Here is a 57,671-nt window from a genome sequence, read left to right as displayed (position 1 = left end):
TCGCGCCGCGCCGCCGCAGCTCACCGTGGCCCGCTCCCTGCTCGGGGTGAGCGACGGGCTCGTCTTCCGTGCGGGCCTCGCCTCCTGGCAGAACCCGTCGTTCGACTCGGGTCTCGGCCACGCGGTGCTGTCCGCCGCCCCGACCGGTCTGGTGCGCGGCGTCGCCCGTCCTGCCACCCCGCAGGCCACCCGGGTCGGCGGGGGTCCACTGCTGCTCCGGGCGCTGCGCCCGGAGGGGGCGGGTGGCGAGGCGGACGGTGCGTTGGACGCCGGGAGTCCGGCATCCGTCGCCCCACAGACTTTTCGTAGCCGTACTGGACCGGCGGACGGAAGATCCGGGCAAAAGCCCGCGGTGGCGCGCTCTGGGGGCAACAGCGCGGTAACGACGGGAAGTTCGGGCGACTCCCCACAGACCCGTGGTTTTACGTCCGCCGATTCCCCCGCCGCGCTCTCCCCATCCTCGCCGCCCGTCCAGCGTGCCGCGCCGCCGGGTGCCGATCCGGTCGTGACCCCCTCCGACCCGGACCATCGGACGACGGCCGCTCCGGCGATTCCTCTGGTACGGCGTGTGTCGGTGCTCCCGGACGCAGCCGCAGGCGGTGGAGCGACCCGGCCCGTGTCGCAAGCGCCGTCCGGTTCCGGGGGCCGTACGCCTTCCGGCCCGGCCGTCCGGGCCGTCCCGGTGGCACCTTCCCTGACTGTCGCCAGGCGCGTGTCCGGACCGGTACGCCGCGTCACCGCCCTGCGGCCCGCCACTCCGGCAGCCGGCAACGCCACCACCGCCGCCGTACAGCGCGCCGCCACGAGCGAGCCAAGCCGCGTGCCCCTCGGCGCCCCGACGCGCGAACTGCTCTCTCCGGCCGCGCCGTTGGCGGAGGACGCTCCGGCGCCGCACACCGCGTCCGGCCCGGCGTTGCCTGTCGTCCGGCACCAGGCGGAGGGCTCGGATGTGGTCGGTGCGCAGGGGACGGAGCCGGCTGCCTCCGGCGGCGCCCGGGTGCGCGGTGGTCTGGGTGCGCCGCTGTCCGCGCTGCCGCCGAGTGCCGAGCTGCCCGGCACCACCGCCCTCAGTTCAGGCACCTCGCCCGGTCCGACGCTGCCCGTCGTCCAGCGCCAGGCGGACGACGTGGCCGACACGCCGCGCCTGCACGACAGCGGCGCGCAGAATGCCCCGGACGGCGCCCGCGTGCGCGGCGGCCTGGGCGCTCCGCTGTCCGCGCTGCCCCCCAGCGCCGAGCTGCCCGGCTCCACCGCCCCCACTTCAAGCACCGTGCCCGGCGCGGCGCTGCCCGTCGTCCAGCGCCAGGCGGACGACACGGCCGGCACCTCGCGCCCGCACGAATACGGCGGCGCCCAGGGAACGGTCCACCGCGCCCCCAACGGCGTCCGCGGCGGCCTGGGCGCTCCGCTGTCCGCGCTGCCGCCCAGCGCTGATGTGCCCGGCGCCACCGCATCCCGCGCTCCCGCTCCCGCAGTCCAGCGTGCTCCGGCGCAACAGGACGGCAAGTACCAGACAACTCCACCGTCCTCTACGGCAGTTGGTGACCGGAGACCCTCCACCGCCAGAGCGGACGCGCCGCTGCTGGGGGCGGGCGACGTAGTCCAGCGCCGTCCCGCGGACGACTCCTTTGCCGGGGGCGTCGCGTCACCGGGCGTCGCGGACCACGGGAGCGGGTCCGCAACGCCGTTGGTGATGCCGTCCGCAGCAGCACCCGCGGCTGCCGTAACCCCGGAAAGCCCGGCAGGAGACGTACGACTGCCCGGTACGGGGTCCGGCGGTCAGGCCCCGTCCGGCGGGCAGCGGACCCGGGCCCCCGGTTCGCCGAGCCTGGTCGTCGTCCCCCGAGCCGTAGCCGTGGCGACCGGAGGCGCTCAGCCGCACAGTGCGCCCCCGCTCACCGTCACCCGCCCCGGAGCGCCCTCCGGCCCGGCGGCACCCCGCACCCTCCAACTGCTCCCCGCCCGCCCGCTCACCCTGAGCACCCGGGCCACTGAGGGCGCGGCACCGCCCGTCGCCGCCCGCTCCGGCGGCCGTCCCGTGGTGGCGGCGCGCTGGCCGGGCGTAGCGGCTGCCCCGCAGGCTGACCCCGGGCGTCCGACGCCAGGGCCGTCCCCGGTCGCCCCGGCGCTCTCGCGGGTCCAGCGGGCCGTGGCCGCGCCGCCCGCGGGACGGGAGAACTCGGGCGTACGAAGCGCCAACTCGGCGGGTCCGGTAGGTTCCCCCAGCCCAGTCCAGCGTGTCCCGGTCGTCCGGCCCGCACCGCCGGGTCAGGGGCCGGTCGGCTCGGCCCCCGCCGTCCCGGCAGGATCCCTGCCGGTCACCGCCCCGCAGGCGCCGCCGCTCGCGGACCGCCCGGCGAACGCCCCGGCATCGGCTCAGCCCGTCCCCGTGGTTCTTCCGGTGACCGGGGGGAGCGGCCGGGCGGCGACCCCCGTTCAGCGCGACATCACCGACACCAGCGGCGCCGGCCTGCTCATGGGGGCAACGACGAAGGCGGAGCGGGACCGGGTCCGCGAACGTTCGCGACCGGCCGCCACGCCGTCCGCCGCCGGCCTGCTCATGGGCGACGCGGCGAAGGAAGTCCCGACGCATGGCCGTTCGCGCTCGTCCTCCACCTCATCCGCCTCCGGCAAGAGCGCGGAGCAGCGCGCCGAGGCACCGAAGGACCCCGGTCTCGACCTGGACGACCTCGCGCGGCGCCTGCTCGACCCGATGGCCCGGCTGCTCCGCACCGAGCTGCGGCGCGGCCGGGAACGCACGGGCCGCCCCTACGACGGACGCCGCTGAGGGCGTGGAACGTGAGCGCACGGAACGGATGACGGACGCATGACCGACAACATCTTCGCCACGAGCGTGTTCTTCAAGCTCGCCATCGGCGGCAACGACCTGGGCGCCTTCCACACCTGCTCCGGCATGGGCGCCGAGGTCGAGATGGAGAGCTACGCAGAGGGTGGCAACAACGGGTTCACCTGGCAACTGCCCGGCCGCGTGACCTGGTCGAACATCACGCTGAGCCGGCCGGTCACCGCCGATACGGCGAAGATCGCCCGCTGGCTCGACGAGACGCTGAAGCGGGTGACGCCCAAGGACGGCGAGATCGTGGCGCTGAAACCGGACCTGACCCGGATCGTCAGCTGGCAGGTGTCCGGGATCGTTCCGGTGCGCTGGCAGGGACCCTCCTTCGACCCCGCCAACTCCGAGGCGGCGGTGGAGACCCTGGAGATCGCCCACCAGGGGCTGCGCCCGTCCTGACCCGCCGTCACGCACCGCTCCCACCCGCCGCCCCTGAGACTTACCCCTACGCCCCCGGAAAGGAGGTCCCGACATGTGTGCAGCGCTCCGCTCCAGTCGGACCAGGGCCCAGCTGACCCTGAAGGAGCCACCGACCTCCGTCGGCGCGAAGCCCGGCGGGACGATCACGCAGCTCAACCTCCAGTTCAACCCCTCCACGCTGCAGTTGAGCAAGACCACCGAGTGGCGGCGCACCCCGTCCCGGATGGCGGGGGAGTCCGCGCTGCCCGAGTTCGTCGGCAGCGGCCCGCGCACGCTGAGCCTTGAGGTGTTCCTGGACGCCACCGCCACCCACGACAACTCCGTGGAGAAGGCGGTGGAGAAGCTGATGAAGGGGTGCGTGCCGACCAAGGCCAGCCTGGGCCGCAAGAAGCCGGCCAGCCCCTGGGTGCGGTTCGAATGGGGGACCGCCCGGACGACCTCCTTCGACGGGGTGCTCTCCAGCCTGTCGGTGTCGTACACGCTGTTCGACGTGGACGGAAAGCCGCTGCGGGCCACCTGCTCGCTGTCTATCGAGGAGGCGAGTGTCGATCCGCCGGGCCAGAACCCGACGTCCGGCGCGCGCACCGCCCGCAGCACGCACATCGTCGTGGCGGGCGACTGCCTGGCCCTGCTGGCCTGGCGGGAGTACGGCGACGCGACGGCCTGGCGGGCCATCGCGGAGGCGAACGACATCGACGACCCCATGGCGCTCGAACCCGGCACCGAACTGGTGGTGCCGGGGCTCGGCGACGCGGGCGCTGAGGAGGAGCGGTGACCACACCCGAGGCACGGGGTGGCCGGTCGTTCGCGGCGGACCCCGTCGTGGAGACGCCCGGCGAACTTTCGCCGATCTGGGCCGCCCAGCTGGTGAGCTGCGTGGTCGACGAGAACGTGGGCCTGCCCGACGCGGCGGTGCTCACCTTCCGCGACCCCGACCACGAGTTCCTGCAGTCGACCGGCATCACCATCGGCACCCCGCTCAAGGTGTCGGTGGTCACCGTGTCTGGGCAGGCGCGCGAGCGGCTGTTCAACGGCGAGGTGACCGGCATGGAGGTCGACCGGGACAGCACCGGCTCGTTCACCGTGGTGCGCGCCTACTCCAAGGCGCACCGCCTGCAGCGGGGCCGGAAGGTGGTGGCGTACCGGAACATGACGGCGTCGGCGATCGTCCGCAAGGTCGCCGCCGGGGCCGGGCTGACCTGCGGGACCGTGGAGGCCGCGCCGGTCACCTACAAGCAGCTCTCGCAGGCGAACGTGTCCGACTGGGACTTCCTGCAGTTCCTGGCGGGCGAGAGCGGCGCGCAGGTGCGCGTCGACGACAAGGGCGTGCTGCAGTTCACCAAGCCCGAGAAGGCGTCCGGCGCGCCCGCGCCCTCGACCCCGGCCACGCGGAACCCGATGGTGCTGGAGTACGGGCGGAACCTGCTGGCGCTGCGGGCCTCCCTGTCGGCCGCGGACGGGGCCTCGCAGGTGGAGGTGCGCGGCTGGGACGTCACCACCAAGAAGCCGCTGGTGGCCCGCAAGCCGTCGGTGAACAGTGACACGGTGGTGCCGGGGCTGAGCCCGGCGCTCGCCGCCCGGTTCGGCACGTCGTCGAAGCTGACCGTCACGGACACCCCGTATCGCACCCAGGCCGAGACGACCGCGGTCGCCGACGCCGTGGCCGATCAGGTCAGCGCGGGGTTCGCCGAGTTGGAGGTGCTGGCCGAGGGCAACCCCCGGCTGCGGGCGGGCAAGCCCGTGGCGCTCGGCAACGTCGGGCAGGCGTTCTCCGGCAAGTACACGGCGACGGCGGTGCAGCACGTCCTGGAGCCGCACGGCGGATACCGGACGACGGTGTGGGTCAGCGCCAGCCCGGACCGCTCCCTGACGGGCCTGGTGACCGGTGCCAACGCGCCGGGCCGCGGCCCGCGCATGCCGGGTCTGGCGATCGGCGTGGTGACGGACGTACGCGAGCAGGGCGGCGCTCAGAACGGCGGGGTGCGGCTGAAGTTCCCCTGGCTGGACGACACATACGTCACCGACTGGGTGCGCACCGTGCAGTGGGGCGGCAAGGGCGGCGGGGGAGTGGTGAGCCCCGAGGTCAACGACGAGGTCCTGGTGGGCTTCGAACAGGGCCTGCTGGACAGCCCGTACGTCATCGGCGGCCTCTACAACGGCGTGGACAAGCCGTCGCCGCACGACATCCCGCTGATCGACAAGACCACCGGAAAGGTCAACCGCCGCTCCGTCGTGTCGCGTTCGGGGCACCGGGTCGAGTTGCTGGACGCGAGGGCTCCGGGCAGGTCGGGCGTCCGGCTCAGATCCGCCGACGAGCGCCTGGAAGTGTTCCTCGACAACCGGCGCGACCGGATCGAGCTGACGGTGTACGCCGCGAAGGGCGGTACAAAACCCCTCTCCTCCGTCGTGCTCGACAAGAACGGCATCACCCTGGACGCACGACAGGGCGACGTGAGCGTGTCGGGCCGGAACGTGGACATCAACGGCAGGGTCGGAGTGAAGATCGGCGGCCGCACCGTGGACATCGACGGCAGCCAGTACGTGAACATCAAGGGCCGCACGGGCGTCACCGTCGACGGTGGCCTGCTCGGCGTCCTCAAGGCCAAGCTCATCCGGATCAACTGACCTCAGTCCCCTACCTGCCGCAAGGAGCACCGCATGCCAGCCGCAGCCCGTACCGGTGACCCCACCAACCACGGCGGTGTGATCGCCACCCCGCCGCCCGGCGCGGCCCTGAAGGTGGCGACCGTGCTGATCGGAGGCCGCCCCGCCGCGGTCGTGGGCAGCGTGCACACCTGCGCCATGCCCCCGCACCTGGCCCTGGGACCGGGCAACGTGATCATGCCCAACCCGGCCGCTGTCACCGCGGGCATGGTCCTCATCGGCGGGCTGCCGGCCGCACGCGCACGCGACCAGACGTCGTGCGGCGCGCAGATCGTGACCGGCGCCATGAACGTCCTGATCGGGGGCGTGTGATGAGCGAGCGGTTCATCGGACGGGGCTGGGGCTTCCCGCTGCGGGTCGGGCCGACCGGCGGCATCGGCATGGTCGAGCGGGAACAGGAGATCGAGGAGGCGATCCGCCTCGTGCTCGGCACGGCACCCGGCGAACGCCCGATGCGCCCCGAGTTCGGCTGCGGCATCCACGACTACGTCTTCGCTCCCGGCGACGGCGCCACCGCCGGACGTATCGCGCAGCAGGTGCGCGAGGCCCTGGAGCGGTGGGAGCCGCGCATCGCGGTGGACGACGTGGTGGTCGCCTTCGACGCGATCGAGGACGGCACCCTCTACATCGACGTGCACTACACCCTGCGTTCCACCAACGACCGGCGCAACCTGGTCTTTCCCTTCTACACGATCCCCTCCGAGGAGGGGGCCGAGGAATTGGTCGCCGACTGATGGCCCTGCCCTCCCCCAACCTGGACGACCGCCGGTTCCAGCAACTCGTCGACGAGGCGAAGCGGTACGTGCAGCAGCGCGCCCCGGAGTGGACCGACCACAACGTCTCCGACCCGGGCGTCACCCTGATCGAGACGTTCGCCTATCTCGTGGACCAGCTGCTGTACCGGCTGAACCGGGTCCCGGACAAGAACTACACCGCGTTCCTCGACCTGTTGGACATCCGGCTGTTCCCGCCGGCCGCGGCCGGCGCCGAGGTCGACTTCTGGCTGTCGGCGCCGCAGCCCGACACAGTGGTGCTGCCCGCGGGCACCGAGGTCACGACCGTGCGCGGCGAAATCGACGAACCCGTGGTGTTCGCGACCACGGACGAACTGCACGTCGTGCCCAGCGAGTTGACGCGTCTGGTGACCGCGCCCCGGACCGGCGAGCAGACCGACCGGACCAGGGAGATCAACGAGGGCAGCGACGTGCCCTGCTTCCAGGCGGCACCGGAGCCGGGCGACGCGCTGCTGTTCGGCCTGCCGACGGCGGTGCCGCGCTGCGTCGTCGCGTTCCACCTGGACAGCCGCGTCGAGGGCGTCGGCGTGGACCCGCGCCAGCCCCCGCTGGTGTGGGAGGCGTGGGACGGCGGCGGCTGGCGGGTGTGCGAGACCGGCGAGGACACCACCGGCGGCCTGAACCGGCCCGGCGAGGTCATCGTCTACGTACCGGCCGGGCACACGGCGTCGGTGATCGGCGGCGCCCGGGCCGGCTGGCTGCGCTGCCGCGTCACCGAGGCGGAGCCGGGCCGGCCGTTCTACTCGGAGTCCCCGACGGTGCGCGAGGCGGCGGTGTTCACCGTGGGCGGCACCATGTCCGTCGAACACGCCGAGACCGTGACCGACGTGCTGCTCGGCACCTCGGAGGGGGTCGCCGGGCAGACGTTCCGGCTCGGCCGCCCGCCGGTCCTCCTCGACGGTGAGCCCCCCGTGGTGGAGGTGTCCTCGGCCGAGGGCTGGCAACGCTGGGAGGTCGTCGAGCACTTCGGCCGCTCCGGGCCCGACGACCGGCACGTCCGCGTGGACGCCACCAACGGCGAGTTCGGCTTCCCGCCGGTGCTGCGCGAGCCCGACGGCACGCTGCGGCAGTGCGGCGCCGTACCGCCCAAGGGCGCCCAGATCCGGGTGGCCCGCTACCGCACCGGTGGTGGCCCGGCGGGCAACGTCGCGCGCGGCGCGATCTCCGTGCTGCTCAGCTCCGTTCCGTACATCGCCCAAGTCACCAACCGGGAGGCGGCGCGCGGCGGCGTCGCCGGCGAGACCCTCGCCAACGCCAAGCTGCGGGCTCCGGACGCCCTGCGGATGCAGGAGCGCGCGGTGACCGCCGAGGACTACGAGGTCATCAGCCGCCAGGCGGCGCCCTCGGTGCGCCGGGTCCGCTGTCTGCCCGCCGCGGAGGGCGGCGCGGGTGCGGTACGGGTCCTGGTGGTGCCGGACGCGGTCGCCGACGAGGGCGACGACCGGCTCCGTTTCGAGCAGCTGGTCCCCGCCGACCAGGTGCTCGAGGCGATCACCGCGAGCCTCGACGAGCGACGCCTGATCGGCACCCGCCTCGTCGTCGAGCCGCCGGTCTACCAGGGCGTCACCGTCGTGGCCCGGCTCGCGGCGGCACCGGGCGACACCGACAGAGTGCGCGACGCGGCGCTCGCCGCACTGTTCCGCCACCTCAACCCGCTGCACGGCGGACCGGACGGCACCGGATGGCCGTTCGGGCGGCCGGTGCAGTACGGGGAGGTGTTCGGCGTGCTGCAACGCGCCACCGGCAACGCGCTGATCGAGGAGATCCGGCTGTTCCCCGCCGACCCGATCACCGGGCGGCGCGGCGCGCCGGTGGACCGCGTCGACGTGGCCGCGGGCGCGCTGGTCTTCTCCTACCAGCACCAGGTGGTCGTCACGGCCGTAGAGCCGGAGGCGGGGGGATGAGCCGGGCCGCCGTACCCGACCTGCCGAGCCGCCACCCGATCGGTGGGCAACTGCCTGCCCTGTACGCCGACGACGACTTCGCGCAGCGCTTCACCGCCGGCCTCGACACCGTCCTCGCCCCGGTGTTCGCGACCCTCGACAACCTGCCCGCCTACCTCGATCCCCGGGTCACCCCGACGGACTTCCTGGCCTGGCTGGCGTCCTGGGTGGGCGCCGACGACGACCCGCAGTGGGCCGTGGAACTGCGCCGCGAGGCGGTTGTCCGCGCGGTGGAGCTGCACCGGTGGCGGGGCACCAGGCGCGGCCTGGTCGAAGCCCTGCACCTCGCGCTCGGCGTGCACGCCGAGGTGACCGACGACGGCGGCGCGTGGTGGTCGAACACCGCCGGAGCCGACCTGCCGCCCGAGCCTCCCGGCGAGCCCCTGGTCCGGGTGTGGCCGGACCGCGAGGCGCAGGTGGACGTGCACCGCGTCCGCGAGATCGTCCGGGCTATGTGCCCGGTGCACACCGTCTGCCGGGTGGAGGTCCTGCCCGGCCCACCCTCCGACGAAGGCAGGTGACGCCATGCGCGCATGTCCCGCCTGTGGGGCGTCCAACAACCCCGGGGACGACTTCTGCGGCAACTGCGGCGCGTACCTGGGCTGGTCGGACGATCCGTCGGCCGCGAGCACGCCAACGGTCACGTCGCCGGAACCGGAGCGGTCGGAACCGCAACCGAGCACACCCTCGCAGCCCCCGGCCGCCCCGGATCCCGCCCCGGCTCCCGCATCGTCTACGGCGGGCGCGTCCACGTCCGCCGCACCTCCCCGCACCTCGTCATTGCGCAGCCGGCTGACCGGCCGGACCCGTAGCGAGGCCAGCGGGCCGAGCGCGGCGCAGGCTCCTGCCTTACATTCCGGCGCCGACGAGGGTCCGGATGCCCGGCCCGGCCAGGACGACACGACGAGCCCTCCGCCCCAGGCCGGACCCGCCGACGCCCGCACCGAGCCCTCCATCCCCGAACACCGCCCGGCGAGCGGCGACGAGGAGACCCCCGGGACCGCCGAGACCCCCCGCACCGACGAAGCCCGAGAAGCTCCCCCCACCACGCCAACCGTGCCGTCGACACCCGCGCCCACGGCGGCACCCGTGTCCGCCCGCTCAGGAACGGCCGAGGGGTCCGCAACCGCCGTACCCGATACGGGAGATGAGCCCGCTCCCGACGTATCCGTTGCACCACCACGACCCCTGCAGGCCTGGGTCACGCCCCCGCACCGCCCCACCGCACCCCCTCCGAGCACCCGGGAAGCGACAGGCCCCCGGTCCCCGGCCGCCCCCGAGGCACCGGCGCCGGAGCCCATCGTGGCGGTACAGCCCGCGAAGCCGCAGGCTCCACGCCCCGTAGTACGCCCCGCAGCGGTGACGGAGGAAGTGGAGGGGAGGCCCTGTCCCTCCTGCGGCACGCCCAACCAGCCGGACCGCCGGTTCTGCCGGCGCTGTGCGGCCCCGCTGAAGCCCACCGCGAAGGCCGACCCGCTGCCGTGGTGGCGGACCGTGTGGCCGTTCCGCCGCCGGGTGCGGGCGAGTTCGGGCCGGGGGGTGCGGCTCCTGGTGATCCTCGCCGTGGTGCTGGCTCTGTGCGCGGGCGCCGTCCTGCTGCTGCCGGCCGGACGCGCCCTGTTCGAGGACACCCGGGACAAGCTGTCCGACCCCAAGCCCGTGACCCCGGCACGCACCAGGGCGAGCGCCGAGGTCCCCGGGCACCCGGCGAAGAACACCACGGACGGGCTGGCCAACCGCTACTGGGGCGCGCCCGCGCCGGGCGCCTCGGTGACGTACACCTTCGACAAGCCGTTCCGGATGGTCGACCTGCTCATCACAAACGGCGCATCCAAGGCACCGGAGGAGTACGCCCGCGAGGGACGCGCACTGCAGATCGACCTTGAGGTGACGACGCAGGACGGCGAGCGGTACGACAAGCAGCTGACCCTCAGCGACAAGCCGGGCTCGCAGCCGTTCCCCACCGGAATCAGCGACGTGAAGACGGTACGCCTGGTCCTGCGCTCGTCCACCGGCCTGGCACCGGGCCGCCATCTGGCTCTGGCGGAGGTGGAGTTCTTCCAGCGGTCCTGATCGAGGTTCTTCTGGGTGAGGCCGACGGCGGCCATGCGGTCGTAGGCATGCTGGAGTACAAGTGCGCCTGGTACGGGCGCGAACTCGTCGTGATCGACCGCTTCTACCCCAGCTCGAAGCTGTGCGGGGTCTGCGGCACGGTCCGCGGGAAGCTGCCGCTGAACGTCCGCGAGTGGACGTGCGCCTGTGGCGCCGTGCATGACCGCGACGTGAACGCGGCACGCAACATCCTGGCCGCCGGGCTGGCGGCGTCTGCCTGTGGAGACGGTGTAAGACCTCAACGGGAGTCCTCCCGGACGGGGCGGTCGTCGGTGAAGCAGGAACCCCAGCGGGCGACCGCTGGAATCCCCCGCCTTTAGGCGGGGGAGGACGTCAAAGCGGCCTTCCGAGGAGGACTTGAGGAGTATGGCGCTGGCGGCGACAGAGAGATGAGGGCGCCTGGGTACGCCGACTGCAGTCGCTCCGTGTCTCGTGACCGTCAGCCGCCCGTGAGTAGACGCTCGCGCTCGGCTGCCACGATCTCCCGTGCCAGCTCAGCGTCCGTGATATCGAACGCTTCTGGGGCGCTGTCGGCGGTTTCGGAGACGCGGGCGAACTCCGCGAAGAGTTGGTTTTTGCGTGCCAGGATCTCGATGATGCGTTGGTCGACGCCTTCCTCGGAGAGCAGGCGGTGTACTTGTACCGACTCCAGTTGCCCCATCCTGTGGGCCCGGCCGATGGCTTGCCATTCGGTCGTCGGCTTGAGCTGGGGTTCGCAGATCACGACGACGGATGCCGACTGAATATTCAGGCCGACGCCCCCTGCCACGATCTGTGCGATGAGGACTGCACCGTGGCGGGCTTGGGAGAACTCGTCGACCATGCTCTGTCGCTTCGCGGCGGGAACGGCGCCGGTAAGGGGCCCGAACACCTTCCCGGGAAGGACTGACGCCACGTCATCGAGGACGTCACGGAAGTACGAGAAGACCAGGACCTTGCGCTCGTTGTCCTCTGCCTCCTGGACGATGTCGATGAGGCGCTGCATCTTCTCGGACTTGGTACCGGCGCGTAGCGCGGCCTGGCGCATGGCCATGAAGTTGCCCTCGACGACAGCCGCTCGGTAGTGCTGCTCGTCGGCGCTGGACATCGGCATCCACTCGTCGATGTCGAACCGCTCCGGGAGCTCGGTGAGGACGTCTTCCTGATTGCGCCGCAGGTAGGCCGGTGCCACCTGCTTGCGGAACTGGCGCGGAGCGATCTCCGAGGCACTGATCGACAGGTCTGGCCGGAGGTAGCCGACGAGATTGTGGAACTCCTCGATCCGATTCTCCAGCGGTGTGCCGGTGAGGAGGACCGCTCGATCCGAACGTTGGATCAGGGCCGTGGAGCGGCGGGTTCGCTGAGCGTGCGGATTCTTGATGTAGTGCGCTTCGTCGAACACCAGGCATGCAGGTTCGGCGCGTTCGGGAAGCCGCCCTTCCAGCCAGCCGAGGATGTCGTAGGTGGTGACTGCGACTCCACCGTTGCGGATCCAGGACTTCAGCCCGTCATCGCGACTGGGCCCGTGCAGGCGGTACGCGCGCAGATCGGACTTGGCCTGGATTTCGCGCACCCAGTTGGTCACGACGGCGGCTGGGCATACGACCAGGAAGTGGGAGGAGCCCTTGGCGCGCAAGTGGGCGAGCACGGCGAGTGATTCCACCGTCTTTCCCAGGCCCATCTCGTCGCCGATGATGACCTTCCGTTGCACGATCGCGAAGCGGGCACCGAATGATTGGTACCCGCGCAGGGACGCCTTCAGATGGCTGGTGTCGAGCTTGAGTTCCCTGACCGCCTTGACGATCTCGGCCGGCAGGTCGCCTTGGCTCTTCTCGGCGTCGTCGGCCAGGAATCCGAGTTCCGCGAGCATCGCGTAGTAGTCGGCCGGTCGGGAGCTGAAATCCTCCCAAGGGTCACCGCCAGCGACGTCGTCTCCACCGTTGAGCACCGCTCCGCGGCGCTCGACGGCCGCCAGCGCGTTTCGCAAGTCGGCGACGGTCCGGACCTGGGGGACGAGAGCTACATGGGAGGTCTTGGGATCAAGACTCTGGAGGAGTGGTCGTACCGCGTCGGCGGCGGCGAGGTCCGCCGTCGCGCTGCGGATCGAGCGTGCCGCGTCCCAGGCCCGCATTGTGGTGAGGAGCTTCGTGGTGGCGTGAGATCGGTTCTTGATGTCGATTCGAACTGGCATCTCGTCCAGCGTGGTCTTCCAGATGGTCTGCGCGGCGCCGACCATCCGGTTGCCCGTCGTCTGACCGACTCCGGGGAGCGATCGGATCCGTGACTTCTGGTCGAGGACCTGTTGCACGTTCCTGATTCCAGCAGCGGTCAGTGCCGTGATGCGCAGTTGGCCGCTGGTTGCTTCCTTCAGCCGCTCGACGGGCATTTCGGCGACCAGCTTGCGTACCTCGGCCTGTCGGACGTCGTTGCCGGCGGCATGGACTGCTGTTCTGAATTCGTTCTCGCGCTGCAGGGCCCGATCGATCGCGCTGATCGAGGTCTTGGCGGCGTTCAGCTCCTGCCGCGCGACGAGCTCGGCTCGGGCGCCGAGGCGGTGGGCGAAGCCGACCGTGTCATCGAGGATGGCCGGGAGCCCGATTGCGGGGACGCTCTTTCTGTCCCAGGCTGCCAGGCTTTCCAGCTCGGTGACGAGCCGGGTGCTCGCAGCCCGCTGGTGTAGGGATAGGAGGTAGGCCGCAGCCTGCCCTGCTTCGTCCTTGCGGCTCTTGCCCGAGAAGATCCGGCGGGCACCGAACAGCGTCCGGACGGTCGTCAGCGCCGGACCGACGTCGTTGGTCAACTGGTGGAGGCCCTGCTGGGCATTCGCCGTCAGCGCCGGAAGAGCCTGACGGGCGGCCAGGGCGGTCACCAGGCCGGCATCGGAGGGCGAGAGCTGAAGCACGCGCCATGCGGTGGTCCCGGCCCCGAGAGAATGCACTCGGTCGAGGAACTGCCTGGTGGCGTCCTCCGCCGCCGCCTCTATGAGCTCACGTTTCTCGACGATCCCCGCCGCGAGCCTGTGCCATCCGCTGACTTCCTCCACCACACCACGCAGGTGCTGACGTTCTTCTCGCTCCATTGCCCCCGCCGACTTGTGTGACTTCTGCGAAGATTAGCGATCCCGGTTGACAAAGTCGACGGGGCCGGAAGCCGCCGGAACGTCTGAGTGGCGTTCGCGGGTGGCCGACCAGGAGGTTCTGTACGTGTTGCTCGAGGAGCTCAAGCCGGGTCTGCGGATCGCCGGACTCATGCCGGCGGAGGTCGTCACTCTCGTCGCCGCGCAGTGGCACGGTGCGAACGCGGTCGAGTTGACCTACAAGACCGCCGCGGGCGGCCTCGACCAGCGGGTCGTCTTCCGAAAGGACGAGGACAAGCTGAGCGTCGCCCACAGCGGTAGCCGTGCCTTCGATGCGAACGCGGATGACTTCAAGCTGGTCGCCGAGGCTCAGCGGCTCTCACTAGCCGGTCTGTTCGACCCGATGCTCGCCGTGGCGACCAGTGACGTTCAGCCGCTCCCGCACCAGATCCGTGCCGTGTACGGCGAGCTCATCCCCCGTACACCGCTGCGCTTCCTGCTCGCCGACGATCCGGGCGCAGGAAAGACAATCATGGCTGGGCTCTACATCAAGGAGCTCCTGCTGCGCGATGACGTCAAGCGGTGCCTCATCGTGGCTCCGGGAGGCCTGGTCGATCAGTGGCAGGACGAGCTCTTCTTCAAGTTCGGTCTCCGCTTCGATCTGCTCACGAACCAGCTCGTCGACTCCCAGCTCAATCTCAACGTCTTCGAGACGAACCCGCTTCTGATCGCCCGCATGGACCAGCTCTCTCGTAACGAGCACCTGAAGGCGCAGCTCCAGGAGACGGAGTGGGACCTGATCGTCGTCGACGAGGCGCACCGGATGGGTGCCCACTATTTCGGTGGCAAGGTGGAGAAGACCAAACGGTTCCAGCTCGGCGAGATGCTCGGCGAGCTCACTCGCCACCTGCTCCTGATGACAGCGACCCCGCACTCGGGAAAGGAGGAGGACTTCCAGCTCTTCCTCACCCTGCTGGACCGTGACCGGTTCGAGGGCAGGCAGAAGAGAAGCGTCGACGTCAGCGGTGTCATGCGGCGCATGATCAAGGAAGACCTGCTCACCTTCGAGGGCAGGAAGCTCTTCCCCGAGCGCATCGCGGAGACCGTTCCCTACACACTCACGGCACTTGAGTACGACCTTTACGAGGACGTCACCCACTATGTCCGCGAGGGGATGAACCGTGCCGACCGCATCGGTGGCAAACGCAAGAACACGGTCGGCTTCGCGCTCACCGTTCTGCAGCGCCGCCTGGCCTCCAGCCCTGAGGCGATCTACAAGAGCCTCGTGCGGCGTACCGAGCGCCTGGAGCGCAAGAAGCAGGAGATCCTCAACGGCTCCTGGCGCGAGAGCATGCCCACCATCGACCTCGCCGACTTCGACAATGACGACTTCAATGCCGAAGAGATCGAGGAGGCCGAGGAGGAACTGCTCGATGCTGCGACGGCGGCGCAGACGGTCGAGGAGCTCAACGCCGAACTCACCGAGCTGAGGACGTTGGTGAAGACGGCGCAGCGGGTCCGAGAGGCAGGTACGGACCGCAAGTGGACCGAGCTGTCCGCCCTCCTCGGGGATCACGCACTGGTGACAGACGCCGATGGCCGGCCTCGAAAATTGATCATTTTCACCGAGCATCGCGACACCCTCCACTATCTGCAGGGCAAGATCGGGTCGCTCCTGGGCAACCCTCATGCTGTCAAGGCCATTCACGGCGGCGTCCGCCGGGCCGAACGGCGCCAGATCACCGAGGAGTTCACCAAGAACCGCGATGTTCAGATCCTGCTGGCCACCGACGCCGCCGGCGAAGGACTCAACCTGCAGGCCGCACACCTGATGGTCAACTACGACCTGCCCTGGAATCCCAACCGCATCGAGCAGCGCTTCGGCCGCATCCACCGCATCGGCCAGGAGGAGGTCTGCCGGCTCTGGAACCTCGTCGCCTCCAACACCCGCGAGGGCGAGGTCTTCACGCGTCTGCTGGAGAAGCTTGACCAGATGCGCGAGACGTACGGCGGGAAGGTCTTCGACGTTCTGGGGGAGGCGTTCGCCGAGACCCCGCTGCGAGATCTGCTGCTCGATGCCATCCAGTACGGAGAGCAGCCAGATGTCAGGGACAGGATGTACGACGTCATCGACAGCACCGTCGGAGACGGCCTCAAAGGCCTCCTGAATGAGCGTGCGCTCGCTTCGGAGCACCTCTCGGATGCCGATCTTCGCGCCCTGCGCGCGGCGATGGACGAAGCCCGCGCCCGACGTCTTCAGCCGCACTACATCGAATCGACCTTCAAGGACGCCTTCACCCGGCTCGGTGGCCGGATCGTCAAGCGCGAACAGGGGCGATACGAGATAGCCAGCGTGCCCCAGCACGTCCGCTCCGCAGGCAACGGACCGATTGCCACCAAGTACGACCGCGTCACCTTCGACCTCAGCCACGTCCAGCCTGACGACCGCGCCCGCGCCGACCTGCTCGCCCCCGGCCACCCACTGCACGACGCCGTCATGGAGGAAACCATCCGGAACTTCGGGGGCGCCCTCAACCAGGGCACCGTCCTCGTCTCGCCCACCGTCGAAGAACCACACCTCCTCGTCGGAGTTGTCGAAGAGGTCGCGGACGCCTCCGGCGAGTCGGTGGCCCGACGATTCGCCTACGCCTACGTCGACCGCCACGGTACCGTGCACCCGGCGGGCCCCGCGCCCTATCTCGACTGCGCCGCGGCGACTGAGGGCGCGGAGACCGACGTCGCATGCGGACTTTCCTGGCTCGCAGACGCCGAAGACAAGGCAACCAGCTGGATCATCGCCAACCGGCTTCCCGAGTATCTGGCCGAGGTCCAGCCGCGTCGCCTGGCAGAGTTGATCAAGACCCGGGAACTGGTGACCAAGCGCCTGACCTCCGAGCGTGAGCGGCTGCTCCTCGACGCTGCGGTGGCCTCGGAGAAGGAACGGAGGGGCGAGAAGCCCAAGGAGTCCTCCGAGAGCCTCCACCGCAAGGCTGTCGAGCTCGATGTACGGCTTCGAAAGCGTCTCGCGCTGCTCGACCAGCAGCAGCTGATGTCGACGAAGCCGCCGCAGATTCTCACCGCGGCGCTTGTACTGAGCGCTTCCGATCTGCCCTCCTGCGGGTGAGGTCGCTCTCGCGTGATCACGAGGAGGGCGTGAAGCGCGGCGGTAATGCAGTTGGCGCCATGTCGCGGGCTGCCCCAGGCGCGCGGCGCTGAGCAAGAGCAGTTCGCCGCTGGCGGTGGTCAGCGCGTGGACAGGCCGGCGCAGCGCCAGGTCAAGATGAGGGTGCCATCCAGCAGCAGGCGGCGCTCCGCGTCCGCGGCCGCGCTTGGCTCGGGCAGGGTGGGCGCGAGCAGAGCGGGCGGCCCCCAGCGTTAGTCAACCCGCTGCCTGCGCGTATCTCGCGCTGATGGTGCTTACCGGAACCGACCAGCCGCCCTTCAGGCAAACGACCCCCAATTCAAGTCGAAGTCGCACAAGACCCTGGTACCGAAGGCGTTCGAGAGGAAGGTAAAGGCAGCTCGTTCAGGGCAGCGAAGCAGCGGCGACTGGCGTGGCGTGCACGCCATCATCGAAGATATCGTCCACGCCTTCGACTGAAGATCGCCGCGCCCGCATGGCAGCGCAGGTGACATCGCTCCATGGTCTTCGCCGCCCTAGGTAGCCAACCCGGTCGAGCCCATCACCACGCCGCTCTGACTCCCGCCAGGGGCTCAAGGGACCGAAAGTCGAGGAAACTGTGTGGTGACACGTCGCGGACACCTACGCGACGCGTCACCGATCGGGAACGAGAACCCACACCCGCCTCCCGGCTCACCACAGGGGTAGGGGAGAGCCCAGGTACGTGATCAGTCGAACCACACCACGAGTCGCACGTGCTCAGGACCATGCAACTCGGCAAGGGTCCTCATCACCGTCCAGACCGGCGCCCAGTGGGTCTGCGGCCCCGCGACCATGCTCCGGCTGAGCCTGCCGGACCGATCCGTCTCGTCCCAGTCGACTGCCGCCAACTCGGCCCAGCTGATCCACGTCGTCCCGTAAGGGCCCTGAGCTTCGACCCTTGAACTGAAGACGCCCCGTACGCTGTCCGAGGCGTCATCCGGCAGGCCACGGCCCTCGGACAGAGGCCTGAACCCGAAGGAGTTGCGGACGCCAAAGAGACAGGCAAGGGCGTCATAGGCATTGCCAGTGTTAAGCAGGAAGAGGTCAACGGCGGCATGCCAAATTGCGTCCTCGTCATCCTCTCCGAAGATCCGAGCCAAGGGTCTGCACTCGATCATTCCGCTGATCTCGGTGGACATGCCCGCAGTCTGCCGAGCACGGCCTGCGCCCGTCACCCGAATTTTGACGCTGCCTTGCACGTCGGCGAGCGCCACGCACCCGGGCGACGCCGCCCTGCAGGCCTTGCACCGTCCGGCATGCGGCACCTGAGGCGGGCACCGGTGATCCCCGACAGCTCTGACCGCACGGCCGCGCACAGCAACGCCCCGTGCCCTGCACGGGGTGCTGGGGCGTTGCCACCGCGGGGCGGCCTGGCGGCGGTGACTGTCGCTCCAGCGCCAGAACAGAACAGCGGCGTCGACCGCCCGCGGGGTAAGGGCCTTGAGTACGCCCCCCTCGCCGGTCAAGGTGACGCACGGAACAGTGTTCCTGAGCCCGTTGCGGCTACGGCAAGCGTGGCGGGTGCCGCTGTGAAGGCTGCTGGTGAGCCGACTGCTCCGCGTGCTGCGGCTGCCTCGATGGGATATCTGGACGGGCGGCCGCCCGCCGTGCGACGCCCTCCAGGAGCCGGTTCGCCATGGCGGTGATCTCCGCCCCGCGCCCCACATACGGGGACGGTGCCTCGCTGCGGTGGGCCCGCTGCCCGGGCAGCAGATCGCCCAGTTTGCTGTAGCGGGACAGGTAGGCGGGACTGGCGTCCTGTCTGAACTGGGGCGCTATGGCTGCGGCCACCGGCGGGTCGAAGGCGGCGTGGTGGGTGACCCACGGCCGGTCCGGCAACCTCCAGGACATGCCTGCCAGCTGTACGTCGATCCCCGGCGAGTTCATGAACCGTAGCCACGAGGCTTTGGGGTCGTGTTCGGGCAGCTTCTCGTTCGCCAGGGGCAGGATGCGGAAGGTCACGTGCGTCGCTGGCGCGTGTTGTCTGGTGTCGAAGACCTCTTCCTGTGCGAGGTCCTCGAGTGCCTCAAGTCTGGTGGTGTTCCACGCCGCGGCGGCCGGCAGGTTGCCGTAGCCGATGTGGTCGAGCAGCATGCCGGCCCGCACGACAGTGTCCGCTGCGGTGTCATGGGCGAGGCGGTGTAGACCGGGAGGCAGGAACAGTCGCATCCCGCCGTGCAGTTCGTGAAGGGCTGGGTCCAACGATTGCACGTCGGGCTCACGGAACTGGGGGGCGTAGTGCCGGGCCTCAGCCTCCATCGGCTCGCCGTACCGGTACACCACCGAACGGTGGCCGTCCACGCCGTGATACCGGTTCTGGTAGGCGTTGCGGGTCTTCTGGCCGGCCACGCCGACCGGGTCGAAGTAGTGGGCCCACTCGACCGGCGGCCGGTTGTGGATGTTGCGTTCCGGCGCGGGCTCGCGGTAGCGGTCCCACCACCGTGTCCCTTCCGGGCTTCGCCCACCGTGGTCGATCCACGCCGTCGGGTAGGCCGCGTACAGCGCGTCCATGAGCACCGAGGCCAGACCCCGCTTCTGAAAGCGGGACTCCACCTCCAGCACGTCGACCTGGACGGCCTGCCCGTCGGGGTGAACAAAAAAGTCCAGACGGCCTGCGTAGGCGTGACCGACCAGGGCCAGGACCCGGCGCCCGGACCACGCCCCGCCCCCGTCGGTCTTCCAGTTGGTCAGCCACAGCGACACCCCCGCAGCGTCCAACCACGCTTCGGCGCCTGCCACCGCCGATTACCGCCCCGGGGAGGGCAGACCCCACGCGGAGATCACCCGGCTGCTGACCTGGCGAACCTGCGGCAGCTCCTGCAGTACCCCCTTCACCGCCTGTTCCACGTCCTGAACGGCTGCCGGGCCGGGCAGCTCGGAGAAGGCACCTCCCTCGGCCTCGAGCACGCTCTGCACGGTGACCGACACCCCCTCGCCCGTGACAGGCCGCGGCTCGGCATGGGTGACCAGGTGCAGTACGCGCTCGACATCACCGCTCGCACCGGTCTTGGAGGGAGAGTCGAAGATGACCTCGGCGCTCCCGCTGAGCTTCTCCACCAGCCGGGCGACTTCCGCGGCCGGCCCGGCCAGCCGCACCTCGGTGAAGGCCGGACCCGACGAAAACTCTGCGCTCACCACTGCTCCTTACAAGGTCGGGCGGTCGCACCAATCTGCCGTTGGCCTCAGCGAGCCACCCTGGAGGAAGACGCCATTTCTCGGCGCTGCAGCCAGTGTTGCAGGCGTCACCTAGGTCAGATCACCACGATGCCCGCACCGACTCGCCGTGAGCCTCGGCGGGGCGCTGGCGACCAGCGGGCGGGAGGCGACTTCGTCCCCCGTTCCGGGCGATGGGACAGATGACAACTACAGCGCTGCCGTGCCTCGTCCACGGCCGCCTGCTATGAGCAACCCGCCGGCGTGAGGGGCGCGAGGGCGTTCTCGATCTGCTGCGGGCTTTGACCGGTGCCGACGCGGATGCGGCCTTGTCCCGAGCTGTAGGAGCGTCGGGGACGCCACCGGTGACAGACTTCAAGCGAAGGAGGCCGACGCCTTCGGCGCCGAGTTCCTCACTCCGCGGGAGAGTATCCTGCCCCTCCTGCCCAAGCGAAGGAACCTCGCCCGCCTTGCCGAACTTAGGCACGTTTGGGGTGTCTCCATCCACTCGCTCGTCTACCGGTGTCTGCAAGGAAGCTGATCTGTCAGTGGCTGCGTTCGCGCACGAGTTGGCCTGGACGCCCAAGCCCGTCCGAGAACTGCTCGACGTCCAGGAACAGCGCCCCGTTCTACGCCTCGTGCAGTCGCGGCTCAGTCACGCCCAGGCCTCAAGGAAACGCGGCTCCTGGTCGGGCAGCCAGTCGGTTTGCCAGCGCCCCGGGCCCGATCTTGCTCAGGACCCAGAGGCTGCTGGTCCATCGGCTCCGCTGCCAGAGCGGGTCATCCGCATCCGCAGGGGTGTGGAAAGGCAGCACGGGGATGTCGTTGGCATCGAAGGGACCCGCATCGAGGTAACGCAAGCCACCGGAGCCGCACAGATAGTGGGTGCTGCCGGTGGCGGCGGCGAGGTCGGCAAGGCGCTCGGACCGGTTTTGGCGGCTCGGGATCTCGCTACTGTCCAGCACTTCCCCTGACCAGCCAAGAGCCGTGAGCAGGGCAATCGTCGATGTTTTCGCGACGCCTGCCAGGCGTTCTGAGGTGCCGAGTGTGTCCAGGACCGCCTCCAGGACTTCACGCACGGCACCCCAGTGGCGGCTACGGCCGTAATACTGGCGCACGAGCAGTTCGAGCGTCCGGCGCGAACGGCAGGGATCAACAAGCCGCGCCTGGCTGATCAGCGTCGGGCGTCCATGTGGAAGGTGCGTTGGGAGCGTGAGCCACTGCTGCCGACCAGGATCGTCCAAGGCGGCCAATCGGGCGCGATGCTGGAAATCGCGCCGGGCGAACTGCACGTCGGTCAGGACGATCCACCGGTCGGCGGCGAAGAGCTTCGCCAACGTGGACAGCCGTGGGAACAGGTTCGGCTGGTGGATCGCGCACACCCCGCCCGACGAGCTGACATGGGGTAGCTCAGGTGCTGATGAGGCGGCTGTCGAAGCCGGCGCCCAGGAGGCGCTCGTACGCGTCATATACATCCCCCGGTACGTGCTGCTCGACGGCGAAGCCGAGCTTCGGGTACTCGATCACCCGTTGCAGGTCTCCGACAAGCATGTCGACGACGAGCTTCTCGTCGCCGATGGACTTGATGTAATCGTCCAGTTCCAGCGCCTCTGAGGCACAGACGACCTCTGCCTCGGGCCACAGCTTGCGGCAGGTCGCGTACGAACGGCGCTCCATGTACGGCTTGGAGATCAGCAGCAGCGACTCGACAGCGATGCCGGCCACGGCCAGCAGCTCACGGGAGAAGGTGATGTTCTGGCCGGTGTTGGCCGCCTTCGGCTCGACCAGGATTGCTTCGTCCGGAACGCCCAGGCTCAGGGCATGCTCGCGATAGTGGACGGCCTCGCCGCGCGGGAAGCGGGCGCGGGTGGTGGGGCTGTTGCCGCCGCTGAAGACCACGACCGGGAAGAGACCGGCACTGTAGAGGTCGGCGGCTGTGGTGGCCACGCCCAGGTCGTGGCTGCCGAGGCCGATCGCCGCCGAGCAGGGCTGCTGCTCGTGGCCCATCTGGTGGTAGTTCCAGATCAACGTCGCGTCGTGGAACTGCTCGTCGGTGATCTGGCGCTGCTCGTGCTGCGGCACTGGCCCTCCCTGGCTCATTCCTGCTGGCCTCTTCGGATGCCCTCGATGCTGCGCAGCTGGTGCCTCAGCCCGTACTGCCGAGCCACCTGCGCCGCCTGATCGAGGACGGACAGCCCATCATTCCGGGTCGCCGCGTCTGACAGAAGGATGTGCCCGTAGGCGGTGTCCAGCCGCACCCGCTGCATCGGGGAGTCGACCGTGCCGGTGGTACGCGCGATGTCGATGTAGTGCAGGGCCTGCTTCAGGTCGCCAGCGCCTCGGTGAGCCAGGGCCAGTTTTTGGTGGGCAACCGACCAGTCCTCCGGCTCGCCCAGGTCCTCGAAGGCATGGGTGGCGTCGGCCATGACGCCAGTGACGTACTCGTTGTTGCCCTCCTTGCTCAGCGCCGTACCCACCCAGAGCCGGACCCTGGCACGATCGCGGCAACTCAAGCGCTCATCCCCGGCAAGGCGTTCGTACTGGCGGGCGGAGGCTTCCAACTGGCCGGACATCTCCTGGACGACGGCGAGGGAGAGCTCGATCTGGGCCACCCGGCGAGGAATGTCGAGTTCGGTGAACATGCCGCGGGCGGTCAGGTAGGAGTGCCGGGCGGAGAGGGGACCGAGGATCGCGCCCTGGTCACGTTGGAGATCGCCGAGAAGCATGAGGGAACGGCCGTAGAGGTAAAGGCCCTTGTCATCCAGGTGATGCGGGTCGTGGCGAGTCAGCCAGCGGGTCAACAGTGAGGTGGCAAAGGGGAAGTTCTGGCGGCTGACACAGACCACAGCCCGCTCGATGTCCTCGGTCCAGGTCTCGTAGTCCGCCGGCCGCGCGCTCTTCCTGTCGGGGAAGATCAGCGCCTCGAACCTCGCCTGAGCAGCAGAGTCCGAGCGGGCCAGTGCCGTGTCGAGGATGGCCTGGGTATCCGGGCGGGGGGGTGCGGTACCGAGGCTCTCCCACTTGGCGACCGTGCGCAGTGCGACACCGAGGTGCTCGGCGAAGGCACGCGTGCTCATACGCGGCGCGGCGCGCAGGGCGCTCGCCTCCCGGCCTGTCCATTGCTGCACGCTGACCACGGATGACCTCCCTCCGTCACGTATGGAAGCACTGCCAGTGACGACGTGGGGTGGGAAGTGCAACGGAAGTACAACATGAGGTCATTTCGAGGCCGTTCACGACGGCCGACGCTGTGGGCATGGACGACGACCTCATCACCGAACGCCGCTCCGTCGCCTGCCCCCAGGTCTTCGGCTACCTGCGCCATGTCACCGGCGGCCCGACCCGCCACGCGGCGCTCGTCGGCTGCCTCACCGAGTACTGCCGACAGCACGAGCTGACCCCGTGCGGCGTGTTCACCGATTGCGAGGCCACGGTGGCCGTCCGCTCTCCCGCCTTCGTCGGCCTCCTGGACGCCCTCGACTTGCCCGACACGGACCTCATGCAAGATCGCGGATAATGCCGCTGAGCTTCACGTCGAGGGCTGCCCGAGAGCTATGTCTGGGCCGACCACCAGCTCGACGCCGGACCGACCGAACCACTGAACGTGGGCTGACACCGCCGGCCGGCGACGGGGGCGAGCGCCCGCCCGATCCTGCGCACGCAACCGGCGGGGCGGCGGCGGGAGTGGCGAGCCGGCCCGGCCCGAGGTTCTGAGATGCGGCGCCGCCACCGCCGTGGGCCTGCGGGTCAGTGGGACAAGCTCAGGGCCCGACCGGCGCGTTCGCGGACGGCGCCGATCTCGTCCAGTTCCCGGTCGCGGTGGCCGGGGTCGAAAGCGAGGGCCGTTACGGGTCCTTGCCTCCGGGCGGTGTCGGAGCAAGGATGCGGACCGACGCCGTCGGAGCCGACCGGCGAGGACGACGGGCCGGGGAGCCGGCGCCGTGTCACAGGGGGTGGCGCCGCAGCAGGCGGTGGAGGAGGCTGTAGGCGCGCTGCTCGGCCTCCGCGAGCTCGGCGGGGTCGATCCCCACCGAGCGCAGCTCCCCCGCCGCGGCGTCGTCGGCCGCCCGCAGCTCCACCACCGCGGCGGCCAGCCGCGCCTGTACCTCCGGGTGCGGTTCGGTGGGGCCGGCCAGTGCTCGCTCGGCGTGTTCCGATGCCTGCGCGCACGCCGCCAGGGCGCGGCGGACCCGCTCCGTCGCCCGGCCGTGGACCACCAGCAGTGCGCACGCCAGGGCGATGGCGATGCCCACGGCCCCGCCCAGCATGCGGTCGTAGACGAGCGTTCCGGTGGACGTGGGGGACGTCAGGTTGCTGAGCAGGAGCGCCAGCGGGGTGATGAAGACGACGCCCAGGCCGTAGTTGCGCGCCACGACGTATTCCAGGAGGAACTCGAGGAGCACGATGAGGAACACCGCGGCGGTCGGCACCGGATGCGTGGCCAGGATCGCGGCCGAGACGAGCAGCCCGGTCACGGTGCCCAGCGTGCGCTGGACGGCACGCTGGACGCTGGTGCGGATGTTGACCGAGTGCAGCACGGCGGCCGCGGAGACAGCGGCCCAGTACCCGTGTCCGAAGCTGAGGAAGACGGCCGCCGCGCCGGCCACGCCCGTGCCGAGCGTCATGCGCAGGGCGGGCACGACGTGGACGGCGAGACGGTGCCGGCCGGCCGACGGGGTGCCCACCGCCAGCTCGGCGGCACGGCAGGTGGTGGCGTCGGTTTCCGCCGGTGACCGGCCGCTGTCCGGCGCGGCCACCGCACGCTCGAACGCACGGGGAGCGCCCTGTGCGCCGCCCGGCGGCGCGGCCGTGGCGGCGGCTTCGGGACAAGACGGGACGGCTACGGGCAGCGGCAAGGGAGGACGGCGTCCCCGGGCCGTGAGGGCGCGGGCCAGCCGGCGCAGCTGCCGCGCCGTCGCGGCGTCGGGCGACCGCCGGTGGACGGAGGTGATCAGCAGGGTCCAGGCCCAGTCGGTCAGCCGCACCTCGATCCCCGGCGTCCCGGCGTTGCGCCGCGCCGGCGTCGACGGTGCCAGGCCGAGGGACCGGTAGGCGCGGAGGATGCCGGCGGTCGCCCGGTGCCGCGCCGGACCGGCGCCGTCCGCGCCCCCGCCCGTTTCGAGGAGACCGGCGAGGTCGCGCAGGGCCCCGGCCACCGCCAGGCGCTGCGGACGGTCGGGGTGCACCGCCCAGCCCGCCAGGGCCAGGGCCCAGGCGACGACGGCGCCCGTCGCGGCCAGCGCCGTGTGGGGCAGGACGTCGCCGAGGTCCACGTCCGAACCGTTGGCCGCGACGGCGAAGGACAGGAGCAGCAGCACCGCGCCCAGTCCGCCCAGGCCGGTCGCGTCGCAGGCGAACTTCGCGAGTCCGGCCACCACCGCCATCGCGACGATCACGGTCATGGCACCGGCGGTACTCGTCTGCGCGTCGGTCAGCGCGGCGAGGGCGGAGCCGCCGCCGACGCAGGCCGTCATCGCGAGCGCGACGACGGCGAGCACCCGCGCCCGGCGGGGGTAGGGGAGGTTGCGGCCGAAGGTCGTGGTGAAGGCGCCCAGCATGGGGAAGACGGCCAGGGCGGGACGCCCCGACAGCACCAGCGGCAGGACCGGCAGGGTCATGGCCAACGCCGCGCGCAGGGCGAAGAGGAGGGCTCCGTCCACTCGGCGGAGCGAGAGCGCACCCCGCGGGGACAGCACGTGCGGCAGCCGTTCCACTCGGCCGCGCAGGCGGGCCCGGGCCGGCGACGGACGGGGGAACGTGCGGCGGGACATGACCTTGGGGGTGGGCGGGGCGGTGGGGGTGCCGTCCATGCACGAACGCGTGGTTCGCGGAAGCAACCCCAGCATGGTACTCCGCGTCCGCCGCCGGCCGGGGATCCGCTGAGGCCGGCCCGGACCCCTGCCCCCGGCCCACCACGCCGGCGCCGGGGGCAGGGGCAGGGGCCCGGACCGGCGGAATCCCGCCGCTCGGAAGCGGCCGGACCCGGGTCGCGGCGGGTGCCGGTTCAGTTCAGCGGGGGCAGCCCCGCCTCGGCGGCCGTGCCCCACGAGGAGGGCTCGGCGCCGACGGCGAACGCGAGCGAGCGGGTGTTCCGCAGGTCGTCCGTCGTCAGGTACGTCCGGGTGTAGGCGGAGCCGTCGACGCGGGCGGACTGGATGTAGCGGCGTGCGTCGGAGGTGCCGGGCGCCGTCACCGTCAGCGAGCCGCGCGGGTGGTAGCGGCGGTGACGTGACGCGAAAACGAAAAGCTCTGGCCGCGTCACGTCACCTCATCACATCGCCTGCTTCGCCTCGGCGCGGGCGGCGTCCATGGCCTTGGCGAACTCTCAGTCCCGGGCGCGCCGCTGGTAGATCGCGGTGTCGGAGACGCCGACAGCGGCCGCGGCCGCGAGGACGGTCGTCCCCGGAGTGCGCAGCTCCTCGAGGAACCGGGCGACGCGCTCTGGGGTCAGCCGCATGGGCTTGAGGGAGCCGTATGGGGCTGAGGCGGCGCTGGCGGCGTCGCCGGCGGCCGCGAACGCCGGGTCGTCACCGCGCCATGCTCCCGGGTCGGCAGGCCGAGAGCCAGGAGACGGAGGTAGTCGGCGCGCAGGGCGTGGCCGCGTTCGGTGTGGGTGTCGGGGTCGCGGCCGGCGAGCGCGACGGCGAGGCGGGTGTCGGTGCGGGCCCGGACCCAGACGGCGCGCAGGTCGACGCCCAGTTCGGCGGCCGCTTCGTCGAGGGCCTGGCTGTGCCGCAGGGCGGTGATGAGCCGGTCGGCCAGGCGGGGCGGGGGCGGTCATGCCCGCACCCTACGGGCGGGCGGTGTGCCCGGCTGTGCTCCGGCCGGGGAAGTCGCGCGGCGCCGGGGCCTTCAAGGTGGGCGCCTTCGGCCGCCAGCGCGGGTGCAGGGCGGCGGTCCCTGTTATCTAGTGTTGCTGGGCCCTCGCTGCAGGTCAGCGCAGGTCTGTGACGTCCAGGCACATCTGGCGCGTGGGTGAGTGCGTTCGGTCTGGTGGTGTGCGGTTGCGTGGGTGGTCAGGTCAGGATGGCGGTGAGGGCTGCGGTCACGGTGGCGGCGAGGGTGATGACGGCGGCGAAGGCGGTGGCGGCGCGGGTGAGGGCGGTGGGGTAGGTGGCGTCGTCCATGCGGGCGAGCTTGCCCGCGCCGGCCGCGGCAAGCAGCGCGATGACGGTCACGAGCGCGGTGGTCTGGAGGATGACGGTGATTGGCCACGCCAGGCTCCCTGGACACGGTGGGGTGTTGACGTGGTCGAAGGTCGCGGAAAGGGTGTGCGCCGGGGTTCGCTGAGACGAAGATGTACACCGGCGAACACATCAGGGCAGGGCCCCGGGGGGAGCACGTGCACGACGAGCGGAGCGGTCACAGTCCGGCATGCACCGAGCTGCGCAGGAGGCTGGCCGACGGGCTGGCCAGGGCCGGGCTGAACCGGACGCAGCTCGCCGTCCGCGCGGGGCTGGGACGCACCACCGTGTCAAAGGCGCTCTCGCCCAGGAAGCCGGTGCCGTCCGCAGCGACGGTGGCGGCGCTGGCCCGCGCGCTGAGACTGCCGGAGCAGGAGCTGAGGGAGCTGCTGGAGTTGCGGCGGGCCGCGGCCGAGGACGAGGAGTCGGGCCCGGTTGGCTCGGGTGGGCCGGGGCGTGCGGTGGGGGAGCGGGAGCCGCATGATCTGGAGGTTCATCCCGCCGGGCACGGCATCGCCGGCGAGTCGGGTTCTTCCGTGGTACGGGCGTTGCCCGGATACGTGGGGCGCGGGCATGACCGGGTGCTGGCCGGTGCGCTGGAGGATGCTGCGGCCGACCGCAGCGCGATGGTGGTCCTGGTGGGTAGGTCGTCGACGGGGAAGACGCGGGCGTGCTGGGAGGCCGTGCAGTCCCTGGCCGGGAAGTGTGGCATCCCTTCGACCCGACCCGTGCCGAGGCCGCGCTGGAGGACCTGCACGGGGTAGGGCCGCGCACGGTGGTGTGGCTGAACGATGCCCAGCACTACCTCGGCGACCCGGCGGCCGGGGAGCGGATCGCGGCGGCCGTCCACCGCCTGCTGCAGTGCGGAGTACCCCCCCGCTCCTTCGCTGGCACGATGATCCCGTGGTTGACCTGGAGCGCATCAAAGCAGACGCCGTGACGTATTTCCGAGTACTCGATGAGAACGCCACCCTGCGGCGCCACTTTCACTACGCCGACGAGGAGGGCGGTCTGTGGTACATCGAGGCCGTACCCGACCGCGGCGAGTTGATCGTCATCAAACAAGCTGAGCTGACTTCAGCCGGCCAGCTCCATCGGTACAGCTGGGAGCACCTGGAGGACGAGCACGGCGGCCTGACAGACCAAGCGATCGACCCTGAACAGGATCCGCTGGAGGCCATCCCGGCCGACGAGTTCCAGCGGGTGTGGGCTCGGTGAGCGAACTGGACGACCACTTCAGGAGAGAGGGTGGGGCGTCTGGCCGGTGACGTGCACGAGCTGTCGAGACTTCAGTCCGGCAGGCAGGAGCGGAATCGGTGGAGCAGTTCAAGTGCGGCAGGGCTCTCTGCGTCGAAGGTCTGGCCTTGTTGTTCGACAGGAAGACCCGGCCCCCATATACGGGCACCGTGACAGCGGAAGCAGAAGGCAATCTCGAAGAGCTGATCGGTGGAGCTGTGCGCACGAATACCCCATCCCGGGAGGAAGCAGCGGTACGGCTCGCTTCCTGGCAGGTCGGCGATCAGGCACAGGGCCTGCTGGGCTAGATCTCCCTCCCAGATCGCGGCAGTGTCGCCGGCCAGATCCTCCGAACTGAGGTGCCTGACGGGGTCGGTGATGCGGACGACCTCGATGAACTCGGTCTTCCCATGGGTCAGCGGCAGCAGCATGCCCCCAGACTCTCCGATCGCGGCTTCCCTGACCAGGGACGCTCGCGGTGGACGAAACGACGGGTACGGCGATGGCGGCGCCAACATCGGATGTTCTGGCCCACAACGTGGCCGACGGCGCCGAGTTCCTTCGCCGAGCCGGGTTGGAGATCGCCCCGGCGGAGGTAGCGGAGTCCCCGTGGATCGACTGGCGCGGAGTGGGGGCTGAACGCTGGGGCCCGGAGACGAGTAACTGACGCCCTCCCCAGCAGGTACAGCACCTTGGGCCAACACGCTTTCCAAGTCTGTTGGCGGCCCACCAGGGGACGTGCCGCGGCGTTGACCTGCGTTCATGTCCGTCCGGGCGCTCATCACGAGCCGAGGGCTGGACCCGCCTGAACGGTGGCGTCCGTCGCTGAATGAGACGGAAACTGAGACGGACGGGCGTGAGCTGACCAGGCCGTTCGGATCAGCCGCAGGCGCATCCGGCCGCGGCCGGGGTATGGTCGGCGGCCTGGCCGGTGCAGCTGGCCTGTGGTGCTGCGGTTCCTCGGCTTCAGGTGCCATCGGCGTGCTGCGGCTACGGGACTCGCATACCTTCACGTCATGGACTTCAACATCACTGCGGGGGAGGAAGCCGTCGTATTTCACGTGGCGAGCCGTGTGCAGGATGGCTTCTCCCTCACGGATGACGACTTGGCGGAGGAACTGGGCGAAGAGGTCCGCCCACTGCTGCAATCGCTCCTGGGCAAGGGTTGGCTTGTCGTTGACGAGGATCGTGAGCTGGCTTTGTCCACGATCGCGCGGCACGTCGTGTCCAGCCGGAGGGATGCCGAGGGGCCGCAGGCATAGCAAGACCGACCCTTCTCTGCTCGGTCGGTCCCTCGGAGATCTGCGGGGACCTGTGGGCCGCCGGTAGGGGCTCCTCACCACATCCGGCCCTCCCGGGCCACCGAACAACTTACGGAGCTGCTTTGGCGCGAGTGATCATGGCCCCTTACGCTGGCCCGCGGATCGGGCAGGCTTGTGGACCTGCCCGTTAGCCTCCGCGTTTCACTTGCGATGGCGTCCGGATCTTGAGCGGGAACGCGAAAGTGCCCTCTGCGTGTCGCCAAACTGCGGCTGCCGGGGTGGCGGGGTGCCCTCCTCTCGACCGGTTCAGGAAGTGTGCCCGAACCCGTTCGAGTGGACGACGCGACCATGGCGGCGGCGCCGGTGGTTGTTGTCTAGCTGACGGTGAACGGCGACAAGAGCGGCGTCATCGCTGAGACGTCCGTGGGTATGGGCGAGCAGATCGCGTTGGATCTGGTGGAGCAGCGAAGCGGGGCTGGCCCTGTTCCACTGGGCGACCCGCGTTTGCAGGTTGTAGAAACGGCCGTCGGGGTCGCGGGCTTCGATGACGCCGTCTGTGTAGAGCAGGAGGGTGTCGCCCGGCTCGAAGGCAGCCCTGTCGACGACGTAGGCATCCGGCCCCTCTCCCGCGATTCCCAGCGGTGGCGCGGGATGCAGGCTGGGGACCGTGAGGATGCCGGTCGGGCTGAGCAGCAGCGGAGGGGGATGGCCGCAGCTGATCATTCGGATGATGTGGTCTTCGTCGGGGATTTCAAGCAGCAACGCGGTCGCGAAGCGCTCGCCGGCCTCTGCGGTCAGCTCGAAGTCGGCCAGGTAGCGGGTCACGCTCTGCTCCAGCGTGGCGGCCAGATCGGGAAGCGTGGCGTGCCGGTGGGCGGCCTCACGGAAGGCTCCGAGGAGGTTGGCGGCTTCGCCGATGGCGGACAGGCCCTTGCCTCGGACGTCTCCGATCATGATGCGCACTCCGCCGGTGACGCGGGTGGCCGCGTACAGGTCACCGCCGATCTGTGCCTCCTCCTCGGCGGCTAAGACCGTGTCCTATGTGGTGAGCGCTCGTTGGGCTGTGTATGGGGCGGGGTACGTGGAGTTGGATTGTTCCGGACGGCCTGTGGGAGATCGCCGAGCCGCTGATCCCACCGTCGAAGGTGCGGCCGCAGGGTGGGGGAACGCAGGACACGCCTGATGAGACGCTGTTCGCGGCGATCATCTACGTGCTGGTCAGCGGTTGTGCCTGGCGGGCCCTCCCGCCGTGTTTCGGGATATCGAAGTCGACCGCGCACCGCCGGTTCCTGATCTGGTCGCGGGCCGGCGTGTGGGGTCGGCTGCACGAAGCGGTGCTGCACCGACTCGATGACGCCGGCCTCGTCGACGTCTCGCGCGTGGTCCTCGACTCCGCTCACGTGCGGGCTAAAAAAGGGGCGAACTCACAGGTCCGAGCCCCGTGGACCGGGGCAAGCCGGGTTCCAAGATGCACGTCCTGTCGGACGCGAACGGACTGCCCCTGGTCGTCGGTGTCTCGGCCGCCAACACCCACGACAGCGAAGCTCTGAAGCCCATGGTCGAGGGTCACCAAACGAGACACGACCCCCACCGCGGCCGCCACTTCAAGCCTCAGCGCCTGCACGCGGACAAGGCGTATGACGTCCCCCACCTGCGGAAATGGTTACGCGGCAAGCGCATCGGCGTGCGCATCGCCCGTAAAGGCATCGAGTCCAGCGAACGGTTGGGTCGCCGTCGTTGGGTGATCGAGCGGACGATGTCCTGGCTGTCCGGCTACCGCAGGCTCAGCCCCCGATACGAGCGCGATCCCCGTAACTACCTAGCCTTTCTCGGCCTCGCCGCCGCCATCTGCTGTTACAAGCGACTACTCCGCCTCACCACATAGGACACGGTCTAAGTACAGGCAAGCGATCTCCAGGGGTCCCATGCGCTCCGGCAGCGGCCACAGCACGCCATGCTGCGCGGCCTCGGCAACCGACCGCACCTTGGCCAGCTGGCGCCGGCGTCGCTCGCGCCTCACGCAGAAGACCACGCACAGAGCTGAAAGTACGGCCAGGGCGAGGAGCTGGAACAGCACGTTGCGTGTGGACAGCGCGCCGAAGTGCCAGCCGATGTCTGCCTCTGCTGCTTCGGACAGGAGGCCGATGATGCCTGTGCGTAACGCGTCCGCGAACGTGGCGGTGAGCGCAGGGGCGATCACCAGCAGCGGACCGAGATGCATGTCCTCTGGGGCGAGCTGGTCGACTGTCGCGATCACTACGATGAAACCGATCGGAATGAACAGCAACGCGCGCCTTGACGGTCGCAACTGCCGCACACCGGCCGAGCTGTGCCCAGCGTTCACATCTCCCACATTGCCACCATCCGCGACGCCCGACGAGTGGACGCTATGACGTCCGCTTGGGCACGCAGGGGCCCGTGTGATTTCTCAACGCTCTGCCAGGATCGCGGGGGTGCACGAATGGCCAGTGATTGCCTTCGGATCCGTGAAACCGCAACCGTATGCGAGGCGGCTTCGGCTCCATAGGCCGTGGTCAGCATCCCCGTCGAGGCCAGCAGCCGCTTCCCTTCCCGCCTCAGCCCACCACACCTCCTCAGCTCCCATCCCGTACGCCGCAAGGTCCACCGGCTACGGCCACCCTTGCCGGGTATCCGCTTGAGCATGCTTGCTCTGGTCTACAACTCGTACAACGCCGCCGCCACAGTGTGGGCCTTCGTGGTCGCCAGTCTCATCGTGCTGGCGGTCGGTTGGTACTTTCGGCGTCGGAGGTAGGTCCGACACCCGCTTTAGGAGCAATACCGGTACAGTTGGCGGGTCAGACCGTCTCGGGCGGCACCACGGACATCCTCACAGTCAGCCGTGGATGTCAGAAGTCGGCCGGTGAGTGTCGGCTGGAGTCGTTAGGCGTAGGCGCGCCTTCCAGTAGTTCTTTCAACGCGGCCAGGTCCTTGACGTTTGCCCGCCGCACAGCTGCAGCCATCATCGGAGCGCTAACTTTGGCCAGACCGGATGGCTCGCCGCGGTTGCGCAGCGTCATCCGGGTATGGTCAGCGTCCACCGGCTGCCAGGTGTAGGTCGTTTCCATGGGAAACGGCCCCTGCGTGGTGCGCATCACGAGTTGTTCGGAGGAATACTCGATGACCTCGTACGTGTAGGTCAGGGTGCGCCCCAGGAAGCGGGCGACGAAGTCGAGCTTCGAGCCCACAGCGAGCGGCGGTGAGGTCTGCCAGCGAACAGAGACGATGTTGGCGTACCAGTGCGGCGCGTGAGTCGGATCCCCGGCGTAGGCGGCGACCTCCGCATATGGACGGGCGATCACGGTCTCGGTGAGCACGTCGACAGCCATGACCTCCACGTTAGCGCGGTCGTTCATGCTCGGGAGCCCGACACACGTGCTGCCCGCTCAGCCGGCACGCCGCGAAGGCCGACCTGTGACAACAGTGCCGGGGCCCTCAGCTTGGGGAGCTTGGGTCTCCAGCGGACGATTGCTGGGCTGACCTGTGCTGGAGCAGCTTGGGCACCGGACTGATCGATGACCTGGCCCCCGCCATTCCCTGTGGTTCCCCGCACGACCTGGCACGCTTCTGGCACGACCTCGGCGTCCTGAACTTTCGGCTGGAGGGCCATTGACGTCTGGTGAGCTGACGAGTCAGCCATCGACCGTTGTTTGCGGTCAGCTGCGGTCGTGGTGGTTGCTGTACTTCCCTGCCGTACAGCGGTCACAGGATCAGGGAAGCCGCCCAGCCTCGTGAAGCGCGTCGAAAGCAAGCTCGTCGACGGCCGAGACTCGGCCCCGATCGGCATAGCGGAACCACGCCTTCTCGGCAATCTCCCTCGACGGGGTCAGCTCACCGCGGTGATCGGCGGTGTAACAGATCATCCGGAAAGGGCCGTGATCAGGATGGCCCTCGCCGATCTCGAAAGTGCCGAAGTGCACCATGGAGCCGGGGTCGATTACCGCCTGCAGTTCCTCGTCGATCTCTCGCACCAGGGTCTCGCCGTCGGACTCGCCCGGCTCACGATGACCGCCCGGGAAGTAGAAGCGATCTCTGCCGTGACTACGCGTTACCAACACCTGGTCGTCCCGAACCAGGATCCACGCCACCTTCTCCGGCACATCGCTGCCATTCGCCATGGCTCGGGACCGTATCGGAAGGCATCGTCTGCGTCAGCACCCTCTAGCCTCAGCCACGTCGCTGGCGACCTCCGCATGAGGAAGCCGTTGCCAACGAAAGCGTAGCGATGAGCCTGGGGAACGACCGCTTCGTCCCGAAGCAACTTGGGTCGCCGCTCGACCTGGGGCGGATATGCCTCTCACCTGGGCTGATGGTCCGCAGACCTTCGTGGTCGTGCGCCGGCATTCGTCGGCGCTGTCACGCAGTTAGACACGCACACGGTGCGTGCCTTCGCCACTGTGCTCCCGCTGAGGCCTTGGACTTTGGGCGAATCGAGAAGGGTCATGGCCGCTCCGATGAACTTCCCAAGAGGTCGGCTCAGTTCCGCTAGCGCCGCGTCGACGCGGTCGGCCTCGTAGAGCAGTGGGTTCTCAGACCGATGAGCAACCGTGATGTAGAAGTTGACGTCAGGGTCTGATGCAGGTTCGGGTGACCGCACCTGTCACCCGAACCTGCATCAGACCCCTCGGTGGGCACGTGGCTCGTGCTCGACACCGGTGAGGCCCAGGTCCATCTCGGCAGCGCGGCAGAGGCATACACGCGGACACGGGTGCTGCACGCCGACGGCGGCCCGGACGTCGGCGCGGCGGCAGCGGTCCTGCTGCTGGAGTTCCTCGACGATGCCCGGCCCGACGTGCACAGGCTCTCGACCGCCGCGCTCGCCGGGCGTCCTGTCACCTTCGCCGCTGCGGCCTACTCCGCCAAACGCGGGACACATGATGGTATTTCCTGAAAGGATCGAGCCGTCGCGGGCTCCGCTTTAGGGGTCCCGCGACTTCATGCGCGTGTGACACACATCCTCGCGGACCAGCACCCCCGGCCGACCGATCGCATACCCCGGGACACGGTTCATCTTGCGGGTGTGACGCCGAGTGGCTGTTCGTGAACGCATGGTCAGGTGGTGTCCGGCCGGACTCCGGCGGAGAAACTGGAGGAACGCATGTCCGATTTGTTGGCGACCGCGGCTGTGATCGCGCCCTTCGTCAGCGCGGCCGCGGCATCTATGGCCGATGCCCTGGTCGATTCCGCACAGACCAGACTCGCGGATGGCGCGGTCGAGCGGGGGCGGCAGCTGCTGGACAGGGCATTGCACCGAGGAGCCGACGAGCAGCCCACCGAGCAGGACAGCGACGCCGTCCGGGCGATCGAGGCCCTCTCCTCGGACGAACGCGAGGTCCTGGAACGGGTGATCGGCCGGTGGCTGAGCGACGGCGACGATCTGAGCGCCCGCTCCCTGGAGAGGCGGATCATCCAGGCACGCCCCGCAGGCAACCAGTTCCATGTCGCAAGCTACGGGAACAACTCGCCGGCGATCGGCGAGGTGGGCACCTTCAACTTCAACACCACGTCGGACAAGGACAGCGCCGGAAAGTGAGCGGCAACCCGGCGGAACAGTACAGCGCTCAGACCAGCGGGGACAACGCACCGGCGATCGGCTTCGTCGGCAAGCTGTTCCTCAGCGTCTTCGTCGGTGACGTCGTCGAGTTCGCCGACAGGGCGAAACACTGGGGTGGCTGGAACTGGCCGCCATTCCTGCTCGTCGTCCTGCTCGGCAGCTACGCCCTGATCAGCGCTCCCGACGGTCCGCCGCACCAGTTCGACTACGTGTACCTCGCGATCGCCGGTTCCCTCGTTCTGGCACTCGCACGGCTGGCCCACCCCAAGAGCGACAGGCTGGCCCGGCACTGGCGCGTACTCATCACGGCCGCGGCCGTGATGCTCGCGGTCGCCGGCACCGTCGGCATGGATTATCTCTCCGATCACGGCGAGATAGACGTCTCCGGCCGCACCCGTCTCACACCGCGCGGCGAGGTCACGAAGGGCTCCAAACTGAGTCTCGTCGTCACGGGCCCCACCGACCGCGCCCACCTGCGGCTGACACTCACGATCTCCGACGCCAAAGAGGGCGAGGGGTTCTGCAAACCTGAGAGCCACTACGCCGCTCAGATCCGTGACCGTGCCAGCACCCGGGTCGAGAAGGTGCACAGCGGCCGGACGGTCGACTTCCCGCTCGGCGGTCTCCAAGATCAGATCGAAGTGCAGATCACCCTGTGGACCGAAAAGGGGTGCCAGATGAATGTGTCCGTCGCCGAAGCCGTTCTGCACGACTGAGAGGATCCCGTGCCCGCCACGCCCCCGAAGCCACGCTCGTCCGTCCGGCTGCCCGGCCGGATCGGCGGGTCGGCCGCCGTCCTGGCCCTGCTGCTGAGCCTCGCCTCATGCTCCTCCGAGGAACCCGAACCGGAGTTCCTCGGCATGCCGCGCATCACGGTCGCCACACACAACGACCTGCCAGGCATGTCGTACTCCGAGAACTACGACCGCTCCGGACTGGACTTCCTCGTCTTCCAGCACGTCAAGGAGGAACTCGACCCCGTCCCCTTCACCGAACCCGTGGATGTCGCCTCAGGCGGCAGGGTCACCCAACTCCGCAAAGAAAAGGCCGACATAGTCATCGCCTCGTTCTCCATCACGGCGGAGAGGATGAAGCTGATCGACTTCGTTGGGCCCTATCTCAAGACCAGGCAGGGGTTTCTCGTCGGTCCTGACAGCGCCGACGTGCAACGGCTCTCCGATCTCAGCGGCACGAGAATCTGCACCTGGGAAGGCACCACCTCGAAGAAAGCGCTGGACGACATCAAGAACACCGTCCACGCCGAACCGGTCGTCCTCACCGACGCCTCGGATTGCATCAAGCAACTCCTCGACCACGAGGTGCAGGCGGTCTCCACCGATCAGACGATCCTCTACGGCTTCGCCCAGCAGTACGAGGACGACGGGCTGCGCGTCGTCCCCGACGTGACCGTCGGGGTACCGCAGGACTACGGGATCGGCCTGCCGAAGGGACACCGGAAGGACTGCCGAAAGCTCAAGGACTGGCTGAAGGAGTATGTCGGCACCAGCACCTGGACCAGGGACGTGGAGACGTCCCTGCCCGCTCTCACCGCAGCGGACACGGCCTGGATCAGCAAGCACAAGCCGAGCGACGCGGAGATCGAGGCCCGCTCGTGCCGCGACAGCATCAGCCCCTAAGCGGCCGGTAGCGATGGCGTCCTCGCACCTGCTGGCGCACCGCGCAGGCCGGCTCACCGGCCCGGCGGCGGGGGACCGTTCGAAGTGTGTCCCGTCACGAGCTGGCCTCAGGACTTCTCTTCCGGCGTTCCGCTGTTCCCGCTCCAGACGGCTCTTCCTGGGCTTTGGAAGAGATACGCAGGCCGCCTGCCACAGTCTGCCGGGTGGTTGGGGGCGGGCGGCCTGTTGAGCGGCGGTGCCATCGACCAGGGGGCCTTCGCCCAGGTGACCGCGTTCCTGGCTGCACCGGCGAACTCGCCTTCTACCGCTGCTTCCCGCCCGGGCCGGCGGCACTGTCTGAACTGGTGCGGGTGGCCGGACGGCGCTGGACGATCGAGGAGACATTCCAGGCCGGCAAGGGTTTGACCGGCCTGGATGAGCACCAGGTTCGCCGCTGGACCTCCTGGCACCGCTGGGGAACCCTTGCGATGCTCGCCCACGCATTCCTCGCCGGCACCGCAGCCACCGAACGGCGCGACCAACCCGCCCTCGACGGCCTGATCCCCTTGACCGGCAACGAGATCCAGCACCTGTTCGCGGCCCTGATCGGCCCGGTCCACGACCTCGCACACCGCCTGCGCTGGTCACACTGGCGACGCCGACACCAAGCCCGCGCCCGAGCCTGCCACTACCGACGGCAAGCAACTGCCCAGCCGTAGAGGCTCGTGTCCCCTGACCGGTGGCGATATCGAGATGTCGCGAGGTCGGTGCCGATGCATACTTCCTCACCGTGGAAACCATGACAGGCGAGCTGAGGCGCCTTCGATCCGGACCGGGATCCGAGGATGACGACCAGCCCCGGCCGTTTCTCGTGCGCTGCCGGTTCATTGCCGAGCATCCGGCCCAGGTCATAGCCAATGCGCGTGCGGTACTCACGTGCGTGGTCGCGCAGATGGCTGAGTGGCCGGCGGATGAGCTTTGGCCGCAGCTGCTGCCGAACTGGTTCATCCAGCGGTGCGCACCCGAGACTCCGGAACCGGAGCACGGCGAGGCTTTCGACATCGAGGCGTGGCTGCGTCATTGGCGGGCCATGACGCCAGAGGAGAGAACGGCCGTCGATCAGGGACCGCGGACGCTCTCGGGATGGCTGTACTACTTCGACCCGACCGAGGAAGGAATGGGAGACGACCGCAGCTGGTGGTGGTGGCACGCAGGAACCGACGAGTCGGGCGGCTGGGTGCAGGTGGCCACCACTGGCTGGCCCTTCGGCAGCGGTTCGCTGTCCTGGCTGATTGAAGCCAGTGGGGGTACGGATCTCGTCTACGGGCTATGACCAGCGACTCGCCATGATCGCGAACTACGGCTGGAGTACTAGGTGGCTACTATGACCGGAATGTGCGGGAAACGTGCCGTGTGCTCGGCGCCGATGACCTGAGACTCGAGGCACGGCCACTGCTGTTTCTGTGTCTCGTTGGCAATCGTGGTTGCGCTGAGTGACAGATGAAGCCAGAGGACGAGTCGAGTCGGGTATCGGTGCGGACTGGTGTGCGCGGGCTGCGGGTGGGTGGGGCTTTACCTAGAACGGACAACGGACAGGAATGAAGGACCCCCATAAGCCTCTAGCCGACTTCTGGCCGCTCTACTTGGGGTCTGCCTCACAGAGTACGAGCGGCACGGGTTCACACTCGAGACCGAGGATCCGGTGGACGTGTTCATGGTGCGCGAACCGGAGGCCGATCGGCGTCGGCGGTCCACGAGATAACGCGTGGACCGCCCGCCGAAGATGTTCGACCGCGCTTCCCGGATTCAGAACGTGCCGCTGACCGAGATCTTGGCGCTCTTCTCCTTGAGGAGGTCGATGACATCGTCGACCAGGTCGAAGGCGAACAGGACCGCCACCGATTCGATGAGCAGGGTCCCGGCGACGGGGTTGAAGACGAAGGTCTGCAACACGTTGAAGCCGGTGGGTGCGCCGAAGTTGAGTGCGGTGCCCGCGAGGCTGGTGGCGGCGCTCGCCGCTCCTTGGCCGATGGCGGTGGAAGCGCCGGCGCCGGTGTTCGCCGCCTGTCCTGCCGCCTTGGCGCCTTCGGCGAGCGCGCGTCGGGTCTCGGCGCCGGTGGGGAACCGGGGATCGATGTTCCCGGTGCCAAACCAGCCCTGGGCGAATCCGTAGCTCGCTGCCCCGAACACCAGGCCGGTGACGAATCCCGCCAGCGCCGACTGCCAGGTTTTCTCCCAGATCTGGCCGAGCGAGCCCGTGCCGCCGGCGAACCCGGCCGCGAACCCGGTGCTGGCACCGAGCAGCGCCCCGCTGACCGCCCCGGAGAGCAGGAACGTGGCCAGGGACTTGGCGCCGAGCGCGGCCGCGAAACCGGCCCCGGCCAGTGCGCCGCCCAGCGCCGCGGCTCCGGCCAGCGCCGCCCCGAGCAGGATGCCGAGCACGATGTCGCCGCCGGCCTGTGCCGCGGCGATGCCACCGACCGCGCCGCCGACCGCCATCGCGGCGAAGACCCCGATCATGGCGCCCAGGGTGATCAGTCCGGCCCCGAAGGTGACGACGGTCAGTACGACGACGGCCACGACCGCCACGATCGCCAGGGCGATCTGCCACCAGGCGCGGCCCGTGGGGTCCCGCAGGGTGACGGGGTCGTTGGCGGCGTAGGCGTAGCGGTTGAGGCCCACCGGCTGCCACAGGTCCGTGGCGACGGTGTCGGGAACGAGATAGCGGCCCAGCACCGGGTCGTAGGGCCGCTTCGGGGACAGGTACAGGCTCACCTCTTCGAGCAGCTCGTACCCGTCGTAGGTGTCTCGCGGCCGGTCTCCGGGCTGCAGGGAGAGGATCCGGCCGAACGGGTCGTACGCGATGCGCTGGACGACCGTGCCCATGCCCGTGGTCATGAGGCGGACCGAGCCCCGGTGGTCGGTGTGCCAGCGGGTGAGTGACCTGCCCGGGACGAACTGCCCGATCCGGCTACGGCCGTCCGTCACGATGCACAGCAACTGCCCATCGTGCAGTTCGACCAGTTCGTCGAGGAGCACTGTCCGCAGGGTACGGCCCGCTGTCTTGATCTCGCGTACGGCCCGTTCGTCGAAGGCCCCGTACGACACCTGGGCGCCCACCGCTCCGGTGATCTCGACGAGACGGTCGCGTCCGTCATAGCTGAGCGTTCCGGCGCGGCTGCTGGTCTGGCGGCCGGCCGCGTCGTAGTCGTACTGCTGCGATCCTGCCGTGGTGACGCACACTGGTGGGGCGCCGCGCTCGCCGTAGAGGAAGGTGCCCACGTCGGTACGGGAGAGGATGTTGCCCGCCGGGTCGTAGGCGAAGTCGAGGGTGGGGCCGGACGCGGGCTGGGCGCGGGTCAGTTGGTACAGGTCGTCGTGGCTGTACGTCCACGTGTCGGCGGGCGTCGCTCCGGACACCGTCAGGACGTGCCCGGCCCGGTCGCGGGTGAGCGTCTCCTGGTCGAGGAGCCGTCCGGCCGCGTCCGTCACCTCGCTTGCGATGAGCCGGGACAGCACGTCGTACCGCTGTGTGGTGCGGACTCCGCCGGTGTAGACGGTCCTCACCGGTCGGCCGGCCGGATCATAGTCGATCGAGTCGACCACTCCGGGAATGGCGCTCAGCAGTCCTCGTGGGCCGTACCGGTAGGTCAGGACCGGGCCGGGGGTGTCGGGGGTGGCCCCGGGGTATTCGATGGAGCACACGCGGCCCAGCCGGTCCGTGCGGCGCCGGAGCGCATGTACGGTCCCGTCGGTCAGTTTCACCCGGCGCAGTTCGACCTCACCGCGCACGTCGTAGTCGAAGGTGAGAGTGCCGCGTACGTCGTCGACCGAGGCGAGGCGGCCGATGCGACGTCCCGGGGCCACGCCGTCGACGACGTCGGCCTGGTCGAGATAGTGGTAGACGACGTCGGGTTGTCCGTCCTGAGTGCTGCGGACCATCCGGTTGAGCTCGTCGAACCGGTATCCGGCGTGCTGGCCCACGGCGTTGCGCCGGTCCACCAGATTGCCCGCCGCGTCATGGACGAAGAGGACCGTGCCGGTCGCCGGGTCGTCCACCCGGATCCGCCGGCCCATCAGATCGTAGGTGACGGCGGTGACCCTGCCGTTGGCGTCCGTGATCTCCACAGGCTGATCACGCAGGTCGTACCGGTAGCGGGTGACGACCTCGGTGGTGCCGGACCGGGACACCACCCGGCCGACCCGGCCGGCCGCGTCGAGGTGATAGCTGGTCGGTGTGTCCTCGTGAGCGCCGCCGGCCCGGGTGTCCTCCTCGTCCCACAGGTCGGACCGGCCCGGGGCGTGCGTGCCGAGCCGGAACGCGCCGTCGGGCAGGTCCACCCGCAGCGGCCGGCCGAGTGCGTCGTAGCGGGTCGCCAGATGCGCCCGCGCCTGGGTCGGGAGCTGCGGATCGGATCCCACCGGCGTCCGGTACGGCAGGTACTGACGCGCCACCAGCCCCCGGGAGTTGCGCCACACCGCATCGGTCACCAGCCAGGATCCGTCGCCGTCGAGGCGGGCCACGCCGGTCTCCCGGCCGTCGGAGTCCACCAGCCGACGGGAGGTGACCGTGTCGCCGCGGTCGGCGCGGGGGTACTCGACGGTCTCCACCGCCGCTCCGGCCGGGTCGAGCAGATACCGGTAGACGACAGTGGGCGCGTCGGACTCGTCGCCGGGACGGAACTCGGCCACCGGCCGGGCGAGGGCGTCGTAGGAGTTGCGGCGAAGCCCGCCGTTGCCATCCGTGAGGGTGGCGGGTCGCAGGGCGTAGTGGTCCACGGTGGCCTCGACGACGTTGCCCCGGGCGTCGGTGCGGCGCACCGGGAAGAGCCGGTCGGTGTCGAGGCCCAGGGTCACCGGTGTTCCGCGTGGGTCACGGCTGACGAGGGTGCCGGGCGTTGAGCGGTCGTAGCGGCGGACGTAGACCCACCAGCCGCCCTCGTCCGTCCTGCGGTGATAGCCGAGTTCGGCTAGGTCGGGCGGGTCGCCGCCGTACACGGCGATCACCTGGTCGTCGCGCAGCACCAGCCGTTCCTCGGAGGTGACGTGACCAAGTGTCACCGAACCCTCCGGCAGGCCGGTGAAGGGCTCACCGTCGTATCGCAGCACCCGGGCGTCCACGACCGTGCCGGTGCCGTCGGTCTGGGTGACCCGGGCCGGGCGGTCGACGAGCCAGCCGTCGGGGTTGGTGGCATAGGCGGTGGCCGTGCGCAGTTCCTGTGTTGCCGCCGGGTCGCTGGCGAGGGTGTTGCGCTGCACCTGCTCGGTGATGTTGCCGAAGTCGTCCCAGCCGAGGGTGGTGGTGACGGTGGTGCGCCAGGCAATGGCGGCACCGTCGAGGTGGTCCTCCCGCCGCTCTGTCAGCCGGGGGGAGGCGACGGTGACGCCGCCCACGTCGGCGAGGTGTGCCTGCCAGGTCTGCCGTACTTCGAACAGCGGGGGTTGGGTGTCCGGGTCGCTTCCGGCCGGGTAGCCGGCGGAGCGGATCACCCTGCCGCGCAGTACCTGGGCCACGAGCCGTTCGGCAGTGGTGGGCGGGCGGTCGGTGCGTTCGGGCGTGCGTCCCAGGTGGAACTCGGTGCGCTTGAGTAGTGCCTCGACGGTGTCGTCGCCCTCCTCCACCTCGTCGACCCGGGCGAAGCCCAGGAACCGGCGCAGCGCGGGGTCCCAGTGCCCGTTGTGGTAGGAGAACCTGCTGACGCGGGGGGCCGCGGCCGGTGCCGTCTGCGTCAGACGGGTCACCACGGGCAGGCAGAACGGCAGTGACGTCGACCAGGGCTGGCCGCGTTCGGCGTCCCGCCGCGCCTCGGCCGGCGAGGTGCCGTAGTCGATCTCGGTGACGTGGCCGAGGCCGTCGTCGATCCGGTTCAGCAGGTAGGGCTTGGCGTTCAGGTCGACCATGCAGGCGGTGGGACGGGTGCGGTGCCGGGTGGTCAGCAGCAGTCCGACACAGCCGGTGCCGCGCAGGTCCACCGGTTCCACCCGCTCGGCCGCGAAGCCTGGGACAGGAGCGACGGTGATCTCGGAGCCGAACGCGGCGCCGCCGAGGTTGGGCCAGATCCGCACCGCGGTGGTGTCGACGTAGACCAGGTCGGCGCAGCCGTCCCCGTCGACGTCGGTGAGTAGCAGCCGGTCCGTGCGGTAGCCGGCCGGTAGCACCGGGCTGTCGGCCATGGTGCGGGCCGGCCCCCATCGGCCGTTGCCCAGGTTGGGCCAGTACCGCACCCGCCCACTGCGTACCTCGACCAGGGCGGCCAGACCGTCGCCGGTCATCGGGGCGACGTGGATGTCGGGCGAGCGGAGGTCGACGTCGGAGAGCGGATCGGTACTGCCGATCCGCCTGCGTTCCACGCGCCGCCAGTCCTCGGCGCCGCCGGCCGTGGACACTGTGGCCAACACGCCGTCGGCGAGCCTGAACAGGTCGGCCGCGCCGTCTCCGTCGAGGTCGAGCAGGCGTACGTCGGAGTCCCAGGGCGTGAACGTGGGCGCATAGGCGCTCACCACCGGAGCGCCGACCACACCTGTGCCGTCCATCGGGTAGCGGTGCCTGAGCCCCCGGCCGACCGCAACCAGGTCGACGCGACCGCGCCCGCTCAGGTCGGCCGCGAAGACGGTGGCGCCGGGCGGAGCACCGGGCAGCCCGGTGCGGGCCAGGCGGCGCGGAGGGGCGAAGGCCAGTCCGCCGCGGTTGCGGGTCACGGTCGGCGTCGGGCCGAGCGCGACCGCGTCGGGCAGCCCGTCCCCGCTCAGGTCGGCGACCGTGCCCTGCGGTGCCGCCAAGACCCGGGCGACGTCAGGGCTGACCGCCTGCACGGCGAACCCGCCCCCGGTGGTGTAGCCGAACGCGAGCCGGGGGAACGTGGCCGTGCCGCCGTCCGCGGTGTGCCCTGAAAGGGTCACCCCCGCGAGCAGACTGTGCCCGGTCGGTCGGCCCGCAGCGTAATCGAGGGTATACCGGCGCAGCAGGCTCGGGGCCTGCGCCGGGGCGTGCAGTTCGATCGATGTGCACCGCCGGGTGGTGGTCAGGGGGAATCCGGAACGGCCGTCGAAGATGGGGTCGGGCCGGGACTCGTAGTGCATTTGGAGCCGGTACCTGGCCCAAGACACCGACTCCGGCAGCCCGTCCGCGGTCCAGGTGTGGACGATTTCGTCGCCGGACGGCCGGATCGAACGTTCCAGCAGCCAGGCGAACACCCGGCCCGGGTCGGCCGGATCTGCGATCCGGGCGGTGGCCGTGGTGCCGACCAGGTGGCGTGTACCGGAGCGGTCGGTGAGTTCGAAGCCGTCGCCCTGCCGCCGGATCCGCCAGCCCAGCCCGTCGGTCTCCGGCACGAGTTGGCCCGCATCCCCCGGCACCTCGACCAGGGGTCCGGCGCCAGGGAGGACCAGCGGATCCTTTCCGTCGTACCGCGGCAGCCGCCCGTCGCAGGACAGTTCGATCCGTAGGACGGGCAGTGACCAGCCGAACCCGAACGGCCCGTCGCCGAAGCCCGTGGCGTACTGGAGGGTCAGCTTGGGAGTGTGGCCGTCGACGCCCTGCGGGAGGTCCAGCGGGACGGCGTAGCCTCCGCCGCCGGTGTTGAGGTCGGGGGTGAAAGCGCCACCCAGCCCGCCCACGGCGCCACCGCCCTTGGGCAGGCTGAGCACGTCCGGAGTGGTGCCGTTCACGCCGCACCTCGCTGGGTGTAGCCGTACTCCACGAAGAGCAGGACGTCGTACACGGTGGCGCGGTCGGGGCCGTCCGCGGGGGTGGCCAACTGCCAGTCGCCCAGCACTGCAGCGCCCTGCAGTGCGGCCAGGGACGGTGTGGTCGAGGGCACCCGCCCGGTGCCGTCGGGGGTGACATCGGCGGTGGCGCCGCCCGGTGCGGTGATCGTCAGGGGTACGGCCGGGGCCGGGCCGTCGGTGCCGAGCAGCTGCAGCGACACCGAGCGCACGACGGGGGCGAGATGCTGGTGCGGCAGGTACTCGGGTCCGACGAGCAGGGTGGCCGTGCCATGGCTGCGCCACAGGAAGAACCGGTCCGGGAAGTCGCTGCCGAGGCTGAAGGACGTGCTCGAACGCAGCGCCTCCGCAGGCAGCGGAATCGCGGCGACCGTCTCGGCGAGGGATCGGTCGAACTGCGCCTCGAAGTGGAAGGTCACCTGGACGTCGACGATGAACCGGAAGTCGACGTCGTTGATGTCCGGCGGGTACCGCAGTGTCCAGCCGGAGGCCATGCCGACGCCCTCGAACACGCTGAGCAACTCCGGGCGCGGCCGGAACAGCACGCTGTCGTCGCGGCCGTAGGAGCTGAGCAGCATCGTGTCGACGTTCTGCAGCCGCCACTTGACGGTCCCGTCGAGCGCCCGGTACTGAGAGGTTCCGCTGTTGACCAGCGTGCCGCGTAGGCCGCCCTCGGGAACCAGCCCGATCACCGCGACCTCGACGGCCTGGATGCGGTGGTTGCAGGAGCCGGGATAGTCGCGCTCCAGGTCGGACAGCAGGGTGTTGAAGGAGATCTGACCGGTGGTGCGGAAGCCGGCGAACGCGTACGGGAACTTCTCCGCCAGCGAGACGACCAAGCCGGCGCGCAGCGTCTTGTGGGTGGTGCGGGTGATCCGGTCGTAGGTGAAATACTCGATATCGGCGAGGAGTTGGTCGGAGCCCAGGATCCCGTTGACGGCGCCGGCCGTGTAGTCCGCGCGGATCCGGTCGACGGTGGTGTCGTAGTCGAACTCGTAGGCCCGCTCCATGAGCCGGGCGATCCGGGTCGCCCAGTACAGGTAGCGCTGCGCCTGCGCCCGCATGAAGCCGGCCAGCTGCCGCCACACCTCCGGGGTGAAGAAGCCCTGTTCGAACCCGCTCGCCAGATCCTGTGCCTGCTGCCGACGCAGCCTCGCGGCCTGCGCCGCGAGGTCCGCCGCCTGCGCCCGGGCCTGCGAGAGGGCCACTTGGTCGCTCGACTGCTGGGCGGCGAGCGCGAGTTCGGCGATGTTCTGCTGCATCCGAAGCAGCTCGTAGTCGCGGTTGATCACGCCGAGCCGGTGCCGGTCCGCGGCGATGACCTCGTGGATCTGCCGTCCGTCCCCGGGAATCGGGTTGTTGAGCTCCCAGGTGTTCTGCGAGCTGTACCAGGCCATCTGTGTCTCTAGCGCGATCTGTTCGCCGGACATCGCGGAGTAGGCATCGCGCGCCGCCTGAGCGTGGGCCCGGCGCTGGTTGGCGAGGTCCTGCGCGGTCCGGGCGAGCTGGACCTCCTCCTGAGCGGCGGCGGCCTGCTGGTCGGCGACGGCCCGGTCGGCGGTCGCGGCCGCCACCGCCTGATGCAGCTGCAGCCGTGTCAGTTTCCCGGTGTCGTAACGCTCCATGAACTGGATGAAGTCCCGCTCTGCGGCCTGGGCCTGCTGGCCGAGGAACCGGGCTGCGTTCTGCAGGTAGTCGAAGGTGAACGGCGGCACGAAGTCCACCGGAACCCCGAACCAGTCCAGATTCCGGGCAAGTTGGGCCACCTTGGCGGCGATGTCGAGCACGACCGCGCCCAGACCGGCATCGAGGTTCCCGGGCAGTGTCTGTGTGTCGTCCAGCAGGGTGGCGACAAGGGCGCCGACCTCGGCGAGCGCGGGCATCATGTACAGGTCGGCGCTGCCGCGGGTCCCGTCGGCGGCCACCACCGCACCGTAGGTGGCCAGTGCTTCGGCGAACTCACCCTGACGGTACAGCGCGTCGCCCTCGCCGAGGTAGGTGTGCGCGAGCCGCAGCCACAGCACCGGTGCCTCGAGGTGCCGGTTCAGGTACGGATACTCGGCGGCCCGGTACAGCCACAGACGGGCGTCGGCCCAGTCGCCCAGCCCCGCGTACGCCTCCGCGAGGCCGACCGGGATCACGTAGTAGAACAGATGGGCGAGCTGGACGGACAGGTCGACGGCGGTCAGGACCGACCAGCGCAGCTCCAGATGTGTCTTCGCGTCGGGCCGGATCCGGTACGCGGCCGACAGGAGTTCCTCGACCGACGGCGCGGCGGCCCGCCGCCAGCCGACGGTCCTGATCTCTGAGCCTATTGCGAACCCCGCCGTGTAGCGAACCTCGCGGTCGTCGTTTTCCAGGGTGCCCACGAGGGGGTCGCTGCGCCATGCCGTGCGGATCAGCGGGTCGCGGACGATAAGCCGGATGCCCTGGCCCAGCGCCTTCTGGACATCGGCGCTGACGGCCCGGGCGCCGCCGTCGACCCCGTCCGTCAGCAGCCCGCCGACGCTGAGGCCGACACCAGTGACGGCATAGTCCATTGCACCGTCCAGGAGACCGGCCACGCCCTTGCTGTTCGTCTGACCGGCGGTGCCCAGTCGGCCGAGCGACCGCATTACGCCCAGGGCTTGCCCCACCGTGCCCGCTGCCCTCCCGGACGCCGCGTCGGTCTGCTTGAGCACCTCGTCGGTCTTCGCGGCCGCACCGGTTGTCGCCACGACGACCGCCAGATTGTGCATGGCCTGCGCGGAACCGAGCGTGTCCCCGGCGTCGCGGAATCCGTCGCCCGCGGCGTTCAAGAGCTCCAGGGCCTGATCGCTCAGGCCCGCCTGGGCGGCCGCGGCTCCTGCGTTGAGCAGGAGGCTCGCGCGGGCGACCCGGTCGTCCTTGGCCTGGTCGGCCGCCACCGACAGCCTCTTGGCCGCAAGGTCGTACTCGCCCCTGTCGAAGGCCACCATGCCCAGCGTGGCCATGTCGGTGAACGGCGAGTTCCCGTCCGTATCGGGCCGGGGCAGCGCCTTGGCGGCTTCCCCGTAGCCGCCCAGCGTGGTCCGGTCGATGTCCGCCTGGATGACGGGCGGATCGGGCTTGCGGGGTACCAGGTCGCCCAGCAATACCGTGCCGGCTCGGACGACTTCCTCCAGGTGCGCAATGTCGTGCGGAGCGCCGAAGCGGGGGTCGACGGCCGCCGCCTGCGCCGACCCACCGTTGCTGAGGAGACGGAATATGCGGTTGCGCAGGGACTGGTAGGCCTGGACGGCCCCAACGTAGTCCCCAGCCTGCATCAGCTGATGAGCGGCGTCCAGTCCTGCCTTGATCTCGTCGAGCACGGCGGTGCGCGGTGCCCCCGGGGCCATCGTCGCCTCTCCTGCCGAGGCTGCGACCAGTGGGTGGGCGGAGTACAGAAAGACAGCGGTGTCTGGGCTCATGGTCCCTCCTCGCGCCGAGACAGTGGGGTGTTCGGCGGGTGGATGCGGATGGTGAAGGGCTGCCCGGGTACGTGGAACCTCCCGCCTGCGGGCTGGGCCTGTCAACGCAACTCCTCGGCAATGGCGTGCGAAAGGACCCGAATGTCTAGCCTCGGTCCGCCGCGTCGCGTACCCCGCTCGAGTCGCAAACTCGTTTGTTAGTACCGGCAGTTGGACACTCGTCCGAAGCTGGTGCGCCGACCGCCCCGGGGGCGGTCCGAGCGGTACCCGGTGACGCCCCGGGCCAAATTGCCGATGCCGTCCGGGCCATGTCCGCGCCGACGGCTGACGGGTGGGTCAGGGGCAGTCGTATGTGAGGCCGGTGGTCACGGCGCGGTGGGTGGGAGTGGGTATGTACAGTTCGGCTCGTGCCCTGTAGTGCCCCTTGCCCCGGAAGGTGCCCAGGAGGTGTAGCTGTCCTGCCTTTGGCCCAGGGTCACCGTTTCCCGCAGGACGGCCGAGGCGGTGCCGTCGTTTCGGCTCCACTGGGAGGAGAGCGTGCCCGGTCGGCCGTTCGTGGTGACCAGGCCGGCCGGCCCAGGCGTAATCGGCCCCCCACAGCAGCCTGCCCGCGTTGCCCTGAGCTGCAGGATTAGAGGTGTCCGTGCCTGACAGCCTCTGGTCAGGGAGTCGGGGTGTCGGGCGAAGGGGTCGTCGTGGTAGCCCGGTTTGCGGTCGGGGTGCAGGTCAGCAGCGTTGGTCACGCGGGTCGTCATGCCGCTCGGCCGCCTGCCAGTTGGGACCAGTGCCACTGCTCGACGTCGCGGGACAACCCTTAGCCAGCCGGGACCGTCCTCCCCGCCTCATTACCGGGTTCCTCCGAGGATGCCCCGGCCTTCAGGCCGGGGAGGAATCGGTTTCCTGCGGAGCAGGGCAGGGATAGCCGGATCGCAGTCAGGGCGATCCGGCGTCTACCCCGCACGGTGGCGATGTCGCCCATAATGATCAAGACTCTCAATTGTCAGCTGGATTCTGCAGGTCGCCGAGGGCGCCGGGGCGAACGTCCGGCCCGTGACGATTACGGCGTTCCCATCTCGGCGGTGGCCCGCCACAGGGCCGAGCTGTTCGAGCAGTCCGTTTACGACGGCTCCTACGCCAAGGCCGCTGCCCTAGGGCCTGTGTGATGTCGTGATCAACCTTGCCGGTCTGGGTCCCTCGGGAAGGGGGATCTGGTAGGAAGACGATCGTGACGCGCAGGCAACTCACCGACGAGCAGTGGAAGTTGATCGAGCCGTTTCTGCCGATAGGCGAGTACGGGCCGTACCCCGAGCGGCTGCGGGATCAGTTCGAGGGGGTGATCTGGCGGTTCCGCACCAGCAGCCAGTGGCGGGAGATGCCCGGCGAGTTCGGCCCGTGGCCGACGGTCTACGGCCGCTTCCGGGTGTGGAGGGACGCCGGCGTCTTCACCGCACTGCTCGAAGGCCTGATCGCCGAGGCCGCCCGCCAGGGGCAGGCGGACTTGTCCCTGGTCAGCGTGGACTCCACCACGGCCCGCGCCCACCACGACGCAGCCGGGATGCGTATCGGCAAGGAGGTCATGGACGCCCTTGAAGAGGCCGCCATCGAGCAGGAGCGGGCCCGGCAAAAGGGGGCGGCCCGCCAGAACAGAACGGACAGCACGGCAGTGACGACCCCGGTCAGGAAGAGCGGCGGCACATCAGGCGACGGCACAAGCTCCGCTTGAGTCAAGCACTGCTCGGCAGATCCCGTGGTGGACTGACGAGCAAGATTCATCTCGCCGCTGACCGCAAGTGCCGGCCGTTGTCCCTCGTGCTGACCGCAGGACAGGCCGCCGACAGCCCGCAGTTCGTCCCAGTGCTGCAGAAGGTGCGCATCCGTCTTCCCGTCGGCTGGCCCCGGACCCGGCCCGACGCCGTCGCCGCGGACAAGGCCTATTCCTCCCGCGCTAACCGCTCCTACCTGCGGAAACGCAAAATCAAGGCAGTCATCCCGGAGAAGAAGGACCAGGCCGCCAACCGGAAGAAGAAGGGCAGCGGGGGCGGCCGCCCCACACGCCACGACACCGACCTCTACAAAGAACGGAACACCGTCGAGCGCCTGATCAACAAGCTGAAAGCCTGGCGGGGCATCGCGACCCGATACGACAAGACGCCCGAGAGCTACCTTGCCGGCCTCCACCTCCGTGCCTCGATGATCTGGATCAACGACCTCCTGAAGGCAAGTGGTTGATCACAACATCACACAGGTCCCAGGACACCCCCTGGGCCGGTGCCGCTGGCTGGAGCGCTCCAACATGGCTGTCGCCGCGGCTACCAGGGTCATGTACCTCGAGGCCGCCGGAATCACGGTCAAACCCGCCCGTGAGGACGTCATCGCCCTCAAGGACCTGCTCTTCGACCCCGCCTGTATCGCCGGGAAAATCGCCGCTGTGCTGCGGACCTGGCCCACCGCAACCTGACCCCTGGAGGTCAAGCTCCGCTTGCCCGGGCGCCGGACGGGTCCTCAGACGCCCCGACACCCTCACCGAACTGGAACAGCTCCAGCTCAAGACCGGCCGCGCCCAGCACCCCGAGTTCGACGTCCTCACCCGGCACGTCCGCTCCCTCGCGGTCATGTCCACCGAGCGTCAGGGCAAGCGCCTGCCCGAATGGATTGACGCCGTCCGGCAGGGCAACCTGCCCAGCCTCCACACACTCATTGCCAGCATCGACCACGACGCCGTCACCGCCGGGCTCACCCTGCTCTGGAACTCAGGAGGCGCGAGGACTTGTCGGCTGCCGATGCGAAATTGCCGGTAGTCACTCACGGCGATAATCGGTCGCTGCCGTCTGGGCCCACTGGTACATATGGGCGATGGCAGGCGACGACTCCAGCGAATTTCAGGCAGGGCAGTCGGGACTGATCGTGAAAGTCCCTGAGGCGGAACCTGCTGTTCAAGCATGGCGTGACCGGCTGGACCCCTCGGCTCGTGTGGGAGTCCCAGCTCACGTCACCGTGCTCTTCCCGTTCCTTGACGAGAGCCGTATAGACAGCGACACCTGTGCAGCCATCAGTGAGGTGATCCTGCGTCACAAGGCCTTCGAAGCCCGGTTCGAGCACTGCGGGCGGTTCCCTGGGGTTCTGTATCTCGCCCCCGAACCGGACGCATCGTTCCGCCGGCTCACGGAGGCGATTGCGGACCGGTGGCCGGAGACCCCGCCGTTCGGCGGGCAGTTCATCGACGTCGTCCCGCATCTGACCATCGCCCAGGGACAAGGGGATGCAGTCCTGGAGGAGGCCGAGGCCGACCTGCACGGCCGGCTTCCCGTTATTGCGCGCGTATCGTCGGTCGATCTCATGGTCCACGACGGATCGCGGTGGCAGCAGCGGGCGTCGTTCGCGCTCGGTTAACTCCGCTGCTGGCCGCCGGTCGCCCGCTGTGAGCAGCGCTTCTGCCCGTGGCGCCAGCGGAACGTCCGCCACCGAGTCGAGGCCTCCAGGTCATCGATGCGCGCATGAGGCCAAGTCGACGACACGATTGCACCATCGGCACGGCGCATGCTCACTGAGACAGATGGCGGCACCAGACATGCGACTCCCGAGGGCGCGTGTGCGGTGGGCCGACGACTCACCCCGACGGTCACAGGGAAGCACTGGGCCAGTACAGAGGGGCACTGAAATCTCACGGGCCCAGGCGAACCAACGGACGCCCGTTCGTCTCACTTCCGTGGCCCATGGGCCAGACAGGGGCCACGGAAAATGAGAAAAGGTCACTCATTCTGAGACGCTACCGGGTCTATTCGCAGTGCACCGGGCTTCAGCCCGGTGGTGAAGCGAATCTTTAGCCTGCTCTGACCTCAGCTATGGGCACGGATCCGCACTGGTCACCTCATCCAGCGTCAGAGCGGCCGGTTCTGCTGCTCGATGTACTGCTTCACGATGCTGAGCGGCCGCACCGCCGACCGACCCGGCGAAGTACGCCATACCCCCGGCCACCGCCGCGGCCGCTACCCGCCGCTCGATCGCCGGAATTCTCCGCTGCACAACAGCAGACTTTGCAGTGATCAATCCCCACCCCTGAGTCCAGTATCTGATCGGCGGATCGACTGCCGCCGCCGGAACTCTAGATCATCCAGGGGCGGACATGCTCGGCTAGACCGCGCCCGGCCAGGCCCCACCGACGCCGGCTGTGACGCAGCTCCTGTCGCCCCCGGGGGAGGCCGCCGTACCGTTGTCCGCACCTCCCCGCCCGGGCGCGCAGTGCCCGCGACCGGATCACCCACACCGGAACACCCAGGACAGGCGGGCATACGCACAGGACGGTCCACCATGCCCACCGCGCTCTCGCCCGTCATCGCCGCCTCCGCACGCTGGCTGCTGGCGGCCTTCCCCCCGGCCACCGGCCCGCTGAACCAGGCCCTGGCCGAAGCCCAGGCAGGCCATGCGGCCACCATCGCCGCCGCCCTGCGCTACCCCACCGCGCTGGACGCCGAACTGCTGGACCTGCTCGGCCCCGGCGGCTCCGGCCGGCTGGACTTCGTCACCGGCGCCGACGCACCCCCGCTGACGGACGCCACCCACGCCTGGCGCACCCAGGTCGACGAGACCGTCGTCAGCTGGGCGGCCTGCCTGCTGGCCGACGCCGACCTCGCCGCCCTGGCCGCCGCCTGCCTGGCCGCCACCCACCACGGCCCCGACAGCGTGGGCGACGCGCGCCGGCTGACCATCCCCAGCCCGCGCGACCACCGCGCGGCCCCCCTGCTGCGCCACCCGGACTTCCTCGGCCCGATCGCGGACCTCCACCGCGAGACCCTCCTCGGCCTCCTCGGCGCCGCCCCGGCCGTCACCGCCCCCGAACCCGGGTGACCACCGAGCCCGTACGACCACAGGCAGCCGGCCACCGTCGGGCCGCCGCGGCCCGTCGCGCTCAGGGCGCCTTGAACAGAGCCGGGAAACGCGGAGCGAGCCAGGGCTTGCGCCCCCCGACCAGGATGCGGCCCTGAGCGAGGGGCACTGGCCCCGGCGCCCGAGCGCCATCAGGAGAAACGTGACCGGCTCGATGAGTATGGTGCAGTCCGTAACCGCTCCACACTCGATGGCAGGCCCCGACAGACCGGACCACAACTCAGCCGGCAACGGACGCAAGCGGCACCTGCGGCAGCTTCATCGCCCCGGCCGGTGTGGGCCAGCGCCGAAAAGAGGAGATGTAGGTTCCCGCGACCCGTGTCATCTGCCGCACCTCTGACCTCGACGGTTCTTGGACTTCCCACGCCATGTCATGTGCTGGATTCCCAGCGCCGTGTCATTTTCCTGGCTCGCCCAGCCAGAAACGGCGACGCCGCCGCCCAAGAAGAGGTTCACCGGACGGTCAGAAGCTCCAGCTGTAGAGGCCGCCGCCCGTGGTCACCGCAGACGCCGCAAGCCGGGACACTGCCTGCAGGACCGCCAGCAGATCATCGTCGGTCATTTCGTCCCCGTCGGCTGACCTGAGCCTCGCGGTCCAGCGATCTGCCAGCTCCTCCAGCTCAACGGAGGTGGCGTCGGCCAATGCCCGGATCAACCGCGGCGGCAGAGCGAACACCTCAACACCATCGTTCAAGGGGGCAGTGACCCACTCCGGCCACGGCCATGCAAGGAGCTGCTCGATCGGCGGGAGCTCGGCCGCGGGCTCCTCGAAGTACATGTCCCACTCCGCGATGGCACTGTCCGGCTCTATGAAACGGCAGGTCACAGACTCAAACGCCGGACCAGGTCCCTGTCGGCGCGTCGCAGCGGCACTCTCGTCGTCCGGAGCGAGGAAGAACACGATGTCGTGGGCCATCTCAGAATGGTGGCAGCCTGCCGAGCTGAGTGCCGGCAACGGGTATTGCGACCAGTGACCATGCTGCTCTTTCACCCGCTGCCCTCGGTCTGTCATAGGCGCCTGTCATAGTGCCGCCGTGGACAACGACTCCTTCTGGAAGATTATCGAGGAATGCCGGTCGAAGGCTCACGTCAGGGCTGAGCGGCTGGCGTGGTTGAAGGACGAGCTCGCGCGAAGGCCCGTGAAGGAGATCGTGGGGTTCCAGGCTTGCCTTGACCGTCTGTGCGAGCAGGCGTTCACCTGGGATCTTTGGGCTGCCGCCGAAAGGATCTTCGGCGGCTGGTGCTCGGATGACGGCTTCTGCTACTTCCGTCTGTGGGCAGTCGGTCTGGGCCAGGCCACGTTCGAGCGCGCTGTCCAGGATCCCGACACTCTGGCCGAAGCCCCTGAAGTAAGGCGCCTGGCCGACCGACCACGAGGTGAGTGGGGTGATCACTGGCCGGAGTGGGATGAACTGGACTATGTCGCGGCCGAGGCCTACGAACAGGCGACCCAGGTGTCCGATGAGTTCGCCACCTTCTATGAGGTCGTGGACGCTCTCCGGAGTGACGACGAAGTGCTTCGAGACCCGCTCGGGAAGCGCTGGGACGTGCGAGATGAGGTCGAGGCGTCGCGTAGGCTGCCGCAGCTGAGTTCCAGGTTCCCGATCACGATGCAACCCTGAGCTGGCGGGAGGGTCGCCCGCCGGTCAACTTCCCTCCGTTCTCTGAAGCGGGGTATGGCTGGCGGCCTGGTCTGGAAGGACTTTGTTGATCGCTCTCTTCGCTCGCCTCCCCAGTGCCGTGAGCCGCATGGGACGTCCGCGGACCGCCACCCCTGCGTTTCCCGAGGCGACCCATCGGCCGCCGAACGCTAGGGTCCTGCCCCGGCAGGCGCGAAGACGACGACTGGGGAGGTCCTGCACACGAAGGGGGGAACTGCTCGCTCACTCGGCATGATTTCCAGCCCCGTGTCCTATTGGCCGCGTAGTGGCCATCGCCAGTGGAAAGCGGCCACGGGATCTGGAAACCTACAACAGGAGAGACCAGCCATACCTGCACCCGTGAAGGTGCAAGATTAAGCATGCTCAACTCGTCGGATGAGCTTTGGAGATGGCTGGTCTCAAGAACCAGTTAAGCACACATTCCGCGCCGGCGGTCAAGCAGCCAGCGCTCCCCCTCGCCGTGATCGGGTCTCACCGACCTCCTGCCGAAGGCCACTCGCGCGAGCTCAGTCCCGCCGGGTGGGACGTAGGACAAACATTCCTCGCCCATTGAACTCACCCCTTGGACTGCACCCCGGATTCGGCTTGTTGGCCGGTGAATCACGACGCAGCCTGCCTGGAGTCCACCGTCCTCATCCGAACGGGAGCCGACCATGGCCGCGCCCGGCAGCACCACGACAGTCACCTGGGCCGAACGAATGGAGCTCCTCAAGGATTCGGCACAGCAGCGGGTCTTGAATGCACCGATGCCTCCCGCCGCCATGGAGCAGCTCATAGCGGATAGGAAGGCCGATGCCCTTGGCCGGTTCGAGGGCAGCCCGGTGCGCTACCTGGACCGGTGGTGGCGACTGCACGAGCTGGGGTGGGTGGCGCTCGACGAGACCGCGTCAGCCCAACTCGACGTCCATGCCGAACGCTACCGGGCGGCGACCGCGGCCACCGCTCCCGAAGGAGCGCCGCGGGAGGCGGTCACTGAGCCGTCCGAGGCGCCGCTGGTCCGGCGCGAAGCGGGGGCCGAGTGAACAACACGCAGTACGGAGCCCCGCAGCACGAACTCAACGTCGTCAGCAGCCTGCTGCGCGACAACTCGACGGTGAACCAACTCGTCGACTGGACCCGCAGCGAGCCCGACTGCTGGCTCAAGCGCGACGACTTCCAGACAGCCTGGCTTGGCGACGCCTACGAGGCACTGCTGTCCGGCGGGCTCGGCGACATCCAGCAGCGGCTGCAGGCCTACCCCGGTGCCGACCGGGCTCAAGCCACAGCAGACGCTGTCACCGCCCGGATGATGACCCTCTACCAACAGCGCGCCGCGGCCGGCGATGCCAACGCTCAGTGGGCCGTCAACCAGGCGTACTACACCCAGTCGGATTTCTGGGCGGGCCTGCACGGCGCCATCCGCGAGATGGCGCGGTCCACCTGGCCGGCCACCCCAGAGCACGCCCGGCACGACGCCTACGTCATCGCCCGCGCGGCCCAACACCCCTCCAGCACCGAGAACGTTCCGTTCGGATTGAGCCGCCCACGGGGCTTGGACCACGACGCCCTCCTGAAGGAGTTGGCGGTCATCGGAGCCGTCCTCAACGACCCGGCCCGCTCGCAGCAGTTCCGGTCCCCCCCTCACCGCGCTGGATCCCCAGCGCGTCGCCAAAGTCGTCGATGCGTTCGGTCAGTTGTCCGCCAAGATGAGTACGACGCTGCGTACGGCCAGCACTCTTCCAGCGACACATGAGCAGCCCACCCCGCAACGCCCTCAACGCCAGCAGCCGCCCACCCCTGACCCCGGAGGCGCCACCCCCAGAGCCGCGCCCTGACTGGTCGGCCGGCTCCGGCGCTGAAGAAGGGCAGCGCGTGCAGCGTGACCCTTGCGAGGTCAGCATCCGCCCCCTCGCGTCAGCCGCGAGTCCTCCACGGAGTTCGGGCCGACGGCTCGCCACGGTTGATCGCCGTGGTCGAGAGATCCGTTCAGCCGATGGTGAAGCGCTGGTTCTGGGCGCCCCGGTCGCAGCGGGCAGTGCGGTAGTAGCCGTTGTCCTGCTGGTAGAGGCAGCGGCCCGTGCCGACGCTTTGGAGCATGATGGCGCTGCGGGCGGCGGGCTGGACGGTGCGCCACTTCTGGTATGAGCCGCCGTTACAGCGCAGGGGATAGACGTCGCCCCGGCCATTGCTGTCGAGGCAACGGCCCCAGAAGTTGTTCTTAAGAGTGGTGCTGGTGTTCAGGCGGCCGTTCCACTGCCACAGGAGGCTGCCGCGTCCGGTGGTGCAGCGGTCGCCCTTGAGGCCGGTTTCGGAGGTCTCGCGCAGGCAGTCACCGTACCGGTAGTCCGCGAAGCGGCTGGTGGCGGTGGCAGCCGAGGCGGGTGTGGGGGTGAGAAGGGGGAGGGCGAGGCCGGCTGCGGCGATGAGGGCGGCGAAGGCTTTCCGGGTCGGACGGCGCACTGGAGGTCTCCTTACAGTGGTTTTCAGAGATACCTCGACAGGATCCCCGAACACCACCACCTATGCCTGAAAAATGGGGAAAACCCGCGGATCGAGCCGCTCATGCCGGCCGATCCGGTCCGGGGACGGCGCTGGGCCGATCACCGCGGCACGCTTGAGGCGATCGCCTGGAAGTACATCACCAACTCGCCCGGGCGGGACCTCCCCGAGGAGCTCGGCTCGTTCCAGGCGGCCCATAAGCGGCTGATCAGGTGGGCCGTCGACGGCACGTGGGAGATTGGGCCTCCCCGCCATCCGGTGCGGGCGGCCCCAAGGGGCATTCTCGTCCCCCAACCCCGCGCCCCTCCCTGCCGGAGACGCTCCGCCTCTAATCCAGGCCCCGAGCGCCGCCGCGGTGTTTCCACGTGCGGGCCTGGTCGACTTCACCGTCCAGCGCAGCGGCGACATCGGATCACCCCGCTCGTCAGGTTCCACCAGCGCCAGCAGCGCGGGCCGCAGACCCGGAT

The 57,671-nt window shown here is 69.6% G+C and carries 46 protein-coding genes and 9 pseudogenes; 33 read left to right on the top strand and 22 right to left on the bottom strand.

Features of this window, described 5'->3' with window-relative positions; genetic code table 11:
• The first annotated feature begins 712 nt into the window (after positions 1-712).
• The 10 genes and pseudogenes from AB0924_RS32445 to AB0924_RS32400 all read left to right on the top strand — a co-directional run.
• Positions 713-2,788, top strand: coding sequence for a hypothetical protein (locus AB0924_RS32445; RefSeq protein ID WP_366913365.1), 2,076 nt, complete (start codon positions 713-715; stop codon positions 2,786-2,788).
• A 39-nt stretch (positions 2,789-2,827) separates the two neighbouring features.
• Positions 2,828-3,253 carry a phage tail protein gene (locus AB0924_RS32440; RefSeq protein ID WP_366913364.1) on the top strand — a complete coding sequence of 142 codons (426 nt, stop codon included), beginning with the start codon at positions 2,828-2,830 and terminating at the stop codon, positions 3,251-3,253.
• Between the two features lie 73 nt (positions 3,254-3,326).
• Positions 3,327-4,049 carry a LysM peptidoglycan-binding domain-containing protein gene (locus AB0924_RS32435; protein ID WP_366913363.1) on the top strand — a complete coding sequence of 241 codons (723 nt, stop codon included), beginning with the start codon at positions 3,327-3,329 and terminating at the stop codon, positions 4,047-4,049.
• Positions 4,046-5,899 carry a VgrG-related protein gene (locus tag AB0924_RS32430; protein WP_366913362.1) on the top strand — a complete coding sequence of 618 codons (1,854 nt, stop codon included), beginning with the start codon at positions 4,046-4,048 and terminating at the stop codon, positions 5,897-5,899. Before AB0924_RS32435 ends, AB0924_RS32430 begins: the two co-directional genes overlap by 4 nt.
• 33 nt (positions 5,900-5,932) lie before the next feature.
• Complete coding sequence (locus AB0924_RS32425) at positions 5,933-6,250, top strand: PAAR domain-containing protein (RefSeq protein WP_333774650.1); 318 nt, start codon at positions 5,933-5,935, stop codon at positions 6,248-6,250.
• Positions 6,250-6,672, top strand: a complete 423-nt coding sequence (locus tag AB0924_RS32420; RefSeq protein WP_020938511.1) for a GPW/gp25 family protein — start codon at positions 6,250-6,252, stop codon at positions 6,670-6,672. Before AB0924_RS32425 ends, AB0924_RS32420 begins: the two co-directional genes overlap by 1 nt.
• Positions 6,672-8,636: a putative baseplate assembly protein gene (locus AB0924_RS32415; RefSeq protein WP_366913361.1), complete on the top strand. Its 1,965-nt coding sequence runs from the start codon at positions 6,672-6,674 to the stop codon at positions 8,634-8,636. Before AB0924_RS32420 ends, AB0924_RS32415 begins: the two co-directional genes overlap by 1 nt.
• Positions 8,633-9,196 carry a phage tail protein gene (locus AB0924_RS32410; RefSeq protein ID WP_366913360.1) on the top strand — a complete coding sequence of 188 codons (564 nt, stop codon included), beginning with the start codon at positions 8,633-8,635 and terminating at the stop codon, positions 9,194-9,196. Before AB0924_RS32415 ends, AB0924_RS32410 begins: the two co-directional genes overlap by 4 nt.
• Positions 9,197-10,034: 838 nt before the next feature.
• Positions 10,035-10,748 (top strand): zinc ribbon domain-containing protein, encoded by a 714-nt coding sequence (locus tag AB0924_RS32405; RefSeq protein WP_366913359.1) that lies wholly within the window; start codon positions 10,035-10,037, stop codon positions 10,746-10,748.
• Between the two features lie 47 nt (positions 10,749-10,795).
• Positions 10,796-11,107, top strand: a pseudogene (locus AB0924_RS32400) (zinc ribbon domain-containing protein); the annotation flags it as partial.
• Positions 11,108-11,226: 119 nt separating this feature from the next.
• Here the strand turns inward: AB0924_RS32400 and AB0924_RS32395 are convergent.
• Positions 11,227-13,845, bottom strand: a complete 2,619-nt coding sequence (locus AB0924_RS32395) for a DEAD/DEAH box helicase (protein WP_366913358.1) — start codon at positions 13,843-13,845, stop codon at positions 11,227-11,229.
• A gap of 100 nt (positions 13,846-13,945) precedes the next feature.
• On the opposite strand from AB0924_RS32395, the gene AB0924_RS32390 reads away from it, so the two are divergent.
• Positions 13,946-16,966, top strand: coding sequence for a helicase-related protein (locus AB0924_RS32390; RefSeq protein WP_366913357.1), 3,021 nt, complete (start codon positions 13,946-13,948; stop codon positions 16,964-16,966).
• A 725-nt stretch (positions 16,967-17,691) separates the two neighbouring features.
• Here AB0924_RS32390 and AB0924_RS32385 read toward each other — a convergent pair.
• From AB0924_RS32385 to AB0924_RS32375, 3 genes are all read right to left on the bottom strand, one after another.
• A complete protein-coding gene (locus tag AB0924_RS32385; RefSeq protein WP_366913356.1) occupies positions 17,692-18,144 on the bottom strand; it encodes a hypothetical protein in 453 nt (150 codons plus the stop codon).
• 364 nt (positions 18,145-18,508) lie between these two features.
• Positions 18,509-19,708, bottom strand: coding sequence for a hypothetical protein (locus tag AB0924_RS32380; protein ID WP_366913355.1), 1,200 nt, complete (start codon positions 19,706-19,708; stop codon positions 18,509-18,511).
• A gap of 42 nt (positions 19,709-19,750) precedes the next feature.
• Positions 19,751-20,140 carry a hypothetical protein gene (locus AB0924_RS32375; RefSeq protein WP_366913353.1) on the bottom strand — a complete coding sequence of 130 codons (390 nt, stop codon included), beginning with the start codon at positions 20,138-20,140 and terminating at the stop codon, positions 19,751-19,753.
• Positions 20,141-20,570: 430 nt separating this feature from the next.
• Between AB0924_RS32375 and AB0924_RS32370 the strand changes: the two are divergent.
• Positions 20,571-20,699: pseudogene (locus tag AB0924_RS32370) on the top strand (DNA-binding protein); the annotation flags it as partial.
• Between the two features lie 127 nt (positions 20,700-20,826).
• Here AB0924_RS32370 and AB0924_RS32365 read toward each other — a convergent pair.
• The 3 genes from AB0924_RS32365 to AB0924_RS32355 are packed head-to-tail and all read right to left on the bottom strand — an operon-like array spanning position 20,827 to position 23,295.
• Positions 20,827-21,540, bottom strand: coding sequence for a WbqC family protein (locus tag AB0924_RS32365; RefSeq protein WP_366913352.1), 714 nt, complete (start codon positions 21,538-21,540; stop codon positions 20,827-20,829).
• Positions 21,541-21,568: 28 nt separating this feature from the next.
• Positions 21,569-22,258: a YdcF family protein gene (locus AB0924_RS32360; protein WP_366913351.1), complete on the bottom strand. Its 690-nt coding sequence runs from the start codon at positions 22,256-22,258 to the stop codon at positions 21,569-21,571.
• Positions 22,255-23,295, bottom strand: a complete 1,041-nt coding sequence (locus AB0924_RS32355) for a helix-turn-helix transcriptional regulator (protein WP_366913350.1) — start codon at positions 23,293-23,295, stop codon at positions 22,255-22,257. Before AB0924_RS32355 ends, AB0924_RS32360 begins: the two co-directional genes overlap by 4 nt.
• A 119-nt stretch (positions 23,296-23,414) precedes the next feature.
• On the opposite strand from AB0924_RS32355, the gene AB0924_RS32350 reads away from it, so the two are divergent.
• Positions 23,415-23,675, top strand: a complete 261-nt coding sequence (locus AB0924_RS32350; RefSeq protein WP_366913349.1) for a hypothetical protein — start codon at positions 23,415-23,417, stop codon at positions 23,673-23,675.
• Between the two features lie 427 nt (positions 23,676-24,102).
• On the opposite strand, the gene AB0924_RS32345 is transcribed toward AB0924_RS32350, so the two are convergent.
• From AB0924_RS32345 to AB0924_RS32330, 4 genes and pseudogenes are all read right to left on the bottom strand, one after another.
• Complete coding sequence (locus AB0924_RS32345; protein WP_366913348.1) at positions 24,103-25,968, bottom strand: FUSC family protein; 1,866 nt, start codon at positions 25,966-25,968, stop codon at positions 24,103-24,105.
• Positions 25,969-26,162: 194 nt separating this feature from the next.
• Positions 26,163-26,381 (bottom strand): annotated as a pseudogene (locus AB0924_RS32340) (glycoside hydrolase domain-containing protein); the annotation flags it as partial.
• A 102-nt stretch (positions 26,382-26,483) separates the two neighbouring features.
• Positions 26,484-26,615 (bottom strand): hypothetical protein, encoded by a 132-nt coding sequence (locus AB0924_RS32335; RefSeq protein ID WP_366913347.1) that lies wholly within the window; start codon positions 26,613-26,615, stop codon positions 26,484-26,486.
• Between the two features lie 559 nt (positions 26,616-27,174).
• Positions 27,175-27,336, bottom strand: coding sequence for a hypothetical protein (locus AB0924_RS32330; RefSeq protein ID WP_366913346.1), 162 nt, complete (start codon positions 27,334-27,336; stop codon positions 27,175-27,177).
• A 164-nt stretch (positions 27,337-27,500) separates the two neighbouring features.
• Here AB0924_RS32330 and AB0924_RS32325 point away from each other — a divergent pair, with 164 nt between their 5' ends.
• On the top strand, positions 27,501-28,106 hold the full coding sequence (locus AB0924_RS32325; RefSeq protein WP_366913345.1) for a helix-turn-helix domain-containing protein: 606 nt from the start codon (positions 27,501-27,503) through the stop codon (positions 28,104-28,106).
• A 139-nt stretch (positions 28,107-28,245) separates the two neighbouring features.
• Positions 28,246-28,560: a hypothetical protein gene (locus AB0924_RS32320; protein ID WP_366913344.1), complete on the top strand. Its 315-nt coding sequence runs from the start codon at positions 28,246-28,248 to the stop codon at positions 28,558-28,560.
• A 71-nt stretch (positions 28,561-28,631) separates the two neighbouring features.
• Here AB0924_RS32320 and AB0924_RS32315 read toward each other — a convergent pair whose 3' ends face one another.
• Positions 28,632-29,009: a hypothetical protein gene (locus tag AB0924_RS32315; RefSeq protein WP_366913343.1), complete on the bottom strand. Its 378-nt coding sequence runs from the start codon at positions 29,007-29,009 to the stop codon at positions 28,632-28,634.
• A gap of 585 nt (positions 29,010-29,594) precedes the next feature.
• Here AB0924_RS32315 and AB0924_RS32310 point away from each other — a divergent pair.
• Positions 29,595-29,840 carry a hypothetical protein gene (locus AB0924_RS32310; RefSeq protein WP_359253808.1) on the top strand — a complete coding sequence of 82 codons (246 nt, stop codon included), beginning with the start codon at positions 29,595-29,597 and terminating at the stop codon, positions 29,838-29,840.
• 306 nt (positions 29,841-30,146) lie between these two features.
• Here the strand turns inward: AB0924_RS32310 and AB0924_RS32305 are convergent, their stop codons facing one another.
• On the bottom strand, positions 30,147-30,803 hold the full coding sequence (locus tag AB0924_RS32305; RefSeq protein WP_366913342.1) for a PP2C family protein-serine/threonine phosphatase: 657 nt from the start codon (positions 30,801-30,803) through the stop codon (positions 30,147-30,149).
• Between the two features lie 104 nt (positions 30,804-30,907).
• Here AB0924_RS32305 and AB0924_RS32300 point away from each other — a divergent pair.
• Positions 30,908-31,725, top strand: a protein-coding gene (locus AB0924_RS32300; protein WP_366913341.1) for an IS5 family transposase whose coding sequence is annotated in 2 segments (ribosomal slippage) — positions 30,908-31,256 and positions 31,256-31,725 — 819 coding nt in all. Because the reading frame shifts where the segments join, the coding sequence is not laid out codon by codon here.
• Here AB0924_RS32300 and AB0924_RS32295 read toward each other — a convergent pair.
• The 3 genes from AB0924_RS32295 to AB0924_RS32285 form a co-directional block, all read right to left on the bottom strand.
• Positions 31,705-32,127 (bottom strand): hypothetical protein, encoded by a 423-nt coding sequence (locus tag AB0924_RS32295; protein ID WP_366913340.1) that lies wholly within the window; start codon positions 32,125-32,127, stop codon positions 31,705-31,707. The genes AB0924_RS32300 and AB0924_RS32295 overlap by 21 nt on opposite strands.
• A gap of 580 nt (positions 32,128-32,707) precedes the next feature.
• Complete coding sequence (locus AB0924_RS32290) at positions 32,708-33,187, bottom strand: SRPBCC family protein (protein WP_366913339.1); 480 nt, start codon at positions 33,185-33,187, stop codon at positions 32,708-32,710.
• Between the two features lie 381 nt (positions 33,188-33,568).
• Positions 33,569-33,976 (bottom strand): NUDIX domain-containing protein, encoded by a 408-nt coding sequence (locus tag AB0924_RS32285; protein ID WP_366913338.1) that lies wholly within the window; start codon positions 33,974-33,976, stop codon positions 33,569-33,571.
• 509 nt (positions 33,977-34,485) lie between these two features.
• Between AB0924_RS32285 and AB0924_RS32280 the strand changes: the two genes are divergently transcribed.
• The 6 genes and pseudogenes from AB0924_RS32280 to AB0924_RS32255 all read left to right on the top strand — a co-directional run bounded on the left by AB0924_RS32280 (position 34,486) and on the right by AB0924_RS32255 (position 38,361).
• Positions 34,486-34,749, top strand: coding sequence for a hypothetical protein (locus tag AB0924_RS32280; RefSeq protein ID WP_366913337.1), 264 nt, complete (start codon positions 34,486-34,488; stop codon positions 34,747-34,749).
• Between the two features lie 168 nt (positions 34,750-34,917).
• On the top strand, positions 34,918-35,391 hold the full coding sequence (locus tag AB0924_RS32275; RefSeq protein ID WP_366913336.1) for a hypothetical protein: 474 nt from the start codon (positions 34,918-34,920) through the stop codon (positions 35,389-35,391).
• Positions 35,388-36,128: a hypothetical protein gene (locus AB0924_RS32270; protein WP_366913335.1), complete on the top strand. Its 741-nt coding sequence runs from the start codon at positions 35,388-35,390 to the stop codon at positions 36,126-36,128. The genes AB0924_RS32275 and AB0924_RS32270 overlap by 4 nt, the downstream gene beginning before the upstream one ends.
• A gap of 9 nt (positions 36,129-36,137) precedes the next feature.
• The gene (locus AB0924_RS32265) at positions 36,138-37,049 is read left to right on the top strand and encodes a transporter substrate-binding domain-containing protein (RefSeq protein ID WP_366913334.1); all 912 of its coding nucleotides are present in this window, start codon (positions 36,138-36,140) and stop codon (positions 37,047-37,049) included.
• Positions 37,050-37,333: 284 nt separating this feature from the next.
• Positions 37,334-37,747 (top strand): annotated as a pseudogene (locus AB0924_RS32260) (IS701 family transposase); the annotation flags it as partial.
• An 80-nt stretch (positions 37,748-37,827) separates the two neighbouring features.
• A complete protein-coding gene (locus tag AB0924_RS32255) occupies positions 37,828-38,361 on the top strand; it encodes a hypothetical protein (RefSeq protein WP_366913333.1) in 534 nt (177 codons plus the stop codon).
• Between the two features lie 473 nt (positions 38,362-38,834).
• Here the strand turns inward: AB0924_RS32255 and AB0924_RS32250 are convergent, their stop codons facing one another.
• Together AB0924_RS32250 and AB0924_RS32245 are read right to left on the bottom strand one after the other, a co-directional pair.
• Positions 38,835-44,696 carry a toxin TcdB middle/N-terminal domain-containing protein gene (locus tag AB0924_RS32250; protein ID WP_366913332.1) on the bottom strand — a complete coding sequence of 1,954 codons (5,862 nt, stop codon included), beginning with the start codon at positions 44,694-44,696 and terminating at the stop codon, positions 38,835-38,837.
• Positions 44,693-48,181: a hypothetical protein gene (locus AB0924_RS32245; protein ID WP_366913331.1), complete on the bottom strand. Its 3,489-nt coding sequence runs from the start codon at positions 48,179-48,181 to the stop codon at positions 44,693-44,695. The genes AB0924_RS32250 and AB0924_RS32245 overlap by 4 nt, the downstream gene beginning before the upstream one ends.
• A 996-nt stretch (positions 48,182-49,177) precedes the next feature.
• Here AB0924_RS32245 and AB0924_RS32240 point away from each other — a divergent pair.
• The 3 pseudogenes from AB0924_RS32240 to AB0924_RS32230 form a co-directional block, all read left to right on the top strand.
• Positions 49,178-49,332: pseudogene (locus AB0924_RS32240) on the top strand (fic family toxin-antitoxin system, toxin component); the annotation flags it as partial.
• 74 nt (positions 49,333-49,406) lie between these two features.
• Positions 49,407-50,410 (top strand): annotated as a pseudogene (locus AB0924_RS32235) (IS5 family transposase).
• A gap of 31 nt (positions 50,411-50,441) precedes the next feature.
• Positions 50,442-50,639 (top strand): annotated as a pseudogene (locus tag AB0924_RS32230) (fic family toxin-antitoxin system, toxin component); the annotation flags it as partial.
• A gap of 10 nt (positions 50,640-50,649) precedes the next feature.
• On the opposite strand, the gene AB0924_RS32225 reads toward AB0924_RS32230, so the two are convergent.
• Complete coding sequence (locus AB0924_RS32225) at positions 50,650-50,775, bottom strand: hypothetical protein (RefSeq protein ID WP_366913330.1); 126 nt, start codon at positions 50,773-50,775, stop codon at positions 50,650-50,652.
• Positions 50,776-50,793: 18 nt separating this feature from the next.
• On the opposite strand from AB0924_RS32225, the gene AB0924_RS32220 reads away from it, so the two are divergent.
• From AB0924_RS32220 to AB0924_RS32210, 3 genes are all read left to right on the top strand, one after another.
• Positions 50,794-50,979: a hypothetical protein gene (locus tag AB0924_RS32220; protein WP_366913329.1), complete on the top strand. Its 186-nt coding sequence runs from the start codon at positions 50,794-50,796 to the stop codon at positions 50,977-50,979.
• A gap of 55 nt (positions 50,980-51,034) precedes the next feature.
• Positions 51,035-51,571, top strand: a complete 537-nt coding sequence (locus AB0924_RS32215; protein WP_366913328.1) for a 2'-5' RNA ligase family protein — start codon at positions 51,035-51,037, stop codon at positions 51,569-51,571.
• 918 nt (positions 51,572-52,489) lie between these two features.
• Entirely contained in the window at positions 52,490-53,026 is a 537-nt protein-coding gene (locus AB0924_RS32210) for a hypothetical protein (protein ID WP_020937384.1), read from the top strand.
• Positions 53,027-53,087: 61 nt separating this feature from the next.
• Here the strand turns inward: AB0924_RS32210 and AB0924_RS32205 are convergent.
• Positions 53,088-53,236 (bottom strand): annotated as a pseudogene (locus AB0924_RS32205) (sterol-binding protein); the annotation flags it as partial.
• Positions 53,237-53,528: 292 nt separating this feature from the next.
• Positions 53,529-53,981, bottom strand: coding sequence for a hypothetical protein (locus AB0924_RS32200; RefSeq protein ID WP_366913326.1), 453 nt, complete (start codon positions 53,979-53,981; stop codon positions 53,529-53,531).
• Between the two features lie 118 nt (positions 53,982-54,099).
• Between AB0924_RS32200 and AB0924_RS32195 the strand changes: the two genes are divergently transcribed.
• The 3 genes from AB0924_RS32195 (at position 54,100) to AB0924_RS32185 (ending at position 56,458) form a co-directional block, all read left to right on the top strand.
• Positions 54,100-54,687 (top strand): DUF4240 domain-containing protein, encoded by a 588-nt coding sequence (locus AB0924_RS32195; protein ID WP_366913324.1) that lies wholly within the window; start codon positions 54,100-54,102, stop codon positions 54,685-54,687.
• Between the two features lie 692 nt (positions 54,688-55,379).
• Positions 55,380-55,748, top strand: coding sequence for a hypothetical protein (locus AB0924_RS32190; RefSeq protein WP_366913323.1), 369 nt, complete (start codon positions 55,380-55,382; stop codon positions 55,746-55,748).
• Positions 55,745-56,458 (top strand): hypothetical protein, encoded by a 714-nt coding sequence (locus AB0924_RS32185; protein ID WP_366913322.1) that lies wholly within the window; start codon positions 55,745-55,747, stop codon positions 56,456-56,458. Before AB0924_RS32190 ends, AB0924_RS32185 begins: the two co-directional genes overlap by 4 nt.
• Positions 56,459-56,691: 233 nt before the next feature.
• Here AB0924_RS32185 and AB0924_RS32180 read toward each other — a convergent pair whose 3' ends face one another.
• Positions 56,692-57,165, bottom strand: coding sequence for a hypothetical protein (locus tag AB0924_RS32180; RefSeq protein WP_366913321.1), 474 nt, complete (start codon positions 57,163-57,165; stop codon positions 56,692-56,694).
• Positions 57,166-57,231: 66 nt separating this feature from the next.
• Between AB0924_RS32180 and AB0924_RS32175 the strand changes: the two are divergent.
• Positions 57,232-57,438: pseudogene (locus tag AB0924_RS32175) on the top strand (transposase); the annotation flags it as partial.
• Positions 57,439-57,671 lie beyond the last annotated feature (233 nt).

The sequence above is a fragment of the Streptomyces sp. NPDC047869 genome, from assembly GCF_040704065.1.
GTDB lineage: Bacteria > Actinomycetota > Actinomycetes > Streptomycetales > Streptomycetaceae > Streptomyces.
This window is presented reverse-complemented; position numbering and strand designations above follow the sequence as displayed.

Bases quoted from the DNA above. Each gene is read 5' to 3' on its own strand.
- AB0924_RS32440 (WP_366913364.1), top strand. From the start codon at position 2,828: ATGACCGACAACATCTTCGCCACGAGCGTGTTCTTCAAGCTCGCCATC.
- AB0924_RS32435 (WP_366913363.1), top strand. From the start codon at position 3,327: ATGTGTGCAGCGCTCCGCTCCAGTCGGACCAGGGCCCAGCTGACCCTG.
- AB0924_RS32425 (WP_333774650.1), top strand. From the start codon at position 5,933: ATGCCAGCCGCAGCCCGTACCGGTGACCCCACCAACCACGGCGGTGTG.
- AB0924_RS32420 (WP_020938511.1), top strand. From the start codon at position 6,250: ATGAGCGAGCGGTTCATCGGACGGGGCTGGGGCTTCCCGCTGCGGGTC.
- AB0924_RS32415 (WP_366913361.1), top strand. From the start codon at position 6,672: ATGGCCCTGCCCTCCCCCAACCTGGACGACCGCCGGTTCCAGCAACTC.
- AB0924_RS32410 (WP_366913360.1), top strand. From the start codon at position 8,633: ATGAGCCGGGCCGCCGTACCCGACCTGCCGAGCCGCCACCCGATCGGT.
- AB0924_RS32395 (WP_366913358.1), bottom strand. From the start codon at position 13,845: ATGGAGCGAGAAGAACGTCAGCACCTGCGTGGTGTGGTGGAGGAAGTC.
- AB0924_RS32385 (WP_366913356.1), bottom strand. From the start codon at position 18,144: ATGTCCACCGAGATCAGCGGAATGATCGAGTGCAGACCCTTGGCTCGG.
- AB0924_RS32360 (WP_366913351.1), bottom strand. From the start codon at position 22,258: ATGAGCCAGGGAGGGCCAGTGCCGCAGCACGAGCAGCGCCAGATCACC.
- AB0924_RS32350 (WP_366913349.1), top strand. From the start codon at position 23,415: ATGGACGACGACCTCATCACCGAACGCCGCTCCGTCGCCTGCCCCCAG.
- AB0924_RS32345 (WP_366913348.1), bottom strand. From the start codon at position 25,968: ATGGACGGCACCCCCACCGCCCCGCCCACCCCCAAGGTCATGTCCCGC.
- AB0924_RS32335 (WP_366913347.1), bottom strand. From the start codon at position 26,615: ATGCGGCTGACCCCAGAGCGCGTCGCCCGGTTCCTCGAGGAGCTGCGC.
- AB0924_RS32315 (WP_366913343.1), bottom strand. From the start codon at position 29,009: ATGCTGCTGCCGCTGACCCATGGGAAGACCGAGTTCATCGAGGTCGTC.
- AB0924_RS32310 (WP_359253808.1), top strand. From the start codon at position 29,595: ATGGACTTCAACATCACTGCGGGGGAGGAAGCCGTCGTATTTCACGTG.
- AB0924_RS32290 (WP_366913339.1), bottom strand. From the start codon at position 33,187: ATGGCTGTCGACGTGCTCACCGAGACCGTGATCGCCCGTCCATATGCG.
- AB0924_RS32285 (WP_366913338.1), bottom strand. From the start codon at position 33,976: ATGGCGAATGGCAGCGATGTGCCGGAGAAGGTGGCGTGGATCCTGGTT.
- AB0924_RS32255 (WP_366913333.1), top strand. From the start codon at position 37,828: ATGACAGGCGAGCTGAGGCGCCTTCGATCCGGACCGGGATCCGAGGAT.
- AB0924_RS32245 (WP_366913331.1), bottom strand. From the start codon at position 48,181: ATGAGCCCAGACACCGCTGTCTTTCTGTACTCCGCCCACCCACTGGTC.
- AB0924_RS32220 (WP_366913329.1), top strand. From the start codon at position 50,794: ATGTCCACCGAGCGTCAGGGCAAGCGCCTGCCCGAATGGATTGACGCC.
- AB0924_RS32215 (WP_366913328.1), top strand. From the start codon at position 51,035: ATGGCAGGCGACGACTCCAGCGAATTTCAGGCAGGGCAGTCGGGACTG.
- AB0924_RS32210 (WP_020937384.1), top strand. From the start codon at position 52,490: ATGCCCACCGCGCTCTCGCCCGTCATCGCCGCCTCCGCACGCTGGCTG.
- AB0924_RS32200 (WP_366913326.1), bottom strand. From the start codon at position 53,981: ATGGCCCACGACATCGTGTTCTTCCTCGCTCCGGACGACGAGAGTGCC.
- AB0924_RS32190 (WP_366913323.1), top strand. From the start codon at position 55,380: ATGGCCGCGCCCGGCAGCACCACGACAGTCACCTGGGCCGAACGAATG.